Raw genomic sequence first — 56,397 nt, forward strand, 5'->3', positions numbered from 1 at the left:
GGCACCACCAGCCCGATGGTGCCCGATCTTTTGCCATGCATCATCTGCGCTGCGCGGTTCCTGACGTATCCCAGCTTCTGCACCGCGCGGGTGATCTTCTTGCGAGTCGCGGGACTGACCAGATCCGGGTGGTTGAAGGTGCGCGACACGGTGGAAGGCGACACTTTGGCTGCCTTTGCCACCGCAACGATATCCACGTTACCCTTCTGTTTTGGCGCCATAATTCCTCCTCCCTCGGCAGAATTTATGAAAACGTTTGCAATACTATTTTCATGGCCTAACCTGTTTTGTCAACAAAAGTAAAAACGCGATCAGCCGGGTTGGGAGGCCCCGAATGGACTTCATATTTTACTTCGGAGACGTATTCTCACCGCTGTCATTCCTGCTGCTCCTGGGCGGCACGATTGGCGGGCTGATCCTGGGGGCAACCCCGGGGCTTTCCCCCACCATGGCAGTGGCGCTGCTGATCCCCTTCACCTTCCATCTGGAAGCGGTTCAGGGCCTGATCCTCTTGGGAGCCGCCTACACTTCTACCGTGGCCGGCGGCGCGGTCAGCGCGATCCTGCTGAAGATCCCCGGCGCGCCTGCCAATATCGCCACCACGCTGGACGGCCACAAGATGGCCAAGCAGGGCCAGGGCGCCAAAGCATTGCAGTTGTCGTTCCTGGCCTCGGCTGTCGGCGGTATTTTCGGTGTGCTGCTGCTAATCTTCTTGACCCCGGTTCTGGCGCAATGGGCGCTGGCCTTCGGCCCCTCGCATCTGTTCTGGCTGGCCATTCTGGGCGTCACGGTGATCGGCTCGCTGGACTCGGCCTCGGTTGTCAAAGGCCTGCTGTCCGGCTGCATCGGGCTGTGGCTGGCCACCATCGGCTTTGACGACATCATGGGTGCCCAGCGCTTTATCTTCCACCCGTCGCTGGGCGGCGGCATCAATATCATTGCGGCTCTCATTGGCCTGTTCGCCATCCCGCAGGTGCTGACCATGTTCGCCAAAGGCCGCCGCGCGCAGGGCGCCGAAGTGATCGAAGTGCAGAAACACTCGGTCCTGGACGCCACCAAGGAGCTGCTGCGCCGTCCGCGTGCCCTGGGCATCGGCACCATCACCGGCTCCATCATCGGGCTGATCCCCGGCGTCGGCGGCCAGATTGCCGGGCTTGTGGCCTATGACCAGACCAAGAAGTTCTCCTCCGAGAAGGAGAAGTTCGGCCAAGGGCACAGCGAAGGCGTGATTGCCGCGGAATCCGCCAATAACGCCATGGTCGGCCCCTCGCTGGTGCCGCTCCTGACCCTGTCGATCCCCGGCAGCCCCACCGCCGCAGTGCTGCTGGGCGGGCTGCTGATCCACGGCATCTTCCCGGGCTCCGACCTGTTCGACAACCACCCGGATGTGGCCTGGACCTTCATCAATTCGATGCTGGTGGGCCAGGTTCTGATGTGCCTCTTCGGCCTTTACGTGGCAGGGCTTGCCGCCCGCGTTGCCCAGGTGCCGCAATCGGTGATGGCCGCCATCGTGCTCGCCCTCTCCGTCTTTGGCGCTTACTCGGTGCAAAGCTCGATGGGCGACGTCTATGTCATGGCCTGCCTCGGCATCGGCATGTACTTCCTGGAACGTTTCGGCTTCTCCGCGGCACCACTGGTGCTGGGGCTGATCCTGGGCCCGATCGCGGAATCGAACTTCATCCAGGGCGGCATGATTGCGGACGCCACCGTCGGCAAGGCCAGCTACTTCCTGTCCGGCGGGCTGAACATCTTCCTGATCGCCGTGGTCGTCGCCTCCATCGCCTACTCGGCCTGGATGGAGCTGCGGACCCGCCGCCATACCACCAAAGAGGAGGCACAGGCATGAACCGGTCTCAGCACATCCTTGGCTCCGGCCTTGTGTTCGCAGTTGGCATCTGGGTTGCCTGGGTCAGCTATACGCAAGCCCCCGCCGAAGCCTTCCTGTTCCCGCGCCTGATTGCATCCGTCTTTGTGGTGCTGGCGGGCTGGACCTTTGGCAAGGCCGTCCTGGGCCTCAGCAAGGTCGGCTCGGGCATCTCGCGCAGCATGTTCATCAGCATGGTGCCGGGGCTCGTAGTGATGGCGGTCTATGTCTTCTGGGCCGCCAAGGCGCTGGGGTTCTACACCGCTACCGCCATCGCCTTTTTCATACTGCTGTCGCTCTACGACCCGGCGCCGCATTCCGAGGGCAAGACCTGGGCCAAGCGCGCACTGATTACAGCCATCTTTGTGGCGGTGATGTACGGCCTCTTTGCCAAGCTGCTGAGCGTCTACACGCCGCGTGAAATTCTGTTCTGACCGTTTGAGCACGGTCCGAAACCAATAGGGAGGAGAAGAAAATGAAGAAACTGATTGCAAGCGCTGCCATAGCGCTGATGGGCCTGGCAGGCACCGCCATAGGTGAAGAATATCCGGAACGGCCAATCCTGATGATGGTCTCTTACGGGGCTGGCGGGGCCACCGACTTTCAGGCCCGGATCGTCACCATGACCGCGGGCAACGAGGATGCTTTGGGAATGCCCATCGCCATCATCAACAAGCCCGGCGCGGGCGGCCGTGTCGGCTGGAACTGGTTTGCAACGCAAGCCGATCCGGACGGCTACACCCTGGCGGCCTACAATGTGCCGCATTTCATCGCCCAGTCGATCAAGGGCGGCGTGTCCTATTCCGCAGACAGTTTTGAGCCCATCGCCAACTGGGGCGCCGACCCGGCGGTCTTTGTCGTGGCGGCTGACAGCCCCTTCAACTCCATGGCCGACGTGGTTGCCCATGCCAAGGAGAACCCGGGCAAGCTGACCTTCTCCGGCGCCGGCCTGTTTGTCGGCCACCACATCGCCGCGCTGCAGATCGAAAAGGCGGCTGGCGTGAAGATGGCCTATATCCCTACCAAGGGCGGCGGCGCGGCAGCGATGAAGGCCGTCATCGCCGGTGAGGTCATGGGCGGTGTCAACAACCTGTCCGATGCCTTCCGCGCGCAGGAAGCGGGCAACGTCAAGATCCTCGGCGTCGCCGACCTGCAGCGCTCGGACTTCCTGCCGGATGTCCCGACCATGCAGGAGCAGGGGCTGGACGTGGACAATTCCTCGGTCAATTTTCGCGGCGTGATGGTGCCCAAAGGCACCCCGCAAGAGGTGATCGACGAGCTTGCCGCCACCGTGCCTGAGATGTTCGCCAACCCGCGCGTCGCCAAGAAGATGCAGGCCGGCGGCTCACCCATGCACATCATGACCCGCGATGAGGTCAAGGAAATGTGGGCCGCACGCGAACAGACGCTCAAGGAACTTCTGGCCGGGCTCTGATCCCCACCCTTCCGGCCGAAACCCTCCGGGGCACCGCCCCTGCCCCGGACAATCAATCGAGGAAAGACATGAACGCTCAGGACGCACTCGCCTCCGGCATCGCCGAGGTGGAACAGATCGTGGCGCGCGCCCGCACCGCCCAGCAGGCCTTTGAGGCAGGCGGCAGCCAGGCGCTTTATGACAAGGCAGCTTTGGCAGCAGGCTGGGCCATCATGGAACCCGCCCGCAACCGCGCCCTGGCCGAACTGGCGGTGGAAACCACCGGCCTTGGCAATGTGGCGGACAAGATCACCAAGAACCACCGCAAGACGCTGGGCCTGCTGCGCGACATCGCCGGCGTCCAGACCCACGGCATCATCAGCGACGATCCCGAAACCGGCATCACCGAGATCATGCGCCCCATCGGCGTTGTCGGAGCCGTTGTCCCCTCGACCAATCCGGCGGCCACGCCCGCCAACAACATCATCAATGCGCTGAAGGGCGGCAATGCCATCGTGGTGGCCCCCTCGCCCAAGGGAGTCGCTTCCTGCGAGCTGCTGCTGTCCTATATCCATGCGGAGTTTGCCAAGCTGGGCTTGGACCCCGACCTGGTGCAGATGATCCCTGCACCGGGCTCCAAGGCCAAGACCCAGGCGCTGATGGAGGCCGCCGACCGGGTGATCTGCACCGGCAGCCAGAACAACGTCCACCGCGCCCAGTCCTGCGGCACCCCCGCAGTTGCCGTCGGCGCCGGCAATGTGACCGTGATCGTGGATGAGACCGCAGACCTGGCGGATGCCGCAGCCAAGATCACCGCATCAAAATGTTTCGACAATGCCACTTCCTGTTCCTCGGAGAACTCCGTCGTGGTGGTTGATGCCATCTATGACCGCTTCATTGCTGCACTCGCTCAGGAAGGCGGCGCATTGGTGCCCGAAGCCGAGGCCGCAGGCATCATTGCCAAGCTCTGGCCGGACGGCCACCTGAACCGCGAAGTCATCGCCCAGGACGCGGAAAAAATGCTCACCGCATTGGATATGTCCGGCAAAGTCCCCGCAGACACCAAATATCTGGCGGTGGAGACCAAGGGCATCGGTCCGGACCACCCGCTGTCCGGTGAAAAGCTGAGCCGTATTCTGGCCGTCTACCGCGCCGCTGACTTCGCGGATGCCAAAGCCACCGCCGGCCGCATCCTCGACCATCAAGGCGCTGGCCACTCCATCGGCATTCACACCGCCCGGGATGAACGCGCGGTGCAAATGGGCCGCGACATGCCCACCTGCCGTGTCATCGTCAACCAGGCCCATACTTTTGCCACCGGCGGCGCCTTCACCAACGGCATGCCGTTTTCCCTGTCGATGGGCTGCGGCAGCTGGGGCGGCAATTCGATCGACACCAACCTCAACTGGCGCCACTTCGTGCAGAGCACCAAGATCGTGCGCGAAATCCCCTCCCGCGAACCGGCACTGGAGGAGGTCTTTGCCGGCTACTGGGCGGAGGCAGGCCAATGATGGAACCGCCCAAGGGAACCATCCGCGACTGGCTCGACACACGCGCAGAGGAAGGCGGCACCGGCTTTGTCTTCCCCGACGGCGCGCCGGACCTAAGCTGGCCCGAGCTGCGCGATACGGCCCGGGACATCGCCCGCGCGCTGACCGCCAAGGGCATTGCCAAGGGTGAAAGCATCGCCATCCTGCACCCCAACGGGCGCGAGGCGCTGGAATGCCTGTTCGGCGTGCTCTACGGCGGCTTCCGCGCCACCATGATCAATCTGGTCGCAGGCACCAGCGCCGTCTCCTACGCGCTGCAGCACAGCGGTGCCCGCTTTGCCTTTGTGCACGCCAGCCAAACCGGGCTTTTCGAGCAGACTGCCGACCTGTCTTCCATCTCCCCTTTCGACAGGTCGGCAGCAACCGGTTGTCCGCCGGCAGAGCTGCACCCGCTCTCTGCCGGCGACCACGCTTTGCTGATGTACACCTCCGGCACCACCGGCCGCCCCAAAGGCGTGGTGCATACCCACGCCAGCCTGCTGGCGGGCGGCTGGACCACCGCTGTGGCACATGAGCTTACCGCTCAGGACCGCGGTCTCTGCGTCTTGCCGATCTACCACATCAACGGGCTCTGCGTGACGGTGATGGGCACGCTGATCTCCGGCGGCTCACTGGCGATGTGCGAGCGTTTCTCTGCCAGCCGCTTCTGGGCCCACGCCGGTTGGTCGCAGGCCACCTGGTTTTCGGTGGTCCCTACTATCATCTCGCACCTTTTGCACTCTGAACTCGACCCAGTCGACAGCACCCGCACCCGCATCCGGTTCGGCCGCTCAGCGTCGTCGGCGCTGGCCCCCGACGTGCAGCGCGCGTTTGAGGACCGCTTCGGCATGCCGATCATCGAGACCATGGGCCTGACGGAAACCGCCGCCCAGATCCTGTCCAACCCGCTGCCTCCGGGCACCCGCAAGATCGGCTCGCCCGGCATCGCCTATGGCAACGAAATCGCCATCCTCGATGCAAATCAGAACCCTGTCACCGATGGCAGCGAAGGCGAGCTGGCCGTGCGCGGCCCCAATGTAATGCTGGAGTACCTCAGCAATCCCGAGGCCACCGCCGGAACCTTCACTGCGGATGGCTGGCTGCGCACCGGCGATTTGGGACGCATCGATGCGGACGGCTATGTCTTTGTCACCGGCCGCCTCAAGGAGCTGATCATCAAGGGCGGCGAAAACATCGCCCCGCGCGAGATCGACGAGGCGCTCTACTCCCACCCCGACGTGATCGAAGCCGCCGCCTTCGGCCGCCCCTGCAAGAGCTACGGAGAGACGGTGGAAGCAGCCGTCAAGATCCGCAACGGCTCCAGCCTGACGCCTCTGGAGCTGATCGAGATCTGCCACAGCCAGCTCGGCAAATTCAAATCCCCGGATGAGGTGCACTTCCTGGCAGAACTGCCCAAGGGACCGTCGGGCAAAATCCAGCGCAACAAGATCCTGGGAGAGATCGAAGGCCGGTAACGGCCTTCAATAAGTCAGCACCTGTCCCCCAATGTTTCGCGCGCGAAACATCCGGTCAGCAGTGCTGACCGGTCCGCCGTGCGTCCGCACGGCGCCGGGCCCAACGGGGGACGGTGTTCCAAAGGAGCACCGGAAACGGGCGGGAGCCCCCCGCCGCAGTTGAGCGCGAGGCTTCAGTCCAGCCCCTCATAGCGGGCATTGGCTTCCTTCAGTGTTGCCTTCAGCCCCTTCTCGATGGTCGACTTCGAAAACTCTTCATACTCCGGCACCGGGTTTGCCCCCATGATGGCGACCTGTTCCAGATAGTAGTCTGTGGCGGTCTTCAGCCCCTGCATCTCGTAGACGCGGTTCAGATACATCTTGTGCATCCGCTGCATCTCCCGCGGCATCCGCGCCATCAGCAGAGCTTTCTTATGGGTCGCCTCCTTCAGCTCCTCCAGCGGCACCACATCAGTGATCAGCCCCATCTCCTTGGCCTCCGCCGCGGTCAGCTCACGCCCCGTCAGCAGCAGGTCCTTGGCGGTTTTCATGTTCACCAGCCAGGGCAGGAACATGCAGTGGCCGGAGATACCGTAACGCACCTCGTTATAGCCGATGCGGGTATCGTCCGAGGCAATGGTGATGTCACAGAACAGGCTCAGCTCAAACCCCTTGCCAATGGCGATGGAATTCACGGAGGCAATCACCGGCTTGGTCACCCGCCAGGGGGTGGTGAACTCGTCGAACTGCTTGAAGTAATGGGCGCGGTATTCGTAAACCGAGGAGCGGTCCTCCTCGGCGTCTTCATCCAGATCATGGCCCGCACAGAAGCCGCGGCCTGCACCCTGGATCACGATCACATTGACGTCGTCATCGGCATCTGCACGCTCCAGCCCGGCCTGCAGTTCGGCAATCAGCTTGAGGTTCATCGCGTTCAGCTTTTCCGGCCGGTTCAGCGTCAGCCAGCAGATGTGGTCGGCATCCACTTCATAGATCAGGTGGGTGTAGTCGGTCATGTCTCAGCCTTTCAGGGTCAGGACCGCATCGGCAATAACCGCGCGGGTTTGGGTGAGCAGCAGCGGGTTCACTTCCAGCTCCGCAATTTCGATGTTCTCAGAAGCAAAGGCGCAAACCGCTTCGATGGCGGCCAGCGTTGCAGCAAGATCCGCTGCAGGCCGCCCCCGGTAGCCGAGGATCAGCGGCGCAAGTTTCAATCCTTTCAAAGCCGCTTCGATCTCCGGCCGCTGCACAGGCAGGATCAGGGTGGCGGTGTCCTGCATCAGCTCCACAGCAATACCGCCAATGGCCAGCGTCAGGGTCAGGCCGATATCCGGCACATGGCGGATGCCAACAAGCAGTTCGCCAACGGGATCCTGGATCATTTCCTCGATCAGGAAACCTTCTGCCTCAAGATTTTGTTCAGCGAGGCGCTCTGCCATGGTGCTGATTGCAGCAGACAGGTCTTCCGGCGCAATGTTCAGAGCGACAGCACCCGCCTCGGTCTTGTGCAGCAGACCCGGCACGATGGCTTTCACGGCACAAATGCAGGGGATCTCAGGCAAGTTGCCAGGGCCATCGGCAACCCACCGGCGCGGCACATCGAGGCCGCTTTCAGCAAGCCAGGATTTAGCTTCCGCTTCACTCAGCGTCCCGCCCGGCGGAACCGCCGGGCAATGCCCGGCCGCACTCAGGAGCATGGCGCCAGGATCCAGTGCCTCCCGCATAGCCCCGTACCGCGCGGCATGGGCCACCGCCCGCAGCCCGTCCTCGATCCCCTGCAAAGGTGCCATGCCGCTGGCAATCATCCGCTCGCGCACCGCGCGCGGCAGCGCTTCGGCCAGGGTGTTGACGAAGGCCGCCGGGCGGTTCCCCTTGGCTTCGGCCAAAGCACCGGTGGTGGCATCCCAGGTCGACATGTCCCAGCCGCCTTCTGGCGGGTAGCACATCACCTGCGCGAACAAATCATAATCGTCCTGCGCAAAGGCCTGATAGATCGGCAGCTGATCACCCTGCGGCCAGCCATGGGCGTCGGAAATATCCAGCGGGTTCGCGGGGCCGACATAGGCCGGCAATGCCGCATCGATGGCGGGCGCAGTTTCCAACGAGGGCGGCACCATCTGCAGGCCTGCTTTCTCGGCAATATCCCCTCCTAGAACGGCGTATGAGCCCGATGAGGTGATAAAGCCGGTTTTTAGCCCCTTGGGAATGGGGGTGTAGCTCAGCATCTTTACGGTTTCGATGGCTTCGGAAGGCGTCGTCACCTCAATCCAGCCAAAGCGGCGGAACAGGGCTGAGGCCACCGCAGCGTCCCCCGACAAAGACGCCGTATGCGACTGCGCCGCGCGGGTGCCCGCTTCGCTTCGGCCGCCTTTGATGGCCACAACCGGGGTGCCCTTGCGGGCAGCCTTGGCAGCGGCCTGCGAGAGTTTCACCGCATCGGAAATTCCCTCGAAATAGACATTCACCGCGGTCACCCGGCTGTCGTCCAGCACCGCGTCCAGCATGTCGGCAACACTCACCATCGCCTGGTTGCCAAGCCCGATCATATAGGCGATGGGCTGCGAGCGGTCAGCGCAGCCAAGGTCACTCAGGTAGGCACCGCCGTTGGAGATCACCGCTACGCCCTTTTGCGGCGCGTGATTGCCGAAGTGATCCATCATGAAGGCGTTGCCATCGAGGAAGTTGGCAATTCCGGGGCAGTTGGGGCCGATCACCGGCATCTCTCCAGCGGCCGCAACCAGCTCGGCCTGCCGTGCGGCGCCATCGGCGCTTTCGGAGAAGCCGGAGGTGATGCAGACCACCCCGCCGCAGCCGCGTTCCGCCAGAGCGCGCACGCTTTCAATCACCGCCTCCTTTGGGATCACCAGGATAGCGATATCCGGCGCCCAAGGGAGGTCATCTGCAGAAGGCACACATCGGAGGTCAGCGATTTCTGCCCGTTTGGGGTTCACTGCGATGGCCTCGCCCGTGAAGCCATTGGCCTTCATATACTCAATCGCAGGTGCAACACCGCCGCCGCCGAACCAGGCAACACGGGCTGGGTTCAGCATCCGTTTCAAACGATCCGCTTTGGTCACAGGCTGTACTCCGCTACTGGTTTGCCCAACACGTCCGGGCCGGCCCGGCCGCCCACAGCGGCAATGCCCTCGTCACTGCCGCCTCCATCAGCGTTCGAAAGGCGGAAACAGGCGGCCCGGGTGCTGATGCCGAAGCTGGTCAGGCCTGCGGCGGTCACTTGGACCAGCACCGCTCCGGGGCCTGGCGGAGGCACCGGCAGACCGGTGCGGAATCTCAGGCACTGCCGCCCGCCACGGCCGGCCAGATGCACGGCAGCCATGTGTTCCGGGATCATGGCTGCACCTCTTGTTCTGCCTCGGCGCGGAACTGCCTCAGGAGGGTGCGGATGCGGGAATGCAGGTCGTCGCGGTCGGAGTAGATGCCTTCAATGAACCGCGTGCCGCCCTTGGCGTCATACCCGGCCCGCCCGTGCAAAGCCCGGCGGTTGTCAAAGGCCAGCAGGTCGCCGGGCTCATAGCGGAACACCATTTCATAACGCGGATCCTGCGCCCGAGCGCAGAAGGCGCGGTAGGCCCTGTAGGCGCGGGCCTGCACCTCCAGCGGCGCCTTTAGCGGCGCCCGCAGAAAAGTGTTGTAGCGCACACCGGTGATGTTTCCCCTGGCGTCCGTTTCTACCACCGGGCCGCTGGCCCGGTAGTCTGAGCGGCGGGCACGGTTCGAGTACTGCCAAACATCTGTCACCAGCGAGTGGAAATGCTCAGGCTCCGCCACCCGCATGTCCTCGGCAACCCGGTAGGCGTCCACATAGATCCCCTCGCCGCCCGTTGCGGTGTTATCCCGCGTGTAAAGGAACTGCAGCCCGTGCGGGGTTTCCCGTGTCGGCATGTCGATATGCTGCAGCAGCTTGTCGGGGGTAAAGGCCTGACTGTCCGGGTCGTCCTTGATCTCCAGCACATATTGGCGGCCGAAATTGCTTTCGCGCACCGGGCCGATGCGGGTGACAATCTCCTCAAGCAGCCCGTCCCGCTGCGGCAGTCCGCGCAGACGGGCCACGCCGTAGTCGCGCAAGGCCTCCAGCCATTGCAAAAACACGCGCGGGTCTTCCAGCGCCTTGAGGCCACCAAACGTCGGCGGCTCGGGCAGATCCTCACCGCGCCACAGGATGGGCGGTGCAGGCTCTTCCTCGCCAAACCAGGCAGTGCCGCGCAGCCAGCCGGGATGATAAGCGCTGGCGGTCCCGTCGGAGAAGCGCACTTCCACCGCTCCGCTGTCCAGGATTTCTGCCCCGGCAATGGCGACATCGGCGGCGATACCGTTCGGAGAGATGCACATCTCCCGCGCCTTGGGATGGATCGTCGCCGCATCGGGGCTGTTTTCCCGCAGCAGCAGCACATGGTGCCGGCTGGCCTGGCCATCCGACCAGGCCACCTCCAGCGCCTCGCCCGAGTGCTGCAAGTGCTCCGCATGGTGATCAACCGGCCAGACTTCAAAGTCCGGCGTCCAAGGCAGCTCGGTCATGTTTTCTCCTCCGCTTGCAGAGGATGTTAGAAACCGCGCGTCAAATCTGCTTGACCTGGTTTTGCACTTTTCTAACGTGAATTAACAAACTGTCATGAGCCTCCATGCCCCAAGCCGACATTGTCCTGACCGGTAACTTCCCGATCCTGTCGCTCACTCTGGTGACCGAGCCGCTGCGGGTGGCCAACCGCGAAAGCGCGGGCACGCTTTGGCGCTGGCGGTTCCTGTCGGTGGAGGGCGGTTCCCTGACCAGTTCCAGCGGCATCGAAATCCCCACCGAAGCGCTGGACCGCAGCACGGCGGATGTGGTGCTGCTTTTGTCCTCCTACCACCCCGAGAGCGCCGTCGCCGGCCCCTTGCTGAGCTGGCTCAAAAGGCGGGCGCGCGAAGGCGCCGTGATGGGCTGCGTCGACACCGGCGCGCTGATCTTTGCTGAGGCCGGTCTGCTGCGCAGCCGCCCGGCCGCGGTGCATTTCGAGGCGCTGCGCGGCTACCGCGAGAAATTCGGCGATGAGATGTTTGCCGACCGGCTGTTTGACGTCACCGGCAACCGTTGCTCAAGCGCGGGCGGGGTAGCAACTTTTGACATGACGCTTGGGCTGATCGAGCATTTCAACGGGCGGCAGCTGGCAGACCGGGTCGCCGAAATCCTCACCTACCGGCCAACCAAGCACGGCGGGCCGCAGCAGCGGCTGCTGACCGACACCTCGCTGGCACGGCTCGACCGAAATCTGGCCAAAGCGGTCGACCTGATGATCGCCACCCTCGACCAGCCTATTCCGATCGTAGAGATCGCCGCCCGGGTGGGCGTGCCGCTGTGGACGCTTGGGCGGCTGTTCAAACTTCACCTGAAAGAGACGCCGGCTGCCTACTACCGCAATCTGCGACTGGCCGAGGCACGCAATCTGCTGCTGAATTCCAGCCTGAGGATCGGAGATATCTCCAGCCTCTGCGGCTTTGAAAATCCCGAAAGCTTCGCCCGTGCCTACAAGCGGAAGTTCGGCACCTCCGCCTCTGCCGCGCGAACTGCGGGGCTGGCGCCGGCCGCAGGGGCAGAGCCCCGCAGTTCGTGCGGCTAGCAGGAATAGCTGGCTACAGGCGCGCCCAGCACGCCGAAGTCGGGAGTAATTCCCAGGCCGGGCGCATCGGACGCCGTCATCCTGCCGTTCACACGCCGCGGTGCCCCCGAGGCAATCGCAACCGTGCCATAGCTGTTGAAATCAGTGGCCGAAAAACAGAACTCCTCCGGCGTTGAACGCGCCAGATGGGCAATCGCCGCGGTGGTGATGTCACCGCCCCAGGTATCCTCGATGGTCATCGGAATGCCGGACGCCACACAGAGGTCCCGCATCAGCTTGGCCCGGGTCAGGCCGCCAACCTTGGAAATCTTAAGGTTTATCACATCCATCGCGTCCTCGGCGATGCCGCGCACCAGCATGCCGGCGCCGTCGATCACCTCGTCCAGCACAAAGGGCAAACCGGTGCGGCGGCGGATCGAGACGCTTTCCTCGTAGGTGGGGCAAGGCTGCTCGATATAGACATCAAGATCCTGCACCGCCGCAACGACCCGTGCCGCCTCGTGCCGGGTCCAGCCGGTGTTGGCGTCGGCGACCAGCAGGTCCGACGGTTTCAGCGCGGCGCGGGTGGCCCGGATGCGGTCAATATCATCATTGGCCGCGCCGCCTACTTTGAGCTGAAACTTGGTGTAGCCCTCAGCTGCATAGCCTTCGATCTTGGCGGCCATTTGCTCGGGGCTTTCCTGGCTGATCGCCCGGTACAGGGAGACCTCGTCCTGGGCAGCGCCGCCCAGCAGGGTATAGACCGGCTGGCCGGTGACCTTGCCCAAGAGGTCCCAGCAGGCGATGTCTATCGGCGCCTTGGCATAGGGGTGGCCGCGCAGGGCCGCGTCCATCCGCCGGTTGATACCGCCGATGTTCAGCGGATCCTGCCCGATCAGGTGCGGCGCCAGTTCCTGCAGCCCCGCCCGGACACCCAGCGCAAAGGAGGGCAGATAGGCCGAGCCCAGTGGGCAGCATTCGGCATATCCGGTCAGCCCCTCATCGGTTTCGATGCCGACAACCGTGCTGTCGAAGACATCGATGTAGTTGCCGTTGGACCAGCTGTAGCGGCCCTCTTTCAGCGGCAGATCAACCTGCCAGACCTTGATCGCGGTGATTTTCATGGCAGTTCCCTCACTTCACCTTGGACAGGAATTTCTGCAGATGCTCCGACTTCGGCGCGCCGAACAGCTCTTCGGGCGGGCTGATTTCCTCCATGATGCCCTGGTGGAAAAACGCCACCCGGTCCGAGACTTCGCGGGCAAACCCCATCTCGTGGGTGACGCAGATCATGGTCATGCCCTCCTCGGCCAGCAGCCGCATGGTGTCGAGCACCTCGCCCACCAGTTCCGGATCCAGCGCCGATGTGGCTTCGTCAAACAGCATGTAGCTGGGCTCCATCGCCAGGGCCCGGGCGATGGCCAGGCGCTGCTGCTGGCCGCCGGACAAAGCTGAAGGATAATTGTTCAGCTTGCCGCCCAGCCCGACATGCACCAGCTGCTGCTCGGCAATTTCGCGCGCCCGGGCCTTGTCCAGCCCGCGCACGATGCGCGGCGCCAGCGCCACGTTTTCCAGCACCGTCAGATGCGGGAAGCTGTTCCACTGCTGGAACACCATCCCGAGGTTCTGGCGCAGCGTATTGACGTTGGTGCCCTTGCCATGCACGTCGGTGCCATCCACCAGCACGCTGCCCTGCTGGATCATCTCCAGTGCGTTGATGCAGTAAAGCAGCGTCGACTTGCCGGAGCCCGAGGCGCCGATGACACTCAGCACCTCGCCCTTTTCGACATCCAGATTGATGCCCTTCAGCACATGCAGAGCGCCGAAATACTTATGCAGATCGCGGATTTCGATCATTGGGTCCACCTCTTTTCAAGCCGCGCGGCGTAGTGGGAAATCGGGTATGACAGGGCGAAATAGAACGCCCCTGCGATGGCCAGGATCAGGAAGGTTTCCTGGGTGCGTGTGATCAGGATCTGGCTGGCTTTGAGCAGTTCCACATAGCCCAGCACCGACACCAGGGCGCTGTCCTTCATGACGCCCAGCGCGACGCCGATCCAGGCCGGGAACACGGCGCGCAGGCCGATGGGCCAGACCACATACCGCATATCCTGCCAGTAGCTCATGCCAAGGCTGCGGGCGGCGCGGCGCATCGGGCCGCCCACGGCCTCGATGCCCGCCTGCGCCACTGTGGCCACATTGGCCGAGGTATAGACGATCAGCACGATCAGCCCTGCTTCAAACGGGTTCAGCCGCAGCCCGATCATCGGCGCGAAGTTGAAGAACAGCACCAGCTGGATGATCAGCGGCACCGAACGGAACACATCCAGCACCGGCGCCAGGGTCAGCGCCCCGGCCCTGTGGCTGACGCTAAGCAGCCAGCCGAAGACAACGCCCATGGCACTGCCGAAGGCAATGGCCAGGATGGAAATCCACAAGGATTTGAGTGCGGCTTCGCCCAGGAACCAGAGGTCGTTCAGCGTGAAGCCGGAAAAGAAAGTTGCGGTAGGTTGCATGCCGGCCCCTCCTCAATATCTGAACAGGCGCACGGCCAGCAGCCGGGACGCGCCCAGGATGAGCTTGACGATCACGTAGTAGATCACCGCGGTGACCGCGAAATACTCGAAGATCCGGAAGGTCTTGGAGGCGAAAAACTGGGTCTCGCCCGACAGTTCGCGGAAGCCGACCAGCATGCCCAGCGACGAGATCAGTACCGCCCAGACCATCTGGTTGGTGATCGGCAGATAGACGATGCGCAGCACCTGCGGGATGACGATCCGGGTATAGGCCTGGAACGCCGTCATGCCGAGGCTGCGGGAGGCGCGGAACTGGGTTTCCGGCACGGCACCGAAGCCCCCGCGGAAATTTTCGGCCAGATAGCCGGCGTTGTTGAAGCTCAGCGCCAGCAGCACAATCATATAGGGGCTCAGATGCAGCCCGAAAGAGCCGAGGCCGAAGCCGAAGAAGAACAGCTGGAACAGGGCCGGCGTGTTGCGGGCCAGCTCGACCCAGGCCGAGGCCAGCCATTTGACCGGCCCGGTCATGTGCAGCCGTATCAGCGACAGCCCAAGGCCCATCACGATGCCGAAGACGATGGAAATGGCGGCGACCTGCAGGGTCAGCAGCGACGCCTCCAGCAGCTCGGGCAGCGCCTTGAGCACCGGCCGCCAGTGAAAATTGTAGTCCACGGGTCTACTCCCTTTGGAAACGCTCCCCGGACGAGAAATGGACCGGAGAGCGCTTGTGCCGGATCAGTAATAGACGCCGGGAATGCGCAGCTCAGGCGCTTCGCCGCCAACGTATTTGCCCCACAGCTCCTGATAGCGGCCGGAGCGCACCTGATGGGTCACAAACAGGTTCAGGTAGTTCAGCCAGGTGACATCGGTGCGCGGGCCGACAACCGAGGTGTAGTCGGTGCCCCAGGGCATCCGAGGTCCGGCCACCAGGCTGTCATACTGCTGGGTCACCGGCAGCACCGCAGTGTTAGTGGTGATGCCCGCATCCGCCTTGCCCTGGGCCACCGCCAGGAAGACCTCGTTTTCGGACTGGTAGCCCTGGTAGTTGCCTTCTTCACCCCATTCCTTGGCAATCTTCAGCCATTCCTGCTCCGGGACTGTGCCGACAGCCGCCGCCACCCGCTTGCCGCGCAGGTCCTCAAAGCTTGTGATGCCGGTGCCGGCACCGACCACGACCTGGGCGTAATAAATCGCATAGGGCACCGAGAAGCCCACGGTCTTGGCCCGCGCAAGCGAATCCGAAGTGCCGCCGAACACCACATCGGCGCGGTTGGTCACGATCACCGGCAGCCGTTCGGCCCAGGTCACCGGAATGATTTCCGCCTCAACCTCCAGCGCCGCGGCCAGGTCCTTGCAGTACTCGACGTCATAGCCCGCGGGCTCGTTGTTGGCATCGCGGTAGCCGATCGGCGGGAAGTCCAGCACCACACCGCAGCGCAGCACGCCTTCGTCAATCACGTCGTCCAGCTTGTCCGCTGCTGCGGCGCCAGCACCAAGCCACAGCGCTGCGGCGGCTGCAGTCAGGACATTCGTTGCTTTGATCATTTCTTTTCTCCCTGTGTCCACCGGCGTTCCGGTGCAATGGGGGGCTGTGTATCAAGTTGAGCGCAATTTGTCGACATTTTAGTCGACAAATAAGTCGACAACAAACCGGCAAGATGGATAACCGGATGTTTATGAATGAAAAAGCAAAAAAGGCGCACCCGCAGGCGCGCCTCATTTCGCTTCGTTTCAGGGGATTTCCCTCCGGCGGATCTTAGTATTCCACCGAATATCCGGTCATTTGCCTGCTTCCGAGATAGCTGAGGAATCGCTGCTGCATCTCGATGGTGTGCTCGCGTGCATAGCGTTCGGCCCGCTCTGGATCCTGCGCTTCGATGGCGGCGATCAGATTGTCATGGCCGCCCAGCAGCTCGACAGGCAGCACATCGCCGTAAGACTTGAAATACAGCCGCAGGAACCGGCGCCCGTCGTCCAGCAGCTGGGCATAAGCCTCTTCCAGGTACTTGTTGTTGGCGGCCTTGGCGATGGCGACATGAAAATCGCGGTTGCTGAGGATCATCCCCAGCACATCATTGGCCTTCACCGCATCCACAAACCGCTGCTGCGCCTCCTTGATCAGCTCCAGCCCGCGCTCGCTGCGTACCTCGGCGGCCAGCCGCGAGGCCGCGCGCTGCACCAGGTCCAGCGTGTCGACATATTGCGGAAATTCCTGAATCCGCAGCTGGGCAACAATGGTGCCCTTGTTCGGCAGGGTCTGCAGCAGCGACTCCGACACCAGCCGCACCAAAGCCTCCCGCACGGGCGACCGCGACACCCCGAATCGCGTCGCCAAACGCGACTCATCCACCAGCTCGCCGGGCTGCATTTCCAGCGACAGGATTTCATCCCTGAGCGTCTCGTAGATCGTCAAGGCGCCAAAGCCGCGCGCATTTTTCCGTTTGTCTGTTGCCATTTATCCAACCCGCCTTTCGGCTTCACTATCCCATCTGACAGGCTTGAATTCAAGCTGGACATCCCTGGCCGTCTTTGCTGTATACTGTTTGTCGGCAAGTTTGCATACAACCCGCCGGCATAGCTAACAGGAGAAACAGAATGCGCTTCACCGGGATCTACACCCCGATCATCACCCCGTTCCTGGACGACGGATCGATTGATTGGGACGGCTACGCGGACGTCATCGAGTGGCAGATTGAAAACGGCGTGGCCGGGGTTATCGTGGGCGGCTCCACCGGCGAGTTCTACGCGCTCTCCAAGGAAGAGCGGATCCAGCAGTTTCGCTTTGCTGCTGAGCGGATCAACGGCCGGGTAGAGCTAATGGCCGGCGTCAACGACATCCGGGTTGAGGAATGCCTGGAGATCACCGCCGCAGCCAAAGCCGCCGGTGCCCAGTCGCTGCTGGTGGCCGCGCCGCCCTATTCGCTGCCTTCCGAGGCAGAGCTGGCGCATCATGTCCTCAAGATCGCCGAGGCCGGGCTGCCGATCATGCTCTACAACTACCCGGGCCGCACCGGGGTTGAGATGGGCGGGGAGTTCCTGTCGAGCGTGTCGCAGAACCCGCTGGTCTGCGCGATCAAGGAATCCAGCGGCGATTATACCCGCCTGCCCTATCTTGCCCGCAACTACCCCGGCATCGAGCTGGTTGTCGGCGGCGAAGAGCAGGTGCTGGAATTCGCTGCCTGGGGCGCCAAGGCCTGGGTCTGCGCCAGCGCCAACATCTTCCCGGCGGAATGCGTGAAGTTCATGGAAATCGCCGCCAGCGGCGCCGATCAGGCGCACGCACGGCAGCTGATGGCCGCCTTCATGCCGCTGATGGGCATCCTCGAACAGGGCGGCAAGTTCCTGCAATGCGTCAAGCACGGCTGCGCCGAACAGGGCCGCCCCTCGGGCATTGTGCGGCCGCCGCTGCTGCCGATGGACGATGCACTGAAGCAGGAGATGAGCGGCATCACTGCCGCCACCCGCAAGGATGTGAACGCAATCCTCAACGCAAAAGGCTGATCAAATGTCCGATCTTTTGACCAAGGAAGACTATCAGGCGGTGGCCGCGGGGCTCAGCCTGCCCGCCGATCCCTTCATCAACGGCACCTTCCGCAAGCCCAACGCGGGCAAGACCATGGAGACCGTCAATCCGGCCACCGGCCGGGTGCTGGCACAGGTCTCGGCCTGCGACGCATCCGATGTCGACGAAGCGGTGGCCGCTGCGAAGGCCGCCTATCAAAGCGGCAGCTGGTCGCAGCGCCACCCGGGCGAGCGCAAGGCAGTGCTGCTGCAGCTGGCGCAGCTGATCGAGGACAACCAGACCGAACTGGCCGTGCTGGAGAGCCTGGAAAGCGGCAAGCCGATCAGTGAGTGCGTGCAGACGGACCTGCCGGAGACCATCTCCACCATCCGCTGGCACGCCGAGGCGATCGACAAGCTTTATGATCAGGTGTCGCCGGCCAACGCGGACGGCATCGGCCTGATCGTGCGCGAACCGCTGGGCGTGGCGGGCTGCGTGCTGCCCTGGAACTTCCCGCTGATGATGCTGGCCTGGAAGATCGGCCCGGCCCTGGCGGGCGGCAACAGCGTGGTGGTGAAACCGGCTGAGCAGACCTCGATGACTGCGCTGCGGGTGGCTGAACTGGCGCATCAGGCGGGCATCCCCGCGGGTGTGCTGAACGTGCTGCCGGGCCTGGGCCCTGATGTGGGCGAGCCGATGGGCCGCCATCCGGATATCCAGGCGCTCTCCTTCACTGGCTCGACCGAGGTGGGGCGGCTGTTCCTGGAGTTTTCGGCGCAAAGCAACCTCAAGAAGGTGATCCTGGAATGCGGCGGCAAGAACCCGGCGGTGGTGCTGTCGGATGCCGGCAACCTGGATGCGGTGGCGGAACACTCCGTCTTTGCCGCGCTGTGGAACATGGGGCAGAACTGCACCGCGAACTCGCGGCTGATCGTGCATAAGGATCTGGCGGGTGAGCTGCTGGTGAAAGTGCAAGAGAAACTTGCCGAGTGGCACACCGGCGACCCGCTGGAACCCTCTAACCAGCTGGGCGCCATCATCTCGCAAGAGCAATACGGCAAGATCCTTGGCTACATCCAGTCGGCCAAGGACCAAGGCGCCGAACTGGTCGCAGGCGGCAACGCCATCGAACGGGACGGCGGGCTGTTCATCGAGCCGACGCTGTTCACTGGCGTGACGCCGGACATGACCATCGCCCAGGAAGAGATCTTCGGCCCGGTCTTTGCGATGATGGTTGTTGACAGCGACGAAGAGGCCATCACGCTGGCCAATGACACCTGCTTTGGGCTGCAGGCCTCGCTGTACACGTCCAATGTGACCAAGGCGCATAAATACGGGCGGATGCTGCAGGCGGGCACGGTGTCGGTGAACTGCTACGGTGAGGGCGACATCACCACCCCCTTCGGCGGCTATAAGCTGTCGGGCTTCGGCGGACGCGACAACTCGCTGATGGCGCATGACCAATACACCGAGACCAAGACGCTGTGGATCGACATCAGCGCCGATCCGGCGGCCTGACCCCAAGGCTGCACAGGCTGGCGGCCCCGCGCCGCCCGCCGGCACCCCGAAGATTGCACTGAACAGGCCCAGCCAGAAGGACGCCAAAATGCGCTGGAAAAAGACAATCACAATGGTCGAGGCCCATGCCGAAGGCGAAGTCGGGCGCATTGTCACCGGCGGCGTCTTGGACGTGCCCGGCCGGACCATGCTGGACAAGATGAACCACATCAACCAGGTGGACGACAGCCTGCGCCGCTTTCTGGTGAACGAGCCGCGCGGCTGCGCGCAAATGAGCACCAACCTGCTGCTGCCCAAGACCCATCCCGAGGCCGACGCCGCCTATATGATCTTTCAGGGCGACAAGGCGCATGCGATGTCCGGCTCCAACAGCATCTGCCTGGTTACGGTGCTGCTGGAAACCGGCATGATCGAGATGGTCGAACCGGAAACCATCGTGACTTTGGAAACCCCCGCCGGGCTGGTGCGGGCGCGGGCTGCCTGCAAGGACGGCAAATGCGAGCGGGTGACCCTGGACATGCCCCCTTCTTACGCCGACCAGCTGGATGCGGTGGTCGAGGTCGAGGGGCTGGGCAAGGTCTCCGTCGACATCGCCTTTGGCGGCATCTTCTACGGGCTGATCGACCCGGCCCAGTTCGGGCTGCGGATCGCGCCCGAGAACGCCTGCAAGCTAGTGGAGATCGGCTGCCGGGTGCACCGCGCCATCAATGCCCAGCTGGAAGTGAAGCACCCGCAGCTGGAGGGACTGGAGGGCATCTCCTACACGATGTTCGTCAGCCACGATGATGACGGCATCATGAAAGGCGCCACCATCCTGCCGCCCGGGCGCATCGACCGCTCGCCCTGCGGCACCGGCAATTCGGCCCGGCTGGCCTGCATGCATGCGCGCGGCCAAACCGCCGAGGGCTCCACGCATACCGCCCGCTCGATCATCGACAGCACATTTGAGGTGACCGTCACCGGCACAACCGAGGTCGCGGGCCGCCCGGCAATTCTGCCGCGGGTGTCCGGGCGCGGATGGGTGCATGGCATCCACCAGATCGGTCTGGACCCCTCGGACCCCTACCCGCTTGGCTATATGGTCGCCGATTGCTGGGGCGACGCTTTTGACTTGCTGAGCTGACCGGATGAGCACGAAATTCGACAAGGGCGCCTCCATCGCGGTGATCGGCGCCGGTATCGTTGGAGTGGCCAGTGCCTTTGACCTGGCGCGGCGCGGCTATGAGGTGACCGTTTTCGACCCGGCGCCGCCCGGCCAAGGCGGGCCGTCCTGGCGCAATGCCGGGCAGATCGGCGCCTCGGATCTGCAGCCGCTCAGCACCCCCGGCATTGCGCTGACAGGGCTGCGGATGATGCTGCAAAAAGACAGCCCGCTGCGTATTCCCGGCCTTGAGAAGCTGCGGCTTCTGCCCTGGTTCTGGCGGTTCATGGCCACCTCGCGCGGTGACAACTACCGGCACGCCTGCGCCGCGATGACGACCCTGGCAAGCCAGGCGTTTGAGGATATGTCCCAGATGCTGTCTGCCGCAGGCTGCGCAGGAAAAATGCGCCGCTCTGGCGCCGGCTTCATCTACGACAGAGCCCAAAGTTTTGCGGCCAGCCAGCCCGCCTGGGCGATGAAAGCAGAAGCCGGTTTTCCTTCAAGCCCGATGAACCGGGAGGTCATCGCCGCCCGGCTGCCGGATATGGATGCCAGGTTCAGCCACGGCATGCTGTCGGAGAACTGGGGAGACGTGTCCGACCCGCTGGAAATCGTCCGGGATCTTGCCGGAGCGCTGCAGAAATGCGGCGGTACGTTCCGGCACAGCAAAGTCACCAGGCTGACGCCCCTGGCCAATGGCATCTTCGTGGAGACGGAAGCAGGCCGCGAGATCTTTGACGGGACGGTGGTCGCCGCGGGCGTAGCCTCCAGGCAGTTTGCCAAGGCATTTGGGGAAAATCTGCCATTGGCGGCTGAACGCGGCTACAACCTGACTTTTCCAGATCCGGGCTTCCGCCTGGAACTGCCGCTGGTCATGCCGGACCGGGGCATCGCCATCACCCAGCTGGGTGAAGGGCTGAGAATTGGTGGCTGGGCGGAATATGCCGCCAATCCCAACAGGCCGGAAAACAGGTCCTGCTATGAAGCGATGTCGCGGATCAGTTCGGAGATCTTTCCAGGCTTGAATCAAAGCGGCGCCATCTCTTGGATGGGCAACCGCCCCTCGCTGCCGGATTCGATACCGGTGATTTCACGCTCTCTGAACAGCAACCGTGTGTTCTACAACTGCGGCCACGGCCACTACGGGCTGTCCAATTCGGCTACCTCAGCCCGCATTCTTGGCTCTTTGATCGCGGGCGAAGAGCAGCCGCCGGCCAACCGGGCCTTTACCCTCCGGCGCTTCAACTGACGCGCTTGCCAGTTCACAAAACGGATCGCAGACCACGAGAATGCCAGATTTTAACTGCTGCCAGCGCCGACATCGGAGGCGCCGCAGCTTTGGCGGCAGCTGCCGTAGGCACCGCTGTCAATTTATCCATGAACAACAATCGCCGCGCGCGGCAGCGGGCTAGGCAGGCTGACAGCACAGATCGAGGAGCTGCCTGAACCCGGCGGCATCCAGACTGTCGAATTTTTGAGCCCGTTCCGCCATTTCTGCGGCCCGCGCCAGGCCCAGCACCGGACCGGCCAGCAACTGGAACTTCTCAAAAATGTCCGCATCGCTCAACGGCAGGTCAGCGTCGCCGCGCGGAGTGCGCGGGGCGTCCTCGATCCGGCGGCCGTCCTTCAGCACCAAAGTGACCTGAGCCCAGCGTTTGCCAGTGCTGATGCGGGTCATCTCTGCATCATCAATCAGGGTGACGGCGCGGCTGATGCGCAAAATCTCCGGGTCGCGCAGCGCTGCCGGACGCAGTTCGTCCACCCCCACCTGGCCGCGCACGATCATTGCCGCCACCGGGAAGGCGATGGAATAGGCAAACTCGTCCTGGTTCTGCGGTTCATGCCCGGCGAGCCGGGTTGCGTAATGAAAGGTGCGGATTTCGACGCCTTCGATCTGAGCATGGTGAAGCCCATGGATTTGCATCAAGTCCTTTACGGCATCCAGCGAGGGGTGCGCCCAGCGGCAACAGGGATAGGCCTTGTAGTGGGTGTGGTCCACAAGCCGCCAGCCACTGCCGAGATCGTGCCAGAATTCTGCCCCCTCCTCTCCTTCACAGGTCAGCGCCGGGGCACCGGTGAAGCCTTCCATTGCCAGATAGGCCGCCGTGACGCCGGAGGGGGCACCCCAGCCGACTCCGTCCCGCACCATCGACGGATGGTCGATGCAGCGCATCATCTGGCTGCGCGGCCCGTGGTATTCGCCGACGCCCGCGGCCTGGCGGATCTGCCCGGCAGTTCCGCCCAGCAGCTTGGCGCCTGCAGCAGCGACCCCCACCGCAGTCCAGGCGCCGGACGTGTGGTAGTCGGCGCAAGTGGCGTGCTGCACCAGCCCGGCCCGGTAGGAAATCTCATAAGCGGCGGCAAGAACAGCGGCAAAACGCCTTCCGTCGATATCCTGCCCCCCGGCCTGTGCCATGGCGATCATGGCCGGAAAAATGGCGGAACCCGCATGCCCTTTGCACGGGGTGGTGCCATCATGGGCATCAACTGAATCTATGGTGAATGCACCGGCCATGGCTGCGCCGGCCGGGCTGACATCACGCCCGTCCATCAGCATCTTGGCCGCGCCGGCGCTGCCTGCGCCAAAGATCATCGGGGCCACCCTGCGGGCAATTCCCGAAAGTTCGGTGGTGGCGCCAATGGCCGCAACGCCCATGGTGTCGAGGAACGACCGTCTCAGGGTCCGCAATACTTGCTCCGGCAGCTCATCATAGGTCAGTCCGGCTGCAAACCGATCGAATTTCAGGGCCATCTGCTCAGCGCCTCCTCCGCGCGTCGACCGCATCCTTGGCAGGACAGGGCAGTTCGTTCAATCATGGCAAGCCGGGCAAACGCCGGATCCGCGGGTCCAAGATGGCGCCACTGCCACAGTTTCTCGAAGCCTGCCCTTGGAGTTTGCCGCAAAACAGCAGAATTGGGGAATGACTTGATGAGATTTCAGCATTATTGAAACAGAAAATTCAGCGGGCAAGGCACCTCATGCGCAGACGCATCCCTTCGATCACCTCCCTGCTATGCTTTGAAGCGGCAGCAAAAACCGAAGGCTTCGCGCGCGCTGCTGAAGAGATGAACGTGACGCAAAGCGCGGTCAGCCGCCAGATTCAAATCCTGGAAGCCTTTGTCGGGCAGTCGCTGTTTGTCCGCTCCAAGCAACGGGTCAAGCTGACTTCGGCCGGCCGGAACCTGCTGGCCGAGCTCTCGCCGCTGCTGGAAGAGCTTGAGTTGACGATTTTGAAAACCAAATCGCATGACAGCGCCGAAGGCAGTTTGAACATAGGCGTCTATCCGACACTTGGCAGCCGCTGGCTGATGCCGCTCATCATGGGCCCCGAAGCGGAAAAGATCCGCCATACACTCAATCTCGTCACCTACCTGAAAAATCCCGAAATTGATCCAAGCTTGGTGGATCTGGCCTTTGCGCAGGGAGATGACTCCTGGCCGGGCTACCGCGCCGACAGGCTGATGAGCGATGTGCTGGTGGCGGCCGGCGCGCCCAGCCAGTTCCCTGAGCCGCTCAGCGATCCGGAGGCCCTGCTGGAGCACCGGATCCTGCAGCACTCCACCCGGCCGCTGTCCTGGCAGATCTGGTTCAAGCTTCAGGGCCTTAAGCTGCCGCGCAAAATCATCGGCCCGATGTTCAACCAGTTCGAAATGCTGATTGACGCAGTCAAAAACGGGCATGGCATTGCCATCATTCCGGAAGTCCTGATCCGCAAGGAGCTGCAGCAAGGCAGCCTGGTGCAGGTTCACCCATTCAAGGCCGCAGACAGCGCCTATTACCTGCTGACACCCGAAGCCAAGATCGGGATTGTCCGGGTTGAGCGTATGCGGACATGGTTTCTCAAGCATATGCAGACCTTCGGCCAACCGGACTGAGCAGCCTTAGAGCCGGCCGAAGCTCTGCCCTGCCTTGCCGCAAGGAAATTCCCACATGATGAAATTTTCTCACCGGCACTTCTGCAAGCCAGCTTCAAAATAGCAACGGTCCGGCCAGACCAGCCTGCCGGCCCTATTAAAGGGTCAGGAGCGTGAGAAATTAATATTCCAAGTCAATTGATTAGCAGTCATCTGGAAATTGAAACCCCGGAAAGCGGCTCCAGCATACGGCCTGAACAACGGCCAGGGCATTGCAAACCCCAAGGACTTGATGCGTTTTAGTGATCACCTGATGAGAAAATGCAGCTTCCCAAACCGCGAAATCTGAATATGGCTTGTTCCAGCAACGCGCCTTTGGGAGATGCCGAAATGACCTTCTTGCCCACAATCCAGGACGCAGACGTCGATCTGATCCAAAATGCCATGTCGTCGATGCCTGACTACAAATCGGTTGCCGAATTCGTGCCCGGTCCCGGCATTGCCCGGCTGGAGCTGAAATTCGACATCGGGAAACTGCAGGAGGCCCTGGACGAATGCCTGCAGCGCGAGGCCTTCATGGGCGGGATGCAGGATCAGGGCTTTGCCGCGCTGCCGCTGACCCAGCGCCCGGGCCAGACCGAATGGACTCCCAACGACCTGTCGGGCCGGTACTGGCTGCGCGCCGATGAGCGCTACGTCGAAGAGCCGCGCGAAGATCTGGTGCCGGAAATCGACTTTTCCGAATTCAACCCCAAGTTCAAAGGCACCTATTTCGAATATGTGCACGAGGAACTGAGCAAGCGCTTCCCGATCGGCCGCACCCGGATCCTCTCCAAGGGGCTCTATAACTGCAACTCATGGCACCGCGACCCCGAGCCGCGTCTGCACATCCCGCTGATCTCGAACCCCGGCTCGCTGTTCATCGTGAACCACCACGTGACCCATCTGCCCGCAGACGGCTCAGTCTATTTCACAGACACCCGCGCCTATCACACCGCCCTGAACGGCGGCGAAAAACACCGCGTGCACATCGTTGCGGCACTGGCTTACGATCAGGTCACCAAATGAGCCTCTATGGTTACGCCGCCGCGGATGCAGCCACCAACTGCATCTGCGATCTTCGCAGCGACACCCTGACCAAACCCAGCGCCGGCATGCGCGAGGCGATGATGGCCGCGCCTCTGGGAGATGATGTCTATGGCGAGGATCCGACGGTCACCCTCCTGGAACAGGAGCTTGCCGCACGCCTGGGCAAGGACGCCGCGGTGTTCTTTCCCACCGGCACTCAAAGCAACCTGGCAGCCGTTATGGCCCATTGCGGCCGCGGCGACGAGATGATCGCCGGCGACCGCTACCACCTCTACTGCGATGAGGCGGCAGGGGTTTCGGTTCTGGCCGGCGTCTCGATGGTGCCGGTTGCAAGTTCTGAGGATGGCGGCCTGGATCCCAGCCGTATCGCCGCTGCGATCAAGATGGACGATCCGCATTACGCCCGCAGCCGCCTTTTGAGCCTGGAAAACACTGTCGGCGGCCGGGTTGTGCCGCTGGAGCGGATCGAGGCAGGCGTGCGGGTGGCGCGCGAAGCCGGGCTGGCAGTGCATCTGGACGGCGCCCGCCTGTTCAACGCAATCACCGCCTTGGGCTGCGATGCCGCCACCTTTGCCGCACCGTTCGATACAGTTTCGGTTTGCCTTTCAAAAGGGCTTGGCGCGCCCGCAGGCTCGGTTCTGGTTGGCCCGGATGCCCTGATGGGCCAAGTCCGGCGCAACCGGAAAATTCTGGGCGGAGCCATGCGGCAATCCGGCATTCTGGCGGCAGCCGGGCTCTATGCGCTGGAACACCACCTGCAGGATCTGGCCGATGACCACCGCCGCGCCGCCCGGCTGGCCCAAGCGCTCGGTGAAACCGGCATCGGTGAAGTCTCATCGCAAACCAACATGGTGTTCCTCACGCCCCCCGAGGAGGCCCATGACCGTCTGATTAGCCATATGGCGCAGGCAGGCATCAAGATCGGCGGCCAGTCTCCGGCGATCCGGCTGGTCCTGCACCGGGATGTGGATGACAGCGCGCTGGACGCGGCCATTGATGCGTTCAGGTCCTTCCCCCCAGGCTAAGGCGGTACAGACCGGATAGATCCCAAACGTCGAATGGGCTGGCATCGACACAAAAGAGAAAGCGTTCGGCAACCGGAGCCACAAGGCCCGGAAGGTGGTCCTTGTGCCCGTCCGCAACAGGCTGCGCCAAGTCCTGCCCCGTCCGCAGGGGCAGCCTATGCACCGAAATCCGGTGCGCCGTTCGCGCCGCCCTGATGACAGTCTAGCAGGTTCTCCGGGTCCGCTGGAGGCTGCTGGCTTCACAGTCTTCAATCTGGCAGGCCGGCTCCCTGCAACAAACAAAAGCCGGAAACTCCGGCTTCTTGGAGAGCCGAAGCCCCAAGCAGCAGCAGACGCCTCATTTGACGGTTTTACGACCATAAAGCGGGTTTGCCCGGATGGCCCTGAGGTGACAACGCCTGATTGCATTCACCGCGAACCCTCACTGGCGGGTGGATGGCTCCTGCTCGGCCGGCGCCGCAAGCCGGCGTTTGTGCTAACCTGGCGAACACCCGGGAGGAGGTAAACTAACGGCCTCTGCGGCCCGTCTTAACGTCGACCGGCCGCCTGTCAGCCGTCAGCCACTAATTGCTGCACACTGCGATTTAATTACATGTTTCGATTGATCGCGTAAAACGGTTCATCTATCGACATTCACATGATTTCTGTAATTAGACTGCTCTTCTTTGCCTGCTTTTTCTCAATGCCTCATTGGAGTTCTGCGCAGCAGTCTTCCGAGACACCGCTGGAGATTGGGGAGAGCGGGAGGGCGTATCTACAGGCAATCAGGCTCCGCGGCATAGATGCGGATGTCGCATATTTCGACCCTTCCGGCCCGCCGCCTCCGATGGAGACCGGGCAGGAACCAAAGGCACCTGTTGAGCGGCCTGACCGGAAAACCGAATGGTCACTGGGCAGCATTGATATAGCGGCCTTAGTGGTTTCTGCCGCGGTGCTGCTGGCAATTGCCTATGTCTTTGCCCGTTTCGGCGGAAGCATCTCAGTCTCGCTGGGCCGGGATGCGGGGAACACAGCGCGGGCGCGCGGAGGGGCAGCACGCAGCAGCGGAGCTCTGTCTACTGCAGCACCAAGCAGCCTGGCCAGCATTCTGCGTCTTCAGGACCGGCGGGAGGCTCTGGTCCAGCTGGCTCAGTCAGCACTGGCAGCAGCGGTTTCAGCCAATGGCGTGCTGCTGCAGCGCAGCTGGACGGCGCGCGAAGCTTTGCGGCACCTGCCTGCCGAGCAAAGTCATATGAGCGCGCTGCGCAGCCTTGTTCACGCCAGCGAACGCGTGCATTTCGGCGGCCGGGACGTGAGCGAAGAGGAATTCCAGTCGCATGTCGACAACATACGGCCGTTGCTGCAGTCTGAGGTCCGCGCATGAGCCTGCAAGAACCTGGCACGCCCCAGAACAGGCTGCGGCTTGAAACGCTGGCGATTGCTGCTTTTGGAGCGCTGCTCCTCTTTGTGGTGTTCTACGCTCTCTCGCAGCGCCAGCAGGTACTGAGGGCGTCGCCTTCCGGGTTCGACGGGCTGCAGACCTGGCTCGCATCCGAAGGCGTCAGCGCGCAGAGTTTTCTTGGCGGCTGGCAAGTTGACCAGAATTCCGTTGGATTGCTGCTGCTGCCGCTGTTCGACACTGTGCCGGACAGCCCCCGCAGCCCCCCTTCAACCAAGACCGAGCTGCTGTTTCAGCAGGATGAATACGATCTGGAAATGGAGGCCGTTCTGGAAAAGACCCGCCGGGTGCAAACGCTTGCTGTGCTGCCGAAGTGGCGCAGCGGCATGCGTCTGGCGGGCGTTGCCCATCCGGTCCTGCTAAACGACCGCTCCGCGGTGGAACAGCTGCTGCAGGCCATGACCGGCCAAACCGGCGCTAAAATAGAGGATGCAGGCGTGCCCTTCAGCGACTTCAGCTATACAGCAGCGGACGGCGGCCAAGAGATGTTTGCCCGGGTCTATGCGGCCCAGATGTTCACGAGCCCTGGCTGCACGCCGCTGATCGGCACGCAGGACGCAATGCTGCTGGCGGACTGTTCCGTGTCCAAGGGCAAAGCGCTCAGCAAGTCAAAGGGCAAGCGGCTTCTGGTGCTGTCCGATCCTGATCTTCTGAACAATCACGGGCTGCGCATGGCCGACAACGCCGCCATTGCGCGGGATTTTCTGGCAGCGCACGCCGGCGAACGCAATGTGATGATAGACTACAGCCGCGGCATGTGGCTGACCGATCCGGACCGCGGTGTGCGCCGCGAACGCAGTTGGGCCGATCTCAAAAGATTTTTTGAACCGCCGTTCAACACCCTTTGGCTGGGCGGGTTGCTGACACTAGGTCTTTTTGTCTGGCGTTCGTGGCTGCGCTATGGCCCGGTGCGCCACGAGTCCGCAGCCGTCACCAGCGTCAAGGCACTGGCGCTTCAGGCTCGGGCCCGGCTGATGCGGCTTTGCAACCAGGACGGAGCCTTGATCAGCGACTATGCGCAAGCCCGGCTGGCGGCCACGGCAGCGGTGCTCTTTGGCCCTGCCCATTCCCGGCACTACGCCGAGCCAAAGGCGTTTCTGGGCTATGTCGCGCGCCGCCATCCCGGGCGCGCGGCCGCTTTGGAGAGCGTCCTGACAGCAATTCAAAGCCTCCAGCCGCAGATCTCGCCGGCGGATGCAATCCAACATGTTGATGAACTTGAAGCGCTATTGGAGCAGATAATCCATGACACTTGAAACTCTGCGAAGCCGGTCCGATGCTCTGAGGTCCGAGATCGGGAAAACCGTTCTCGGACAGGAAGAGGCGGTGGACATGCTCCTGATCGCGCTGTTTGCGCGCGGCCATGTGCTGCTTGAAGGCCCGCCGGGCACCGCCAAGACCTTGCTTGCCCGCAGTTTTGCAGCCGCCATGGACCTGGAGTTCGGACGCATCCAGTTCACGCCCGATCTGATGCCGGGCGACGTGCTGGGCACCTCAATCTTCAATTTCCAAACCAATGAATTTGTTCTGACACCTGGCCCGGTCTTTACCCAGGTTCTGCTGGCGGATGAAATCAACCGGGCCCCGCCCAAGACCCAGGCAGCCCTGCTGCAAGCGATGAACGAACGCACTGTCAGCATTGATGGCACCGACCATTCTCTGGGGCGCGAGTTCATCGTTGTCGCCACCCAGAACCCAATCGAGCAGCAAGGCACCTACCCTCTGCCCGAGGCACAGCTGGACCGGTTCCTGTTCAAGCTGGTGATCGATTTCCCGCCGGAAAGCGTCGAGATGGCAATTCTGCGCCAGCACGCCGGGGCGCCGATGGAATCGGGGATGGAAACCAGCGGTCTGGCAAAAACTCTTGATGCTCAGGCCCTGGCCGAAAGCCGGGCGCTGATTGACGAAATCATTCTGGACGACGACATCCTGGCCTATATCCTGCGCCTGGTCCGTGCCACGCGGGAAAGCTCCGAGATTGCCTTTGGCGCATCGACCCGGGCCGCAGATGCACTGGCGGCGGCGACCCGGTCGCTGGCGGGATTGAGCGGGCGCGATTTTGCCATTCCCGACGACGTCAAGCGGCTGTTTGTCCCGGCGCTGCGCCACCGCGTTGTTCTGGGGCCGTCAGCCGAGATCGAAGGCCGCAGCTCCGCAATGGTGCTTGAAAACATCCTCAACCAGATCGAGGCCCCCCGCTGATCCGCCCTTCGCCCCGACTTCTGATTGCCTCCTGCATTGCACTGCTGGTGTCGATGCTGAGTATCATTTTTGCCAATGGGCAGCGCGAGATCGCGCTGGCCCCCTGGGGGCTGCTTGCAGTTCTTGCTGCGGCCGATTTGCTGCTGTCCTTCTCGCGCAGGAAGCAGCTCAGCTACGGGATGGCAACGGAGATCTTCATCGGTGAAAGCCAGACGCTAAGGCTGGAGATCCCGCGGATGCCTGCCGGCCTGCGGGCACGGCTGGCGTGGCCCCAGGGTTTGAGCGGTGCAGCCGAAATCACCTTTGTGCCGCAAGCGGACGGCACCGGCATTGCTGAAACCGCCTGCCGCGGCGTGCAGCGCGGGGTCTGGGCCTTTGAGCACATCTGGCTGCGCTGGATGTCGCGGCTGAAACTGTTTGAATTTGTGCCGCGGCTGAAATTCGACCTTGAGGTGCGGGTGGTCCCCAACATCCGCCTGGTGCAGTCGGGCGAGATCGCCACAACGGTGCAATCGGCCCTCTACGGGGTCAAGGAAAACCGGGCGATCGGCGAGGGCTCGGAATTTCACCAGCTTCGCGATTTCGTTCAGGGCATGGACGTCAAATCCATCGACTGGAAACGGTCTGCCAAACGCCGGTCACTGGTGGCCCGGGAACTGCGCGCCGAGCGCAACCACCACGTGATCGTGGCACTCGACAACGGCTACCTGATGCGCGAAGAGATCGCCGGCCTTCCTAAAATCGACCACGCGGTGACCTCGGCACTCGCAGTGGCCTGGGCGGCAGCCATCGGCGGCGACCAGGTAGGTTACTACGCCTATGACGTCCGGCCGCGTTCCTTTGTGGCGCCGGCGCAGGGGCGCCAGGCCTTTGCACGGCTGCGCAGCTGGAGCGGCGAACTAACCTATTCCGGGCATGAGACCAATCATACGCTTGCACTGACCGAACTGAATGCTCGCACCCCCAAACGCAGCCTGATCATCGTGTTCACTGACTTCATCGACACGACCTCTGCTGAGCTGCTGGTAGAAAACCTGGCCATTCTGTCCAAACGGCATCTGTTGATTTTTGTCGCCATTCGCGACCCGGCAGCCGAAACCCTGGTGGAGACACCACCCGAGGACCTCGATGGCGTAGCCGTTCTGGTGGCTGCGAACCAGGCGATCAGCGAACGCCGGCTGGTGCTCGAGCGCCTGGCCCGGCTGGGTATCACCGTGCTGGATGCCACACCGGAAACCGTCACCGGCCGGCTGATCTCCACCTATCTGGAAATCAAGGCACGGGAGATGATCTGATGTCCGAAGCCGATCTCATCCGTTCCGCCCGGTTCCGGAAAGAACGCGAAGCCGGTTGGCAGCGGCTCGAGGCTCTGGTGGCCCGGGCAGAACGCGACGGCCTGCAGCGGATGGAATTTGCCGAAGCCCGGGATCTTGCTGCGCTTTACCGCCAGGCCACAACCTCGCTGGCGATCGCCCGGGAAATCTCGCTGGACAAGGGGCTGCTGAATTACCTGGAGGCGCTGACTGCGCGGGCCTACCTGTCGGTCTACGCGCCGCAGGAACGGCTTGGCGGGCTGTTCCGCAAGTTCTTCACCCAAGGCGCGCCGCAAGCGATGCGCCGGTCGTGGCTGTTCATTGCCATCGGCTTTTTGTGCATGGGGCTGGGCGTGCTGGCCGGCTATCAGCTTTTTCTGGAGAATTCTGCCTGGTATCATGTGTTCATGCCGCCAGAGCTTGCTGGCGGCCGCGGCCCGTCCTCGACCACCGAGGAGCTGCGCCGGGTGATTTATGACGAGGACCCGTCGGCCTCCGGCCTGGGCGCCTTTGCAACAACCCTGTTCTCTCACAACACCCGCATCGCCATATTTGTCTTCGGGCTGGGGGTGTTCCTGTGCGCCCCGGCAATCCTTCTGACGTTCTACAACGGCCTGATGCTGGGAGCCTTTTACGCCCTGCATGCTGAGCGCGGGCTGGGTGCTGATCTGGGCGGCTGGCTGTCGATCCACGGGGTCACTGAAATCTCGGCGATTTGCATCGCCTGCGGCGGCGGGCTGCAGCTGGGAGCTGCGGTGCTGTTTCCCGGCAGCCGGACCCGCAGCCGGGCGCTGTATCACGCCGGACGGGATGCCGCGAAGCTGGCACTGGTGGCCGCGGTCATGCTGATCGCCGCCGCCTTGCTGGAAGGCTTCGGCAGGCAGCTGATCCAGGATATCACGGCCCGCTATGCATTGGGCTGGGGCATCGGCCTGTGCTGGCTCGCCTGGTTTGTTCTGGGCGGGAGGGTCCGGCAATGAAGCTGCGGTGGCGGAGGAATACCAAACCCAAGCCGCCGGCAGGAGAGCTGGTGCCGCCGGAAGGCGTGCCCCTGAAGCTGGAGGTGGCAGGGCTGGGCGTGCGGCTGGCGGCACAGATAACGGATATCTTCCTTACTCTGATTGCCGCGATTTGCCTGCTGATCCTCGTTGCATCCCTGGGCTTCAGCGCGCCTGAAACGCTTACGGCCATCGGGAGCCTGATGTTCTTCATCATCCGGGTGCCCTATTACGTCATGGCCGAGCTTGCCTGGAATGGCCAGACACTGGGCAAGCGGCTGATGAAGATCAAAGTCATCTCGCATGACGGCAAATCGCTCAGCACCCATGCGCTGGTGCTGCGCAACCTGATGAAGGAAGCCGAGATCTTCCTGCCCGCAACCTTGCTGCTGTCCCTTGATGCGGCCTCGCCGCTGGCCTCGGGGCTGGCTCTGGGCTGGATCGCCGCCGGGCTGATGGTGCCGCTCTGCAACCGGCACCGGCAAAGGCTGGGCGACCTGATGGCCGGAACCCATGTCATCCACCAGCCGGTACCGGTGCTGCTGAAAGACCTGGCCGCCCAGCCAGTCCGGCCGCGGGCAAAGCAGGACGGGTTTGTGTTCCTGGCGCATCAGCTTGATCACTACGGCGCCTTCGAGCTGCAAACCCTGGAAACCCTGTTGCACGCGCAGGAGACAGGCCCCGGCAAGAGCCCACGGCGCAACCAGGGCGCAACCATCGAAGCCGTGGTTGAAAAAATCCGGCAGAAAACCGGCTATGCAAATAGGGTTCCCGCCGCCCGGAGGCTCGAGTTTCTAAGAGCATTTTATAATGCGCAGCGCGCGCATCTGGAACAGCGCCAGCTGTTTGGCGAACGGCGCAAAGACAAACATTACGCCACTGATGACTCCCAGCTTTGACTTGACCTGAAAGCCCCACCTTTAGACGATTGCGCTGCAAGAGGCTTGCAGAGCAAACGCCCTCGCGACAATGATGACGCCATTCTAGCACTGCATGCGCCGGCCTGACCGCGGGCGCGCCAGACAACCGCAAAACAACACAGTCACAAAATTGAAGGATTACCATGTCCACTGCAGCTGATATTGATACCAAGATGCCGCTTGGCGTCGGCTCCATTGTCGGAGATAGCCTTTCCCTCCTGTTCAAACATCTCATCCCCGTAACGCTGATGGCACTTTTGCCGAACGCGGTTGCCCTGCTGGCCATGGGGTCGGTGATTGGGATTGGCGTGGTGATAGGCACCGAAGTTCCGGATGTGAGCAACTCCAACATCTTTACGGCAATGATCGCGGTGTTCGTGCTGCAGATCGTGTTTTACAGTCTGACGACAGCGCTGCTGGTTCAGTTGGCATATGATGCTAAGCTTGGACGGCCAATCCAGATTGGCCGTTACTTCGGGCCGGCCATCCGCTCGATCGTGCCCATTGCCGTATTGTCGGTGATCGTCGCTCTTCTCGCGACAGCCGCAATGATCGCGCTGATTATTCCGGGCCTGTGGGTTTATGCCGTCTTTGCAGTCGTCACCCCGGCTATTGTGATTGAAAGAGCGGGATTTGGGGGGCTCGGCCGCAGTGCAGACCTCACCAAGAACTACCGCTGGCCGGTCCTTGGTGCGCTGATCCTAGTTGGGATCTGCACATTCATCTTTAATTTTGTTTCGACATTCCTTGCCGGCATTGTCGCAGAAGCCGGCGCGATTGTTGCTGCGATTGCTTACCTTGTTCCCACGGCTTTGGCTGCCGGACTGATCAGTATCTGTGTGGCTCTGATCTATGCGCGGCTGCGTGAGATCAAGGAAGGTGTGAGCGTCGATCAGATCGCTTCGGTTTTTGATTGACCCACAGGCCAAACGGGCTGCGCCAGTTTACGCGGGCGCAGCCTAGGCACGAGCTTTGATGAAAGCGGTGTGCCGCTCCTAGGAACCTGGGCACGATTGGATTAAACTCCGGAACCTGCGGCTGCCGTAATCAGCCACTTTGGGCAATGCGTTCCGCCTTTCTTTGCGTTCCATACAAGAAGTGGGAAATATCAGGCAGGAAGGGCAAGGCAACTCTGCACTCCTGCCGGGATGTACGCTGCCCGGATGCTGAACAGAGGCTGCAGGAGGCCTCCCACCTTCTCGAGCAGGCGGCTGTGACCCAGACTCAGAAGTACGCCAAGTTCGCCTAAAGGGATGTTGCAGACAGGGCGAGGGAGATCATGAATGGCCGCTGAAATTTCCGCGGCCTCAAAATCGGACCCTGTGTGGGCTCACTATACACCCCGACTCTCCAGAAGAGTCGCCTGCCATTTGATTTTGCTTGGAAAATGGTGCCCCCACACGGACTCGAACCGCGGACCTACTGATTACAAATCAGTTGCTCTACCAGCTGAGCTATAGGGGCACTCACGTCACAAATCCAAAGGCCAGGCATCTGAAACAGCCTTTCCCAGGAAGGTTCGGGAGAAAAACCGCTTTCTTCCAAACCCGTTGCCGGACACGTACTAAAGTCCGGAAAGACCGTCAAGCCGATATAGACCGCCCTGGTCGCCCCCGGTGCACTTCCTGCTGCTGCCCGCCTCACCCAGGTTTGACCTGGCCGTCCCGCCGCATTAGGTCTGGTGCAAGACGCCCGCAACCACAGGTCAGCTCATGCAGGTCATTATCCACTGCGGTGCTCATGCCACCGAAGAAGACCTGCTGCTGAAGAGCCTTTTGAAAAACGCCGGCAGCCTGGCACAGCAGGGCACCTGTGCGCCCGGCCCGGGCCGCTACCGCTCGCTGCTGAAAGACTGTATGGCAGCGCTGAAAGACGGCACTGCTGCCGATGAGGCACCGGAGGTGCTTTGGGATGCCATCCTGGATGACAGCCAGGCCAGCCGGGTGGTTCTGTCCAACCCGCATTTCTTTGGCTCGCCGCGCCATGCGCTGCAGCAGCAGAGCCTGTATCCGGAAGCCGAATCGCGTCTGCAGGCGCTGCAGGCGCTGTTCCCCTATGATCAGCTGGAGATCTTCATGGCCCTGCGCAGCCCGGCCACCTTTCTGCCGGCGCTGTTCGCCAAGTCCGCCCGCGGCACCGTGCGCAAGGCGCTGCGGGGCTGTGATCCGCTGCAGCTCCGCTGGTCCGAGCTGCTGCAGCGGATGCGGGCTGCGGCGCCGCAGATGCCGGTCACCGTCTGGTGTTACGAAGACTTGCCGTTGATCTGGGGCCAGGTGCTGCGCGAATTGGCCGGGCTTGAAGCCGGCGCACCGCTGAAAGGCCGGCTGGATCTGCTGGCCACACTCATGCTGCCTGCCGGGCTGGAACGGCTGCAAAGCTATCTCGATGCGCATCCTGAAATGACTGGGATCCACAGGCGGCGTGTCTACGCAGCTTTTCTGGACAAATTCGCCCGGGAAGAAGCTCTGGAAGAGGAACTGGATTTCCCTGGCTGGACAGAAACACTGATCGAAGAGATGAGTGACATCTACGAGGAGGACCTCTATGCAATCCAGCGCATACCCGGGGTCACCCTGATCGCGCCTTAGGCCCGCGGCAGGCCTCCATCTGCGCTGCGCCCGGCAGCCCCTCCGGCCTGGAGCACCGCTCAACCGTCAGAAAATTCCCGAAGGAAACCGCAAAGAAGAATTCCAGGGCAAGCGCGGGCAGAAAGCCCGGAAGCCCCCGCGCGACCCGGGCTTCCGGTGCCCGCCAAAGGCCGGAACAGTGAGGAACTCGCCAGAAAAACGAGGCCTCAAAATCAGGGCTTCTCTATCGCGCCGGCGCCGCACAGACAGGTGCCTCAGGTCACGGCAGCGGCTGACCGTTGCGGCCGAATACATAGCCTTCGGTGCTCAGATCGTCATAGGTGACCTCCACCGCAATCTGCTGGATCGAGCCCAGCGGATAGCTGCGGTAGGGCAGCCCGTCCTCTTCCTTGATCATATTGGGAAACCCCTCATCCAAGTGGCAGTCCGGAAGCGGCCAGATTTCCAGCGCATGGCCGTTCACCCCCAGCTTGACCTGTGCGAGGCCGCAGCGCCAGGACCAGAGATGAGTGACATAAAGCAGGTCCTGGCCGTCGAACTCGCGCACATGGATCCAATTGGCCTTTGTTGCGGCGAGGATCGGCTTTACTTCGGTTGCCGTAGTAAAGCGGCCGGTGGCTTCCTGCGGCTCGGCGGCCAAAGCGGCCGGTGCCGCCTGAACGGACGGCTGCTCCTGGACGGCGGGGGCCGGCACGGCCGTTCCGGCGCTGCCGGCTGTCCCGGAGCCAGCATCCGGCCCGGCGGCTGCGGCAATGATGGCCAGGATCACGTCGAACATATTCTCTCTCCCGCAAATGAGTCCCGCACAGCACAAAGCACTTGGATTTTGCCGCCGGGCTTGTTGCACGGCGCTTGGCCGGCTTATAGCTACCTTAACAGGCAGTGCTATCCGCCCGGAAGAGACGGAAAACGGGGAAATCCATGGCAAAAGCCCCCTTCAACGTGATGATTGTCGGCCAGGCCGGCCGGCTGCAGTATGAGGCGCTGTTGTTTGCCGCCTCCCTGCGCCATTGCTCGCCCGGGTTTGCCGGGCGGCTTTTCGTGGCAGTGCCGCAGCCGGGCCCCTTGTGGGACAAGGACCCCGGCATCCGCAATCAGGAGGTGCTTCGGGCGCTGGCGGATCTGGGGGCAGAAATCCTGCCGTTTGAAAGCAAGGTTTTCGGAGCCGCCTACCCCTATGGCAACAAGATCGAAGCTCTGCAGGCGCTGCCAAAAGGCGAGCCTTTTGTGTTCTTTGACACCGACACGCTGATCACCGGCGAACTGGCAGATGTGCCGTTTGACTTCTCCCGGCCTTCCGCGTCGCTCCGGGTGGAGGGTACCTGGCCCAAACCTTCGCTGTATGGCCCCGGCTACAGCGGGATCTGGCAGTCGCTTTACTCCCGTTTCGGGCTGGATTTTCTGTCAAGCCTCGACCTCAGCCAGCCGGATGAATTCTGGAAACGCTATCTCTACTTCAATGCCGGCTTCTTCTACGGCGCCTGCCCGCGCGCCTTTGGCAAACGGTTCCTGGTCTATGCCCAATCGGTGCAAAGTGACCCGCCGCCTGAGCTGGTCTGCCAGGCGCTGGACCCCTGGCTGGACCAGATCGTGCTGCCCTTGGTTATCCACTCCTTCGGCGGCGGTCGCGATGCGCTGCCCGCCGGCCATCTGGACGGCACAGTCAGCTGCCACTACCGGCTGCTGCCGCTGCTTTATGCGCGGGAAAGCAGCCGGGTGGTGGAGCTGCTGCACGAGATTGCAGCCCCCAACCGGATCAAGAAGGTGCTGAAGGGCTATGAGCCCGCCAAACGCATGATCTATCAGGGCCGCGGTGAAAAAGTGCGGGCACTGTTTGATCAGGACAACTTGCCGCGGCGCGAACAGGCAATCCGCAACCGGATCAAGTCGGAAGGCTTCTGGATGCGCTGAGCCGCGCCGCAGGCAAAGGGCAAATCAAGCGCTCCCGCCTGCTCCCGGCGCCCTTGCAGGGCATCCGTCACAGTTGGGCCAAGCGCCGCGCAGGGCGCGGCGCGCGCCAGGCACAGCCTGGCGCCATGCCAAACGGGAGCGGCTGCCGCCAGGCGGCCGGCGACGGGCGGGAGTGTTTGCTGCGGCATTCCTGTGATTGCGTTCTATGCGCCGTCATGCTGTGGTGCGCGGGACAAAAGACCTTTCAGGGAGACATACTCATGACCGACGCACCGTCATATGGTTTTGATACCTTGCAGATCCACGCCGGCGCCAAGCCCGACCCGGCCACCGGCGCCCGCCAGACCCCCATCTATCAGAGCACGGCCTATGTGTTCCGTGACGCCGAGCACGCTGCCGCCCTGTTCAATCTGCAGGAAGTCGGCTTCATTTATTCCCGCCTGACCAACCCGACCGTGGCCGTGCTGCAGGAGCGCCTTGCGACGCTGGAAGGCGGCGTTGGCGCGGTTTGCTGCTCCTCTGGCCACGCGGCGCAGATCATGGCGCTGTTTCCGCTGATGGGCCCCGGCTGCAACGTTGTGGCCTCCACCCGGCTCTATGGCGGCACCGTCACCCAGTTCAGCCAGACCATCAAGCGCTTCGGCTGGTCGGCGAAATTCGTCGACACCGATGACCTGGACGCTGTGAAGGCCGCCATCGATGAGAACACCCGCGCGGTGTTCTGCGAATCCGTGGCCAACCCCGGCGGCTATGTCACTGATATCCGGGCGATCGCGGACATCTCGGACGCGGCAGGCATCCCGCTGATCGTCGACAACACCTCCGCCACCCCCTACCTTTGCCGCCCGATCGACCAGGGTGCAACGCTGGTGGTGCATTCCACCACCAAATACCTCACCGGCAACGGCACGGTGACTGGCGGCTGCGTCATCGATTCCGGCAAATTCGACTGGTCGGCGAACGGCAAATTCCCGTCCCTGTCGGCACCGGAAGACGCCTACCACGGCCTGAAGTTCCACGAGACCTTCGGCCCGCTGGCCTTCACCTTCCACGGCATCGCCATCGGCCTGCGCGATCTCGGCATGACCATGAACCCGCAGGCCGCGCATTACACGCTGCTGGGCATCGAGACCCTGTCGCTGCGCATGCAGCGCCATTGCGAGAACGCCGAAAGAATCGCCGCCTGGCTCGAGAAGGACGACCGCATCGACTATGTGACCTATGCCGGCCTGCCCTCTTCGCCCTACAGCGAACGCGCAAAGGCCTGCTATCCCAAAGGCACCGGCGGGCTGTTCACCTTTGCCGTCAAAGGCGGCTACGAGGCCTGCATCAAGCTGGTCGACTCGCTGGAGATCTTCAGCCATGTGGCCAACCTCGGCGACACCCGCTCGCTGATCATCCACTCGGCCTCGACCACCCACCGCCAGCTGACACCGGAGCAGCAGGAGGCTGCAGGCGCCAGCCCGAATGTGGTGCGGGTCTCAATCGGTATCGAGGATGCAGATGACCTGATCCGCGACCTGGATCAGGCGCTGGCCAAGGCCTGCGGCTGAAACACAGCGCCGCTGAAATGGAAAAGGCCGGGCGCCCTGCCCGGCCTTTTTGTGCCGTTTGAGCTTATTCGCCGCCCGGCACGCTCATATCGAACACAACCGACACATTGTGGCTGAAGGTCAGCTCGCCTGCCTCAATGGGCATCGCGTCGCTGCGGGCCATCTCCATCGCCATCATAGGACGCACGCTGTTGCCGCCATGCTCGTTGATGGAGCGCACCGGCCCCAGCTCCATACCCGCCGCCTCGGCCAGCTGCTGCGCCTTGCGGATGGCATCTTTCACCGCCGCCCCGCGGATCCGGTCCTGAACCGCAGAAGGATCCTCCACTCCGAAACTCAGCCCCTGGAACTGGTTGGCGCCGGCATCCAGAACGGTATCCAGAACCGGCCCCAGACGTTCCAGGTCGCGCACCCGCACCAGCAGCGTATTGGACGCCTGGAAGCCGGTGATCTCTCGGCGCCCGCCGCTGTCATAGGAGCGGTCCTGCGACCATACCGGATGCATGGCAATGCGCCGGGTCTGCATGTCCTCAGCAGCGATCCCCGCCTCCTTCAGCCGCGCAATCACCGCACCCATGGCATCCGACACCGCAGACATCGCGATTGCAGCCTCCTCGGCCTCTTCGGTCACCCCCAGGGTGATGGTCGCTAATTCCGGTGCCACCTGCAGCCTGCTCTCGCCGCTGACCGTGATCTGCCGCTGCGCTGCCGCCTCAGCCGCTGCCGCGCCAGCGCTCATCGACAGCACCAGTGCGGCTGCCAGAAGTCTCTTTGCCTTCATGCTTAAAAGCTCCTTTTCGAATACCCCCTAAATGGGGATGGCAAACTGCCGCCCGCAAGCCCCGGCGGCTGTCTTTTCCTTTCACCCGGCGGGTTTCTGCTTTAAGGTCCGCGGCAAAATACCGGGCACGCCGCGTGCCCCGGGCAGTATGGATTTGTATGGTTTGACCCACAGCATGAAACCGGCTTTTGCTCTTTCGCTTTCCGCTGACGGCATCGCACTGCTTTACCGCGCCCAGGACGGCTGGCGCAGCGTTGCCGAAACCCCGTTTGATACTGACGACCTGCCCTCCGCGCTGGCGGCAATGCGCGATGGCGCGCTGCGGCTGGTGCCCGAAGGCGTTTTCTGCAAGCTGGTCCTGCCCAACGATCAGATCCGCTATCTGAGTGTGGAAACCGGCGACCTGCCGTCCGCTGACCGGATTGCTGCCGCCCGCCAGGCGCTGGAAGGCGCCACTCCCTACGCCGTGGACGAGCTGGCCTTTGATATCTCTATTGACGGAGGGCAAACCCATATTGCCGCCGTTGCGCTGGAAACGTTGGACGAAGCCGAAACTTTTGCGGCCGAGCACGGCTTTGGCCCGGTGAGTTTTGTCGCTGTGCCAGAGAACGGCAGCTTCCAGGGCGAGCCTTTCTTCGGCACCACCCGGAGCATCCGCGGCACCAGCGTTGAACCCGACAGCACTGCCATCGCCGTCGTCGGACCGGTCCAGGTCCCAGCGCCGGACGCAACGAAAGCCCCCGGACCGGAGGCTGCCCCGCCCCTTGCCATCGAACCGGATGCGGCAGAGGATCTGCCGCCGATTGCCGAACTGGACGCAGTGGAAGCTGCAGATGCAGAGCCAGCACTGCCAATAAAAGATGCCGCAACAGTCAGCATTGCCAAAATCCCGGCGGCACCGCCGGCTGCAGCAGATCCGCAGGAAGCTGCGGGCTTCTCCAGCCGCCGCGGAAGATCCGCGCCCGCCAAAGCCGAACCAACTGCCCCAGCCCCGGCAAAAAAGGCCATTGCACCGCGTCCTGCTCCTGCTCCGGAACCAGTTCCTGCGGCGGCCAAGCCTCTGGCAGCACCTGTCTTGGCGGCCTCGGACGGACCAGAGGCCTCTGCCGCGCGCACCGCGATCCCTCCGGCCCCAGCCGCTTTGCGCGCCGAGCCGGCCCCCGCCCGACCTGAGGCCGCGGCGGCCGGCACTGCTGTCAGAGGCAAACCCAGGTACCTGGGGGTGACCCTGACCGCGGCGCTTCTGCTGTTCATGGCAACCGTCGCGGTCTGGGCCGTGTTCGGAGATGGCGGCTTTTTTGCGGAAAGCCCGGAACAGGCACCGTCTGAAGAACAAGGCCTGTCTGCCGCTCCGCCGGTCAGCACCGGGGAGGACGATACCGCCGGCCAGCCAGAGCCCCCCGCCGCCGCAGACCAGCATGACAATGTAGAGCCTGCTGCAGGGACTGATCCAGCAGCTGCTATTGCGCCCCAGGTGAGCGTTCTGGCGGACCAGCCCGATCCGGGTGTGGCCGCCAGCAATTCAACAGGAGAAGAAACCGCTTCGGCCGAAGCCCCCACTCCTGGCCTGGCTCCCTCAGCCGAAGATGAAGCCGCAGCAGACGGAGTCGAGCTGCCGGAAGAAGGCACTGAAACCGCCTTCCTGGACCCGGACAGCCTGCAGCCCGGCGGTACGGAAACCGCTTTGCCGGAGCCGGTTGCTGAAGAGCCCCTGGATCCGCTTGCCCAGGCCGCGCGCTACGCCGCGACTGGCGTCTGGCCGGTGGCCCCTGAGCTGGAGGACATCCCTGCGTCAACGGGGCTGGAGCCGCTCTATACCGCTTCTATCGACCAGAACGGGGCAGCGCCGGATGCGGTGGCACTGCCTCAGCCCGGCAGTTTTGAGACCGACAGCGCTCCCGAGGCTATCGCTTCGCCCGCTGCCGCCGGCGCGGCCTTTGATCTGGACGCGCGCGGTCTGGTGAAAGCAACGCCCGAAGGCACACTGAACCCCGATGGCATCATGATCTACCTGGGCCGCCCCGCTGTGGTGCCGCCGCAGGCGCCCGAGCGCAGCGACCCGGCAGCCGAAGCGCTGGCCGAGGAAGTGGCCCGCAACCAGGTCCTGTCCCGCAAGCGGCCTAAAGCCCGGCCTGCCGATCTTGCCGAACAGTTTGAAAGAGCGCGTCTCGGCGGCCTCAGCCGCGCCGAGCTGGCCTCCTTGCGTCCGCGCCAGCGCCCGGCCAGCCTGAAGCCCGCAGAAGCGGAGCAGCAGCCCGCCACCGCCCAGGCCGTAGCGGCGTCGGTGGTGCCGCGCGGCCGTCCCGCCAATTTTGCCGCTTTGGTCGACCGCGCCCGCCGCAACTCCCAGAACCAGGTGCAAACTGCGGCCGCAGTCCCGGCCGCCGCTGCTGCGGCGGCCCCCAGCATCCCGACCGCCGCATCCGTCGCCCGCCGCGCCACGGTCAGCAACGCCATCAACCTGCGCAAGCTGAACCTGATCGGCGTCTATGGAACCGCAGCCGAGCGCCGCGCTTTGGTCCGCCTGCCCTCAGGCCGTTACAAGAAAGTGCGGGTTGGCGACCGCATCGACGGCGGCAGGGTGATTGCCATTGGCGAAAGCCAGCTGCGGTACCAGAAGGGCGGCCGCAACCGCACCCTGGAAATGCCCAACGGATAAAACCGGCCCTGCAAGACAGGACCGGTTGATTTGATTGCCTTTTTGCTGCCTGTTATCCGGCAGCCTTAAGCTCGCCATTTTCGATCTGCTCGCGCTCGATCGACTCAAACAGCGCCTTGAAGTTACCCTCGCCAAAGCCGTCGTCGCCCTTGCGCTGGATGAACTCGAAGAAGATCGGTCCAATCACGGTTTTCGAGAAGATCTGCAAAAGGATCTTGGTTTCACCACCGTCCACCACGCCCTCACCGTCGATCAGGATGCCGTGTTTTTTCATCCGCTCCAGCGGTTCGTCATGGCCCTGCACGCGGTCATAAGACATCTCATAGTAGGCATCATTCGGCCCGGGCATGAATTTCAGGCCTTTTTCGGCAATCGCATCGGTGCTGTCGTAGATGTTATCGCTGCCCACAGCGATATGCTGGATTCCCTCGCCCTTGTACTTCTTGAGGTAGGAGACGATCTGTCCGGTCTCGCCGCGGTCCTCGTTGATCGGGATCCGGATCCGGCCGCAGGGCGATGTCAGAGCCCGGCTCAGCAGGCCGGTGAATTTTCCCTGGATGTCAAAAAAGCGGATTTCCTTGAAGTTGAACAAGTCACCGTAAAACTTGAACCACTTGTCCATGTTGCCTTTGAAGACATTGTGGGTCAGGTGATCAAGATAGTAGAAGCCGTCGCCGCGCGGCTTGGACTGCGTCAGCCAGTCGAATTCCGCATTGTAAGGCGAGGTGTCATAATACTGGTCAATGAAGTAGATGAGCGATCCGCCAATCCCCATGATGGCAGGCACATCCATAGTCTTCCCCGGCCCCTCATAAGGTTCTGCACCCTTGGCGACTGCGTGCTCAAAGGCTTTCTGCGCATCGGCGACACGCCAGCCCATTGCCGGTGCGCAGGGGCCATGCTGCGCCACAAATCCGGCCGCAAAGCTGTCCGGGTCAGCATTCAGGATATAGGTAACGTCACCCTGCTGCCAAAGCTCCACCAGCGGGCTGTCCTTGCGCCGGCCCACCAGTTCGTAACCCATGCGGGTGAACAGCGCCCGCAGCTCTTCCGGATCCGGGCTGGCAAACTCCACAAATTCAAAGCCATCGGTGCCGGCCGGGTTTTCGGGGGTGATCTCGGATTTCGGGGCGTTGTGCGGGAACGGGCCCATCGCGCATCTCCTTGGTATCATAGGGGCAAGATGTATTCTTGCATCAAGAATACCGCATATCCGCTGCAGGTTTTCCGCATACTTTTGCATCCAATCAGACAAATGTGCTAGACTGGCGCGCAAATCCCGTAATTTCTGGAGAATTCACGCATGCTCGACCCTGCTGACACCAAACTCCTTGCAGCCTTGCAGAAGGATGCGCATTTGACTGCGCAGCAGCTGGGCGAGTTGCTTAACCTCTCTCCCAGCCAGGCTGGGCGGCGGCGACAGCGGCTGGAGGCGGAAGGGTACATCCAGGGTTACTCGGCCCGGCTGGATCCGGCCCGGCTGGGGCTGACGGTGCAGGGATTCGTGCTGGTGCATCTGGGCAGCCATGGCCCTGAGCAATCCAAAGGATTCGCCCGTCTTGTGGCCAGCCGGCCGGAAATCACCTCGGCCTGGACGATGACCGGCGAAGCAGATTACCTGCTGCGGGTCTACTGCGCCGGACTGGAGGCCCTGAATGCGCTCATTCACGACGTTTTATTGCCGCATCCCGCCGTTGCCAGGGTCCAAAGCCAAATCGTAATGGCACAATTAAAACGGGATGCACCGCTGCCAACTTAACCAACCGGGAAGGAATTGGGCGTATTCCTACGGCAACAACTTCAGTAACCTAAAAGTGGAACGTGCCCGTGTCTTTTGTTGACCGCCGAGTAGAAACGCGCCCCACCAGCGGCGAGGCCCCGTTTGGCCTCAACGAAGTCTTCTTCTCCAGAACCGACCAGCGCGGCGTCATTCAGGCAGGCAACTATGTTTTCCGCCGGGTCGGAGCTTATTCTTGGGATGAGCTTCTTGGTGCGCCGCATAAGGTGATCCGCCACCCGGACATGCCCAAAGGGGTGTTTTCGCTCTTCTGGGACACCATCCAGCGCGGCGAGTTCATGGGCGCCTATGTCAAGAACAAGTCCAAAGACGGGCTGTATTACTGGGTGTTTGCCGTCGTGGTGCCCTGCGAGGATGGCTACCTTTCCGCCCGCATCAAGCCAAGCAGCCCGCTGTTTGACGAGGTCCGCGGGCTTTACGCGCAGATGCTCAAGCTGGAAAAGGACGAAGGCCTCAGCCCGGAAGACAGCGCGGCCTACCTTCTCGACTGGCTGAACAGCCAGGGCTACGAAAATTACCATCAATTTGCGGCGCATGCACTCAGCCAGGAGCTGATGTCCCGCGATCAAGGCCTCGGCCACCAGCCGGATGCCCGGATCCAAGAGCTTACAGGCATGCTTCGCAATGCTGAAACACTGGTCGAAGAGACCGAAGGGCTGATCACTGATTTCGACGCCATGCACACCATTCCCCACAATCTGCGGGTGCTGGCCTCACGGATCGAACCCTCAGGCGGCCCGGTTACGGTGCTGTCGCAGAACTATGGCTCGATGTCGCGCGAGATGTCCGACTGGTTCGGCGCCCATGTAATGGGCAAGAACAGTAATTTCGCCAAGATCAAATCCTCGGTAAACAGCAGCCTGTTTGTCGAGGGAATGGCCCGGGTTCTCAGCGAATGCGACAACCAGCTGCAAAAGGAACGCCGCGATCTCGGCAATGCGGACATGGAAGCGGAACGCAAGATTCTGGGTGATCTGGTACGGTCTCAGACCAAACGTGCCCAGGAAGGCATGAAGGAAGTCGACGATGAAGCCGCACGCATCACCGGCGCCTGCCAGGTCATGCACCGGCATTTCCTGGGCCTCAGCTCAACCCGGGTGCTGCTCAAGATCGAAAGCGCGCGGCTGACTGACTCAGGCGAGACCCTGGCTGATATCATTGACCAGCTGGGCGGTTTCCAGGAACGTATTTCGCGGCGGCTGGACCGGATCGGCAAGCTCAGTGAAGAAATCCGTATGCTGGAGCAATAACCGGCCGCCTCCGGCATATTTGAACGAATACCAAGCAGCACCGGCTCCCGCCGGTGCTGTTTTGCCTTTGAAGGCGGCCACGGCCGCCAAAGCCATTGCCAAGGCACCGGTGAGCTTGCGATACCTTTTCTATGGAAGAGTTTTTTTACCAGGCAACCATTTATCTGGGTGCCGCCGTCATCGCCGTCCCTCTCGCTGCACGTCTCGGGCTTGGCTCTGTCCTGGGGTACCTGGCCGCAGGCATAGCCATTGGCCCGGTATTGGGACTGACCGGCACCGAAACCGAGGATCTTCGCCACTTTGCCGAATTCGGCGTGGTAATGATGCTGTTCCTGATCGGGCTCGAACTGGAGCCGCGCGCGCTCTGGGCAATGCGGCACAAGCTTCTGGGGCTGGGCGGCATGCAGGTGGCCGGCTCCACCCTCGTCCTGATGGGCGCGGCCATGGCAATGGGCCAGCCCTGGCATGTCAGCCTGGCAGTGGGCCTGGCCCTGTCGCTGTCCTCAACGGCGATCGTGCTGCAGACGCTGTCCGAAAAAGGGCTGATGCGCACCGGTGGCGGCCGCTCGGCCTTTTCGGTGCTGCTGACCCAGGACATCGCGGTGATCCCGATCCTCGCTTTTCTGCCGCTTCTGGGCACCTATGCAATTCCGCAGTTTTCCTCTGACGGCTCAATCGCCCGGGAAGGCGCAGGCCACGGCGGCGGCCATCACTCGCTGTCGCTGGTCGACGGGCTGCCTGGCTGGGCGGTGGCACTGGTCACACTGGCGGCCATTGCCGCCATTATCCTGGCAGGTATCTACCTGACCCGCCCGGTGTTCCGCTTCATTCACGCCTCCAACCTGCGCGAGATGTATACAGCGCTGGCGCTGATGATCGTTGTCGGCATCTCTTTTCTGATGACGCTGGTCGGCCTCTCCCCGGCGCTTGGAGCCTTCCTGGCCGGCGTGGTGCTGGCCAACTCCGAATTCCGGCATGAGATGGAGAGCGACCTCAACCCCTTCAAGGGGCTCCTCCTGGGGCTCTTTTTCATCACCGTTGGCGCGGGCATCAACTACCGCCAGTTCCTGGCCGACCCCGGCGATCTGATCGGCCTCGCCGCCCTGGTCATCTTTGCCAAGGGGGCTGTGCTCTATGCGGTCGGCCACGCCTTTGGCCTCAGGCGCCGCGATCTGTGGCTGTTCACACTCGGGCTGGCGCAGGCTGGCGAGTTCGGCTTTGTGCTGCTGGCCTTCTCAACCCAGCTCAACGTCGTGCCGGTTGCATTGTCCGAGAAGCTGCTGCTGGTGATTGCCCTTTCGATGCTGATCACCCCGCTCTTGTTCATCGTCTACGACCTGCTGTCCAAGCGCATGGCCGAGGCGCGGCACGAATTTGAACCCGACGAGATCGACGAAGAAGGGCCTGTGATCATTGCTGGGATCGGCCGTTTCGGCCAGATCGTCAACCGTCTGGTGCAGGCCAGCGGTTTCAAGACTGTGGTGCTGGACCACGACATGGAGGCCGTGCAGCTGATGCGCCGCTTCGGGGTCAAGAGCTTCCTGGGCGACCCGACCCGGCCGGAGCTGCTGAAAGCCGCAGGCATCGCCAAGGCCAAGGTCTTTGTGGTGGCGCTGGATGACCCGGAGGGCGTGGTCAAGATGGTCACCTATGTGCGCCGCTCTTATCCGGATCTGCACATCATCGCCCGCGCCAAGGACCGCAACCATGTTTATGAGCTGTACAAAGCCGGCGCCGACGACATCGTGCGCGAGATGTTCGACAGTTCGGTCCGTGCGGGCCGCTACGTGCTGGAGAACGCCGGGCTCAGCGAATACGAGGCGGCGCAGGCGGCACAGACCTTCTACGCCCACGACCGCGCCAACCTGCGCGACTTGGCCCAGCACTGGATTCCGGGAGTGCCCGCCAGCCAGAACCCCGCATATATCGAACGCGCGCGGGAACTGGAGAAAGCCATTGAAAGCGCGATTTTTGAGATGGCGGAGCGCAAGCGCAAAAAGTCATCGGAAGCTGCAGAATGACAAAACCCCGGCTCAGGCCGGGGTTTTCAGTATTCAGGCCGCACCTGCCCCGATCAGCCGTCGGACACCCCGGCCTCGGCGAAGGTCGCCATGCCGCTGTGGCAGGCAACCGCGCCTTTTAGCACCTGGATTGCCAGCGCCGCGCCTGAGGCTTCGCCCAGCCGCAGCCCCAGAGCCAGCAGAGGCTCCTTGCCCAGTTTCTGCAGCAGTGCTGCATGCGCCCCTTCGGCGCTTTGATGGCCCGCCACGGTGTGGTCCAGGGCCCCTTCTGCCGTGTGCGCCAGGCATGCCGCGGCGGCGCAGCAGATGAACCCGTCCAGAATTACTGGAATATGCAGGATCCGCGCCGCGGCGATAGCGCCTGCCATAGCGGCAATTTCACGCCCGCCCAGGCAGGCTAGGGCATCAAGGCCATCCTTGATCGCCTCCTTATGAAGAGCGAGCCCTTCCGCAACCACCCGGGTCTTGTTTGCCAGGCCTGCATCATCAACGCCGGTGCCGCGGCCGGTCCACTCCGCGGCCTCACCGCCGAACAGCGCGCAAGCCAGGGCTGCGGCAGGGGTGGTGTTGCCAATGCCCATTTCGCCAACCACCAGCAGATCGGCGCTCGGGTCTACCGCCGACCAGCCCGCCTGCAGCGCCGCCAGAAGCTCTTTCCCGCTCATCGCCGGTCCTTGGGTGAAATCAGCGGTGGGCCGGTCCAGTTCCAGCGCATGCACATCCATACGGGCACCGGCCAGGCGGGCCAATTGGTTGATCGCCGCGCCGCCATGTTCGAAATTGATCACCATCTGGGCAGTCACTTCCGCAGGAAAGGCCGAGACCCCTTGCGCCGTTACCCCATGGTTGCCGGCAAAAACAATCACTTGAGGCGCGCTGATCTCCGGCCGGTCACTGCGGCGCCAGCCGCCATACCATACTGCCAGATCCTCCAGCCGCCCGAGCGCCCCCGGCGGCTTGGTCAGCTGCGTGTTCCGAGCGGCAGCACCGTCAAGCGCCGCCTGGTCCTGCGCAGGCGCGCCGGAAAGTGCGGCGCGGAAATCATCAAGGGAGGAAAGCTGTGGCAGCATGGCATTGCCTCGTTGCATCTGAGTGAGTGACGCGGATAAAGCGGGTTCCAGACTGTTTACCCGCTGGCAGCAACGCCGCAAGCCCTCCAATAGGCCCGCAGATGCGAAAAAACGACATTCAAGCAAAAGACATAGCTTTGGCACTGGTTCTTCTGACCCGGCTGCCGCTGCCGGCCTTGCCTGCTGACGCCTTCCAGCGTCAGTCCAAGGCTGTCTGGGCCTTCCCCCTTGCCGGGCTTGCTGTGGCCCTGCCTGCGGCACTCTTGACATCTCTGGCATTGGCGGCGGGCCTTCCTGCCTCTGTAGCCGCCGGGGTGGCGCTGGCGGTGCAGGTGATGCTGACCGGCGCCATGCATGAAGACGGGCTGGCGGATACCGCCGACGGGCTGTGGGGCGGGTTCACCCGCGAACGGCGGCTGGAGATCATGAAGGACAGCCGCACCGGCGCCTATGGCGTGATTGCCCTGATCCTGGGGTTCGGCCTGCGCTGGAGTGCGCTTGCAGCCCTGCTCCCGGCTGCGGGTCCCTGGGTCTTGCTGCCGCTGGCCATGCTGAGCCGCGCCGCAATGCCTGCTCTGATGACGTATTTGCCCAATGCACGCAGTTCCGGCCTGTCCCGGACCGTCGGCCGGCCCCGCGCCCTGCCCTGCCTGCTGGCGGCACTGATCGCCCTTGCGCTGTCATTGCCGCTGATCGGAACAGCCGCATTTGCCGCCGCGCTGGCTATGGCTGCCACTGCAATCGGCCTGGGCATGCTCGCCAAGGCCAAGATCGGCGGCCAGACCGGCGACATTCTCGGCGCAGCTCAGCAAATTGCCGAAATCGCCGGGCTGCTCACCCTCGCCGCCATCTGCGGCTGAACTGGACCCGGACATGAAAAAGGCCGCGCCCCAGGGGCACGGCCTTTCATTTCCATGACCGGTTCAGATCAGGCAGCGCGGGAGGTCAGCACCTCGTCCACCTGCTTGGCGGCGGCGATCTCGTCATTGCCGGAGACCGCGGCCACTTCGCGGGTCAGCCGCTCCAGCGCCGCTTCATACAGCTGGCGCTCCGAGTAGCTCTGCTCGCGCTGATCGTCGGTGCGGTGCAGGTCGCGGACCACTTCGGCAATCGAGATCAGATCACCCGAGTTGATCTTCTGCTCATACTCCTGGGCGCGGCGCGACCACATGGCGCGCTTTACCTTGGCTTTGCCCTTGAGCGTCTTCATCGCCTGGGCAATCACGTCCGGCGAGCTCAGCGAGCGCATCCCTACTTCGGTTGCCTTGTTGGTCGGCACCCGCAGGGTCATCTTGTCCTTTTCGAAGGTGATCACGAACAGCTCCAGCGCAAAGCCGGCCACTTCCTGCTCCTCGATCGAAATGATCTGGCCAACGCCATGCGCCGGGTAAACCACGTAATCATTGGGGCGGAATTCGAGCTTCTTCGACTTGGTCATACAGGTTCTTCCTCACTCATCAGCCGGGCGGCTCCGGCGTTTTTGGCGAAAAAACGCCCGGTTCCGGTCAGTGGATCGTGACCAGCCCCCAGGACATTATCTCCGCAGAAATACCGCCCAAGACACGCACTGCTCAAGGCGTGCGCCGGGGGCGGACTCCGATTGTTTATGTCATTTGTCCGCCGAGTATATCATAAAAAAGGGCCGCCCGAAAGGCGGCCTGCTGGCAAGGGTTCGTAAAAACCCCTGAGAATACGGCGGTTTTCCGCACAAATACGGCATTGCCGTGCAGACTGGAGAATCAGCCGCCTTCGCCGGGCGCCTCGGAGAAATACTTCTCCAGCTTGCCTTCTTCGCCGTCGCGCTCCTCGTAACCCGGCATCGGGTCTTTCTTGGAAACGATGACCGGCCACAGCTCGGCGTATTTGCGGTTGAATTCAACCCATTTGTCCATGTCCGGCTCGGTGTCCGGGCGGATCGCGTCCGCCGGGCATTCCGGTTCGCAGACGCCGCAGTCGATGCATTCATCGGGGTGGATCACCAGGGTGTTCTCGCCCTCATAGAAGCAGTCCACCGGGCATACCTCGACACAGTCGGTGTATTTGCAGGCGATGCAGTTTTCCGTCACCACATAGGTCATTGTACCGAGTCCCGTCTTGCGTTTGGCGCCTAGCTAATCCAGTCGGGCGAAGTCTTCAAGCCGTCAAAGGGTATCTTGGTTGCGCTTAAGATCAAGCGCCCTGCGGGCTTTTTTGTCGGGGCGGCCTTTTCCCTCGAATTTCGGGTTTGCAGGAACGTTTTCCTGCTTTTCCGTCATATCGAAGTACAGCCCCTGTGCTTCCGGGGCCGGGCCGCGGCGTTCGCCGATGGCCTCGACCCGCACCACGCGGATCACTTTGCCTTGAGCAAAGGTCAGAACGTCGCCGAGGGTGACGTTCTGAGCCGGTTTCAGTGCCTTGGTGCCGTTGAGGCGCACATGGCCCGCGCTGACCTGTTTTGCGGCCAGGCTGCGGGTTTTGAAAAACCGCGCATGCCACAGCCACTTGTCGATGCGGATCTTGGGCGCCCCCTCAGTCATGGCCGGGTCAGTCGCCCTGTTTCAGCCCCATCAGCGCAGCTGCGAAGGGGTTGTCCGGGTCGATCTGCTTTTCCTTCTTGGGCGGGCGCGAGGAATAGGTCTTGGCCCCCTGGTCCTGGCGCGGACCGCCCTTGCGGCCCGGTTTGCCGCGGCCGCCCTCGCGGTCGCCGGCCTTGGCACCGCGCGGCTTGCCTTTGCCGCCAGGCTTGCCGTCGCCCTGCGGACGGCGGTTCTGCTGGCGCTGGCCGCCGCCCTGGCGTCCGCCGCGGTTGCCGCCCCAGGTGAAGGTGTAGAAGACCTCAACCTCCGGCTCCGCGTCAGCGGGGGCTTCGGCTTTGGCCTCTGCAGCTTCTTCCGCAGGTGCCGCTTCCGCCTCAGCCGCCGGCGCTTCGGCAGCGGCTTCTTCAGCAGGTGCTTCTGCAGCAGCTTCCGCTGCAGGTGCTTCTGCCGCAGCCTCTTCCGCCGCAGGCGCTTCTGCAGCAGCCTCTTCTGCTGCAGGTGCTTCCTCTGCGGCAGCCTCGGCAGGCTTTGCTTCCGGCTCAGCCGCAGCCGGCTTCACCTTCTCGCGCTCGCCCTTCTCGGCCTTGTAGCCCAGGCCCTGCATCAGATCGGCAAACTGCTCCAGCGTCATGCCGGTGATCGACAGCATGTCGGCCTTGGCTTCAAAGCCGCCGCGGCTGTCTTCGGCGCGCAGCATGTCAGCCAGGCGCTCCAGCATGTCGATGCGGATCATCCGCTCGCCGGCCGCGCGATAGCCGGACATGGTGTCATACCCCTCGGGCGCGTCCTTGATCGACGGCACGGTGACCAGGCCCGGAGGCGGTGCCTCGGGGAAGTCCTGCAGACCGTTGGCCAGCGACCACAGCACCAGGCGCAGACGGGTCGGCGCGGGCTTCAGCAAGAGCGGCATGAAGATGGTGAACTGACCGAAGCGGATGCCATGCTTGCGCAGCGCGCCGCGGGCGTCCTGGTCCAGGTCCTTGACTTCCTGCATCACGCCTGCGCGCGGTAGCACGCCGAGGTTTTCAACCATACGGAAGGCAAAGCCGCGGGCCAGGCCGGTCAGCTCTTCATCTTTCTGCAGGTTCAATAGCGGCTCGAACAGCGCGTTGATCTTGCGGGTGATGAAATGCAGAAGGCGGCGTTCGACCTTCTGGGCAACATCCGGGCCTGCGGCGTCATCCACAAACACCTCGATCTGCGGGTTCAGCGCATCCGCGCCGGCAACCAGCTTGCCCACCGCATGCTCGCCCCACATCAGGCCGCCTTGCTCGGTAAAATCGATCTCGGTATCGGGCGCGTTGTAGAACCGGTCCGCACGCAGATGGAATTGCGGCGCCAAAGCCTGCAGCGAGGCCGCCTTGAGGGCCTTTGCCTCGGTGCCTTGCGCGCTCTTGTCCGGGCTGAACCGGAACCCCTCGAGACGGCCGACGAATTCTCCTTCGACCGTCACTTCACCCTTGTCATTCACTTCGGCCAAAAGGGCCTCCTTCTGCTTGAGCCGGCGCAGCAGCACAGACGTGCGCCGGTCCACAAATCTCTGAGTCAAACGCTCGTGCAGAGCATCCGACAGCCTGTCTTCTACAGCGCGCGTCTCCCCGCGCCAATGGCTTTCGTCACGAAGCCAGCCATTCCTTTGCGCGACATAAGTCCACGTGCGGATAAATGCCAATCTTTTCGACAATGTGTCGATGTTGCCGTCGGTGCGGTCAATTCGCTTGATCTGGCGAGCCAGCCAGTCGTCCGGCACCACGCCGCCGCCGTGCAAATGCTCGAAAATCACGCCCAAAAGCGAGGCATGTTCGCCGTGGGAGATGCCGCGGAAGTCGGGAATCCGGCAAACATCCCACAGCAGTTTCACTGATTGCGCATTGGTGGTGCGCGAAATCACGGCGGATTCGCGCGACAGCATTTTCAGCGCGCCCAGGTCATCCGCCTCGCGCGCCTTGATCAGGTTCTCGTTCGAAGGGCTTGATTCGAGTGAATGGATCAGAGCCTCAACCGTGCCAAACTGCAGTTCGGCCGAGCGCCAGTTGAGTTTCTTCAGCGGCGTGAACTGGTGATTCATGATCGCCGAGGCCGTGCCTTCGTCCAGCGGGCGCGCATCGCCAGTGACACCAAAAGTGCCGTGGCTCATGCCCCGGCCCGCACGGCCTGCGATCTGGGCCAGCTCATTGGGCGCCAGCTCACGCATCCGGCGGCCGTCGAACTTGGTGGTGGAGGAAAACGCCACATGGTCGATGTCGAGATTGAGCCCCATGCCGATCGCATCGGTGGCCACCAGGTAATCCACTTCACCGTTCTGGTAGAGCGCCACCTGCGCATTGCGGGTCCGCGGGCTGAGCGCGCCCATCACCACCGCTGCACCGCCTTTTTGGCGGCGGATCAGCTCGGCAATTGCATAGACATTATCAACCGAAAACCCGACGATTGCCGTACGGGGCGGCATCCGGCTTATCTTTTTCGAACCCGCATAGGCCAAATCGGACATCCGCTCGCGACGGACGAATTCAACACCTGGCACCAGTGCCGAGATCGGCCCGCGCATGGTGTCCGCACCCAGGAACAAGGTCTCCGAAGTGCCCCTGGCACGCAGCAGGCGGTCGGTGAAGACATGGCCGCGTTCCGGGTCGGCACAGAGCTGGATCTCGTCAATGGCCAGGAAATCGCAGCCCATGCCCTCGGGCATCGCCTCCACCGTGCAGATCCAGTACTGCGCCCGCGGCGGCACAATGCGCTCTTCGCCGGTAACCAGCGCCACCACCGAGGGGCCGCGGGCGGCCACCACCTTGTCATAGACCTCGCGCGCCAAGAGGCGCAGCGGGAAGCCCATGACCCCGGTGCGGTAACCCAGCATCCGTTCGATGGCATAATGGGTTTTGCCGGTATTGGTCGGGCCCAGAACGGCCACGATCCGCGATGCGCTTGCCATGATTTCCGCCCCCGCCCCGGTGGGGCTTACAGTTCCTTGCCCTCAGCCAAGGGCTTCAATCGTTCGAGGGCGCTGCTTACTTCCTCGTGGTTCGGATGTATAGCCTTGGCACGCTGGTAGGCCAGGTAGGCCCGTTCAGGGTTCCGGAAATGCTCCCACAGCACGCCCAGCGCATAGATGGCGTTGTAGTCATTGGGGTTCAAGGCCAAGGAACGTTCCAGGTCGGCAACGGAGGGGCCGTAGAGCCCCATTGCGAAATAGGTGCGCGCGCGCTCATACCAGCCGCGGGCAAAATCCGGCGCGTGATCGGTCAGCGCGGTCAGATGCTCCGCTGCAGCCTGCAAATCGCCGCGCTCCATCGCATCTGTGCCGCGCCGGAGCAGCAGATCCATCGACGGCGAGCCGCTCTTGGCCCACAGCGCCTGCAGCTCGCGGTCAATCGACGCAGCCTCGGCAGGTTCCGACAAAGCCAGATCCTGCAACAGGGTTTCAGCAGACAAAACTTGCGCAAAAACCTGCCCAGGCAGGGAAAACATGACTGTGGCCGCCGTTGCCGCCACGATAGCTTTGAGCTTTGGGTGATTTGCCATCATGATGCCCCCAGTGTAATCCCGCGCGCTGCTTTTTCCAGTATTGGCTGCAGATATTTCACAGCTTTGTGCTATAAGCGCGCAAAACCGATTGAGGACCTGATATGAGCGATATTCTGGCACAGGCGGCTGAGGCACTGGGCGCAAAACTGGAGGCAGGCGCGTTCGACGCCTCTGCGAAGTTCGAGATCGAGGGGCTGGGTGCCATTGTGCTCGACTCCGACGGTGTGCGGGTCAGCGATGAAGAGGCGGATGTGACGCTGAAAGCAGACGCTGACACCTTCCAGTCGATCCTTGAAGGCGATCTGAACCCGACGTCTGCCTTCATGTCCGGCAAGCTGTCGGTGGATGGCGACATGGGCACCGCGATGAAACTCGCGTCGGTCCTGGCCTGATGGACGGCGCCCCGATGGACCCTCAGCCTGCGCCGCTGTTTGCGGACATTGCGCAAGGCCCGGCCGGCGGGGCGGCCCATTGGGTGCAGACATCAGACGGCCTGCGCATCCGCGCGGGCCACTGGCGCCCCGAAGGGGAGGCCAAGGGCACGGTCCTGCTGTTTCCCGGACGGACTGAATACATTGAGAAATACGGGCCTGCAGCAGGTGAATTCGCCTCCCGGGGCTTTGCCACCCTCACCGTCGACTGGCGCGGCCAGGGACTGGCCGACCGGATGCTGGAGGAGCGCCGGCTGGGCCACGTCGGGGAGTTCACCGATTTCCAGAAAGACGTTGAGGCGCTCATCCGGCTGGCAGAACAGCTTGAACTGCCCAGGCCGTGGTTCCTGACCGGCCACTCCATGGGCGGAGCCATTGGCTTGCGGGCAGCGATGCAAGGGCTGGACGTCAAGGCCTGCTGCTTTACCGGCCCGATGTGGGGCATTCAGATCCCCGCCCTGCTGCGCCCCTTCGCAAGCTTCCTGGGCAGCATCGCACCTTATCTGCGGCTTGACGAAATGCTGCTGCCGACCACGGCGCTGGAGCAGTATGTGCAGATCACCCCGTTTGAGGGCAACACGCTGACCACGGATGCGGAGATGTACATGATGATGCATGCCCAGCTCGCGGCACAGCCCGATCTGGCGCTCGGCGGCCCCACCATCCAATGGCTGCGCGTCAGCCTGCAGGAATGCGCCTGGCTGGCAGAACAGCCTTCACCTGCCCTGCCCTGCATCACCTTCCTTGGCTCGGATGAGCAGATCGTCAACTCTGATGCCATCCGCGAGCGCATGAACCGGTGGCCGGGCGGCGAGCTGGACGTGGTCAAAGGCGGCCAGCATGAAGTGATGATGGAGACGCCTGAAATCCGCGCCCATGTGTTCTCCCGCATGTGCAGCCTGTTTGAGCAGCACAGCGGCTA

Annotated in this window: 51 protein-coding genes and 1 tRNA gene (2 of these 52 only partly in view); 30 read left to right on the forward strand and 22 right to left on the reverse strand. The window is 62.9% G+C overall.

Annotated elements, in window-relative coordinates:
- Window positions 1-221: the 5' end (the start) of a LacI family DNA-binding transcriptional regulator gene (locus tag RA20_RS12970; protein ID WP_039129314.1), read on the reverse strand. Its footprint begins 802 nt before the window's first position; the window shows 221 of its 1,023 coding nt (coding positions 1-221); the start codon lies at window positions 219-221; the stop codon falls past the left edge of the window.
- 113 nt (window positions 222-334) lie between these two features.
- Between RA20_RS12970 and RA20_RS12975 the strand changes: the two genes are divergently transcribed.
- The 5 genes from RA20_RS12975 to RA20_RS12995 all read left to right on the forward strand — a co-directional run bounded on the left by RA20_RS12975 (window position 335) and on the right by RA20_RS12995 (window position 6,282).
- Window positions 335-1,846, forward strand: a complete 1,512-nt coding sequence (locus RA20_RS12975; protein ID WP_039129316.1) for a tripartite tricarboxylate transporter permease — start codon at window positions 335-337, stop codon at window positions 1,844-1,846.
- Window positions 1,843-2,298, forward strand: coding sequence for a tripartite tricarboxylate transporter TctB family protein (locus RA20_RS12980; RefSeq protein WP_039129318.1), 456 nt, complete (start codon window positions 1,843-1,845; stop codon window positions 2,296-2,298). The genes RA20_RS12975 and RA20_RS12980 overlap by 4 nt, the downstream gene beginning before the upstream one ends.
- Before the next feature lie 41 nt (window positions 2,299-2,339).
- Window positions 2,340-3,299, forward strand: a complete 960-nt coding sequence (locus tag RA20_RS12985; protein WP_039129321.1) for a tripartite tricarboxylate transporter substrate binding protein — start codon at window positions 2,340-2,342, stop codon at window positions 3,297-3,299.
- Between the two features lie 68 nt (window positions 3,300-3,367).
- On the forward strand, window positions 3,368-4,789 hold the full coding sequence (gene sauS, locus RA20_RS12990; RefSeq protein ID WP_039129324.1) for an acylating sulfoacetaldehyde dehydrogenase: 1,422 nt from the start codon (window positions 3,368-3,370) through the stop codon (window positions 4,787-4,789).
- The gene (locus tag RA20_RS12995) at window positions 4,786-6,282 is read left to right on the forward strand and encodes an AMP-binding protein (RefSeq protein WP_039129327.1); all 1,497 of its coding nucleotides are present in this window, start codon (window positions 4,786-4,788) and stop codon (window positions 6,280-6,282) included. Before sauS ends, RA20_RS12995 begins: the two co-directional genes overlap by 4 nt.
- 173 nt (window positions 6,283-6,455) lie before the next feature.
- On the opposite strand, the gene RA20_RS13000 is transcribed toward RA20_RS12995, so the two are convergent.
- From RA20_RS13000 to RA20_RS13015, 4 genes are read right to left on the reverse strand one after another with little or no spacing between them, the layout of a single operon-like run.
- Window positions 6,456-7,277 (reverse strand): enoyl-CoA hydratase/isomerase family protein, encoded by an 822-nt coding sequence (locus RA20_RS13000; RefSeq protein ID WP_052248991.1) that lies wholly within the window; start codon window positions 7,275-7,277, stop codon window positions 6,456-6,458.
- 3 nt (window positions 7,278-7,280) lie between these two features.
- Window positions 7,281-9,338, reverse strand: coding sequence for an acetate--CoA ligase family protein (locus RA20_RS13005; protein ID WP_152618512.1), 2,058 nt, complete (start codon window positions 9,336-9,338; stop codon window positions 7,281-7,283).
- The gene (locus RA20_RS13010; protein ID WP_039129332.1) at window positions 9,335-9,613 is read right to left on the reverse strand and encodes a hypothetical protein; all 279 of its coding nucleotides are present in this window, start codon (window positions 9,611-9,613) and stop codon (window positions 9,335-9,337) included. The genes RA20_RS13005 and RA20_RS13010 overlap by 4 nt, the downstream gene beginning before the upstream one ends.
- Window positions 9,610-10,797 carry a TauD/TfdA family dioxygenase gene (locus RA20_RS13015; protein WP_052248992.1) on the reverse strand — a complete coding sequence of 396 codons (1,188 nt, stop codon included), beginning with the start codon at window positions 10,795-10,797 and terminating at the stop codon, window positions 9,610-9,612. The genes RA20_RS13010 and RA20_RS13015 overlap by 4 nt, the downstream gene beginning before the upstream one ends.
- 104 nt (window positions 10,798-10,901) lie before the next feature.
- Here RA20_RS13015 and RA20_RS13020 point away from each other — a divergent pair, with 104 nt between their 5' ends.
- Window positions 10,902-11,876 (forward strand): GlxA family transcriptional regulator, encoded by a 975-nt coding sequence (locus RA20_RS13020; RefSeq protein ID WP_039129335.1) that lies wholly within the window; start codon window positions 10,902-10,904, stop codon window positions 11,874-11,876.
- Here the strand turns inward: RA20_RS13020 and RA20_RS13025 are convergent.
- The 6 genes from RA20_RS13025 to RA20_RS13050 all read right to left on the reverse strand — a co-directional run bounded on the left by RA20_RS13025 (window position 11,873) and on the right by RA20_RS13050 (window position 16,826).
- Window positions 11,873-12,979, reverse strand: coding sequence for a cis-3-hydroxy-L-proline dehydratase (locus tag RA20_RS13025; protein WP_039129337.1), 1,107 nt, complete (start codon window positions 12,977-12,979; stop codon window positions 11,873-11,875). The two genes, RA20_RS13020 and RA20_RS13025, sit on opposite strands and share 4 nt — an antisense overlap.
- A 10-nt stretch (window positions 12,980-12,989) precedes the next feature.
- Window positions 12,990-13,712, reverse strand: a complete 723-nt coding sequence (locus tag RA20_RS13030) for an amino acid ABC transporter ATP-binding protein (RefSeq protein ID WP_039129339.1) — start codon at window positions 13,710-13,712, stop codon at window positions 12,990-12,992.
- Window positions 13,709-14,371 (reverse strand): amino acid ABC transporter permease, encoded by a 663-nt coding sequence (locus RA20_RS13035; RefSeq protein ID WP_039129342.1) that lies wholly within the window; start codon window positions 14,369-14,371, stop codon window positions 13,709-13,711. Before RA20_RS13035 ends, RA20_RS13030 begins: the two co-directional genes overlap by 4 nt.
- A 12-nt stretch (window positions 14,372-14,383) precedes the next feature.
- Window positions 14,384-15,043: an amino acid ABC transporter permease gene (locus tag RA20_RS13040; protein ID WP_039129345.1), complete on the reverse strand. Its 660-nt coding sequence runs from the start codon at window positions 15,041-15,043 to the stop codon at window positions 14,384-14,386.
- A gap of 63 nt (window positions 15,044-15,106) precedes the next feature.
- Window positions 15,107-15,916, reverse strand: coding sequence for a transporter substrate-binding domain-containing protein (locus RA20_RS13045; RefSeq protein WP_039129347.1), 810 nt, complete (start codon window positions 15,914-15,916; stop codon window positions 15,107-15,109).
- A 211-nt stretch (window positions 15,917-16,127) separates the two neighbouring features.
- The gene (locus RA20_RS13050) at window positions 16,128-16,826 is read right to left on the reverse strand and encodes a GntR family transcriptional regulator (RefSeq protein WP_039129351.1); all 699 of its coding nucleotides are present in this window, start codon (window positions 16,824-16,826) and stop codon (window positions 16,128-16,130) included.
- 140 nt (window positions 16,827-16,966) lie between these two features.
- Between RA20_RS13050 and RA20_RS13055 the strand changes: the two genes are divergently transcribed.
- From RA20_RS13055 to RA20_RS24685, 4 genes are all read left to right on the forward strand, one after another.
- Entirely contained in the window at window positions 16,967-17,872 is a 906-nt protein-coding gene (locus RA20_RS13055; protein ID WP_039129353.1) for a dihydrodipicolinate synthase family protein, read from the forward strand.
- A gap of 4 nt (window positions 17,873-17,876) precedes the next feature.
- A complete protein-coding gene (locus RA20_RS13060) occupies window positions 17,877-19,391 on the forward strand; it encodes an aldehyde dehydrogenase (protein WP_039129355.1) in 1,515 nt (504 codons plus the stop codon).
- An 88-nt stretch (window positions 19,392-19,479) separates the two neighbouring features.
- The gene (locus RA20_RS13065) at window positions 19,480-20,514 is read left to right on the forward strand and encodes a proline racemase family protein (protein WP_039129357.1); all 1,035 of its coding nucleotides are present in this window, start codon (window positions 19,480-19,482) and stop codon (window positions 20,512-20,514) included.
- 4 nt (window positions 20,515-20,518) lie between these two features.
- Window positions 20,519-21,781 (forward strand): NAD(P)/FAD-dependent oxidoreductase, encoded by a 1,263-nt coding sequence (locus tag RA20_RS24685; RefSeq protein ID WP_052248993.1) that lies wholly within the window; start codon window positions 20,519-20,521, stop codon window positions 21,779-21,781.
- Between the two features lie 159 nt (window positions 21,782-21,940).
- Here the strand turns inward: RA20_RS24685 and RA20_RS13075 are convergent, their stop codons facing one another.
- Entirely contained in the window at window positions 21,941-23,284 is a 1,344-nt protein-coding gene (locus RA20_RS13075) for an MmgE/PrpD family protein (protein ID WP_039129360.1), read from the reverse strand.
- 227 nt (window positions 23,285-23,511) lie between these two features.
- Here RA20_RS13075 and RA20_RS13080 point away from each other — a divergent pair, with 227 nt between their 5' ends.
- The 10 genes from RA20_RS13080 to RA20_RS13125 all read left to right on the forward strand — a co-directional run bounded on the left by RA20_RS13080 (window position 23,512) and on the right by RA20_RS13125 (window position 34,289).
- Entirely contained in the window at window positions 23,512-24,408 is an 897-nt protein-coding gene (locus RA20_RS13080; RefSeq protein WP_039129364.1) for a LysR substrate-binding domain-containing protein, read from the forward strand.
- Window positions 24,409-24,777: 369 nt separating this feature from the next.
- Window positions 24,778-25,455 (forward strand): hypothetical protein, encoded by a 678-nt coding sequence (locus RA20_RS13085; protein ID WP_039129367.1) that lies wholly within the window; start codon window positions 24,778-24,780, stop codon window positions 25,453-25,455.
- Window positions 25,452-26,501 carry a low-specificity L-threonine aldolase gene (ltaE, locus tag RA20_RS13090; RefSeq protein WP_052248994.1) on the forward strand — a complete coding sequence of 350 codons (1,050 nt, stop codon included), beginning with the start codon at window positions 25,452-25,454 and terminating at the stop codon, window positions 26,499-26,501. The genes RA20_RS13085 and ltaE overlap by 4 nt, the downstream gene beginning before the upstream one ends.
- A 916-nt stretch (window positions 26,502-27,417) precedes the next feature.
- On the forward strand, window positions 27,418-27,864 hold the full coding sequence (locus RA20_RS26155; RefSeq protein WP_241482253.1) for a DUF4129 domain-containing protein: 447 nt from the start codon (window positions 27,418-27,420) through the stop codon (window positions 27,862-27,864).
- On the forward strand, window positions 27,861-29,195 hold the full coding sequence (locus RA20_RS13100) for a hypothetical protein (protein WP_039129373.1): 1,335 nt from the start codon (window positions 27,861-27,863) through the stop codon (window positions 29,193-29,195). Before RA20_RS26155 ends, RA20_RS13100 begins: the two co-directional genes overlap by 4 nt.
- Window positions 29,185-30,141, forward strand: coding sequence for an AAA family ATPase (locus RA20_RS13105; protein ID WP_039129376.1), 957 nt, complete (start codon window positions 29,185-29,187; stop codon window positions 30,139-30,141). Before RA20_RS13100 ends, RA20_RS13105 begins: the two co-directional genes overlap by 11 nt.
- A 53-nt stretch (window positions 30,142-30,194) precedes the next feature.
- Window positions 30,195-31,436, forward strand: a complete 1,242-nt coding sequence (locus tag RA20_RS13110) for a DUF58 domain-containing protein (RefSeq protein ID WP_052248996.1) — start codon at window positions 30,195-30,197, stop codon at window positions 31,434-31,436.
- Window positions 31,436-32,434: a stage II sporulation protein M gene (locus RA20_RS13115; protein WP_039129380.1), complete on the forward strand. Its 999-nt coding sequence runs from the start codon at window positions 31,436-31,438 to the stop codon at window positions 32,432-32,434. The genes RA20_RS13110 and RA20_RS13115 overlap by 1 nt, the downstream gene beginning before the upstream one ends.
- On the forward strand, window positions 32,431-33,351 hold the full coding sequence (locus tag RA20_RS13120; RefSeq protein WP_039129383.1) for an RDD family protein: 921 nt from the start codon (window positions 32,431-32,433) through the stop codon (window positions 33,349-33,351). Before RA20_RS13115 ends, RA20_RS13120 begins: the two co-directional genes overlap by 4 nt.
- A gap of 164 nt (window positions 33,352-33,515) precedes the next feature.
- Window positions 33,516-34,289, forward strand: a complete 774-nt coding sequence (locus tag RA20_RS13125) for a hypothetical protein (RefSeq protein ID WP_039129387.1) — start codon at window positions 33,516-33,518, stop codon at window positions 34,287-34,289.
- Window positions 34,290-34,760: 471 nt separating this feature from the next.
- Here the strand turns inward: RA20_RS13125 and RA20_RS13135 are convergent.
- A tRNA-Thr gene (locus RA20_RS13135) sits at window positions 34,761-34,836 on the reverse strand.
- A 248-nt stretch (window positions 34,837-35,084) separates the two neighbouring features.
- Here RA20_RS13135 and RA20_RS13140 point away from each other — a divergent pair.
- The gene (locus RA20_RS13140) at window positions 35,085-35,960 is read left to right on the forward strand and encodes a hypothetical protein (protein WP_039129392.1); all 876 of its coding nucleotides are present in this window, start codon (window positions 35,085-35,087) and stop codon (window positions 35,958-35,960) included.
- A gap of 259 nt (window positions 35,961-36,219) precedes the next feature.
- Here the strand turns inward: RA20_RS13140 and RA20_RS13145 are convergent, their stop codons facing one another.
- Window positions 36,220-36,738: a hypothetical protein gene (locus RA20_RS13145; protein ID WP_039129395.1), complete on the reverse strand. Its 519-nt coding sequence runs from the start codon at window positions 36,736-36,738 to the stop codon at window positions 36,220-36,222.
- Window positions 36,739-36,881: 143 nt separating this feature from the next.
- Between RA20_RS13145 and RA20_RS13150 the strand changes: the two genes are divergently transcribed.
- Both RA20_RS13150 and RA20_RS13155 read left to right on the forward strand, forming a co-directional pair.
- Window positions 36,882-37,871 (forward strand): hypothetical protein, encoded by a 990-nt coding sequence (locus RA20_RS13150; RefSeq protein ID WP_039129398.1) that lies wholly within the window; start codon window positions 36,882-36,884, stop codon window positions 37,869-37,871.
- A gap of 260 nt (window positions 37,872-38,131) precedes the next feature.
- Entirely contained in the window at window positions 38,132-39,424 is a 1,293-nt protein-coding gene (locus tag RA20_RS13155; RefSeq protein ID WP_039129401.1) for an O-acetylhomoserine aminocarboxypropyltransferase/cysteine synthase family protein, read from the forward strand.
- 64 nt (window positions 39,425-39,488) lie between these two features.
- Here the strand turns inward: RA20_RS13155 and RA20_RS13160 are convergent, their stop codons facing one another.
- The gene (locus RA20_RS13160) at window positions 39,489-40,205 is read right to left on the reverse strand and encodes an SIMPL domain-containing protein (protein WP_039129404.1); all 717 of its coding nucleotides are present in this window, start codon (window positions 40,203-40,205) and stop codon (window positions 39,489-39,491) included.
- Between the two features lie 175 nt (window positions 40,206-40,380).
- Between RA20_RS13160 and RA20_RS13165 the strand changes: the two genes are divergently transcribed.
- Window positions 40,381-42,864: a hypothetical protein gene (locus RA20_RS13165; RefSeq protein ID WP_039129512.1), complete on the forward strand. Its 2,484-nt coding sequence runs from the start codon at window positions 40,381-40,383 to the stop codon at window positions 42,862-42,864.
- Between the two features lie 52 nt (window positions 42,865-42,916).
- On the opposite strand, the gene hppD is transcribed toward RA20_RS13165, so the two are convergent.
- Window positions 42,917-44,017 (reverse strand): 4-hydroxyphenylpyruvate dioxygenase, encoded by a 1,101-nt coding sequence (hppD, locus tag RA20_RS13170; RefSeq protein WP_039129406.1) that lies wholly within the window; start codon window positions 44,015-44,017, stop codon window positions 42,917-42,919.
- A gap of 150 nt (window positions 44,018-44,167) precedes the next feature.
- Between hppD and RA20_RS13175 the strand changes: the two genes are divergently transcribed.
- The 3 genes from RA20_RS13175 to RA20_RS13185 all read left to right on the forward strand — a co-directional run bounded on the left by RA20_RS13175 (window position 44,168) and on the right by RA20_RS13185 (window position 47,933).
- Window positions 44,168-44,623, forward strand: coding sequence for an Lrp/AsnC family transcriptional regulator (locus RA20_RS13175; protein ID WP_039129408.1), 456 nt, complete (start codon window positions 44,168-44,170; stop codon window positions 44,621-44,623).
- Between the two features lie 68 nt (window positions 44,624-44,691).
- Window positions 44,692-45,912 carry a PAS domain-containing protein gene (locus RA20_RS13180; protein ID WP_039129411.1) on the forward strand — a complete coding sequence of 407 codons (1,221 nt, stop codon included), beginning with the start codon at window positions 44,692-44,694 and terminating at the stop codon, window positions 45,910-45,912.
- A 131-nt stretch (window positions 45,913-46,043) separates the two neighbouring features.
- Window positions 46,044-47,933 carry a monovalent cation:proton antiporter-2 (CPA2) family protein gene (locus RA20_RS13185; protein WP_039129414.1) on the forward strand — a complete coding sequence of 630 codons (1,890 nt, stop codon included), beginning with the start codon at window positions 46,044-46,046 and terminating at the stop codon, window positions 47,931-47,933.
- 53 nt (window positions 47,934-47,986) lie between these two features.
- Here the strand turns inward: RA20_RS13185 and cobT are convergent, their stop codons facing one another.
- Entirely contained in the window at window positions 47,987-49,003 is a 1,017-nt protein-coding gene (gene cobT, locus RA20_RS13190; protein WP_039129417.1) for a nicotinate-nucleotide--dimethylbenzimidazole phosphoribosyltransferase, read from the reverse strand.
- Window positions 49,004-49,104: 101 nt separating this feature from the next.
- Here cobT and cobS point away from each other — a divergent pair, with 101 nt between their 5' ends.
- Complete coding sequence (gene cobS, locus RA20_RS13195) at window positions 49,105-49,863, forward strand: adenosylcobinamide-GDP ribazoletransferase (protein WP_039129420.1); 759 nt, start codon at window positions 49,105-49,107, stop codon at window positions 49,861-49,863.
- A 68-nt stretch (window positions 49,864-49,931) separates the two neighbouring features.
- On the opposite strand, the gene RA20_RS13200 is transcribed toward cobS, so the two are convergent.
- The 5 genes from RA20_RS13200 to RA20_RS13220 form a co-directional block, all read right to left on the reverse strand.
- Complete coding sequence (locus RA20_RS13200; RefSeq protein WP_019294694.1) at window positions 49,932-50,441, reverse strand: CarD family transcriptional regulator; 510 nt, start codon at window positions 50,439-50,441, stop codon at window positions 49,932-49,934.
- 301 nt (window positions 50,442-50,742) lie between these two features.
- Window positions 50,743-51,081, reverse strand: coding sequence for a ferredoxin FdxA (gene fdxA / locus RA20_RS13205; protein ID WP_039129428.1), 339 nt, complete (start codon window positions 51,079-51,081; stop codon window positions 50,743-50,745).
- 63 nt (window positions 51,082-51,144) lie between these two features.
- Window positions 51,145-51,519, reverse strand: a complete 375-nt coding sequence (locus RA20_RS13210; protein ID WP_039129431.1) for an RNA-binding S4 domain-containing protein — start codon at window positions 51,517-51,519, stop codon at window positions 51,145-51,147.
- Between the two features lie 7 nt (window positions 51,520-51,526).
- Window positions 51,527-54,451, reverse strand: a complete 2,925-nt coding sequence (locus tag RA20_RS13215) for a helicase-related protein (RefSeq protein ID WP_039129434.1) — start codon at window positions 54,449-54,451, stop codon at window positions 51,527-51,529.
- A gap of 26 nt (window positions 54,452-54,477) precedes the next feature.
- Entirely contained in the window at window positions 54,478-55,044 is a 567-nt protein-coding gene (locus RA20_RS13220) for a tetratricopeptide repeat protein (protein ID WP_039129436.1), read from the reverse strand.
- Between the two features lie 101 nt (window positions 55,045-55,145).
- Between RA20_RS13220 and RA20_RS13225 the strand changes: the two genes are divergently transcribed.
- Window positions 55,146-55,436 carry an SCP2 sterol-binding domain-containing protein gene (locus RA20_RS13225; RefSeq protein ID WP_039129439.1) on the forward strand — a complete coding sequence of 97 codons (291 nt, stop codon included), beginning with the start codon at window positions 55,146-55,148 and terminating at the stop codon, window positions 55,434-55,436.
- Window positions 55,436-56,397, forward strand: partial view of an alpha/beta hydrolase gene (locus RA20_RS13230; protein WP_039129442.1) — the 5' portion only. 1 nt of this gene lie beyond the right edge of the window; 962 of the gene's 963 nt are visible here — the first part of the coding sequence; the start codon lies at window positions 55,436-55,438; only part of the stop codon is in view: it crosses the right edge, with 2 bases visible at window positions 56,396-56,397. Before RA20_RS13225 ends, RA20_RS13230 begins: the two co-directional genes overlap by 1 nt.

This window comes from Leisingera sp. ANG-Vp (assembly GCF_000813725.1).
GTDB lineage: Bacteria > Pseudomonadota > Alphaproteobacteria > Rhodobacterales > Rhodobacteraceae > Leisingera.

Coding starts and splice junctions, on each gene's coding strand:
- RA20_RS12975 (WP_039129316.1), top strand. CDS start 335: ATGGACTTCATATTTTACTTCGGAGACGTATTCTCACCGCTGTCATTC.
- RA20_RS12980 (WP_039129318.1), top strand. CDS start 1,843: ATGAACCGGTCTCAGCACATCCTTGGCTCCGGCCTTGTGTTCGCAGTT.
- RA20_RS12985 (WP_039129321.1), top strand. CDS start 2,340: ATGAAGAAACTGATTGCAAGCGCTGCCATAGCGCTGATGGGCCTGGCA.
- sauS (WP_039129324.1), top strand. CDS start 3,368: ATGAACGCTCAGGACGCACTCGCCTCCGGCATCGCCGAGGTGGAACAG.
- RA20_RS12995 (WP_039129327.1), top strand. CDS start 4,786: ATGATGGAACCGCCCAAGGGAACCATCCGCGACTGGCTCGACACACGC.
- RA20_RS13000 (WP_052248991.1), bottom strand. CDS start 7,277: ATGACCGACTACACCCACCTGATCTATGAAGTGGATGCCGACCACATC.
- RA20_RS13010 (WP_039129332.1), bottom strand. CDS start 9,613: ATGATCCCGGAACACATGGCTGCCGTGCATCTGGCCGGCCGTGGCGGG.
- RA20_RS13015 (WP_052248992.1), bottom strand. CDS start 10,797: ATGACCGAGCTGCCTTGGACGCCGGACTTTGAAGTCTGGCCGGTTGAT.
- RA20_RS13020 (WP_039129335.1), top strand. CDS start 10,902: ATGCCCCAAGCCGACATTGTCCTGACCGGTAACTTCCCGATCCTGTCG.
- RA20_RS13025 (WP_039129337.1), bottom strand. CDS start 12,979: ATGAAAATCACCGCGATCAAGGTCTGGCAGGTTGATCTGCCGCTGAAA.
- RA20_RS13030 (WP_039129339.1), bottom strand. CDS start 13,712: ATGATCGAAATCCGCGATCTGCATAAGTATTTCGGCGCTCTGCATGTG.
- RA20_RS13035 (WP_039129342.1), bottom strand. CDS start 14,371: ATGCAACCTACCGCAACTTTCTTTTCCGGCTTCACGCTGAACGACCTC.
- RA20_RS13045 (WP_039129347.1), bottom strand. CDS start 15,916: ATGATCAAAGCAACGAATGTCCTGACTGCAGCCGCCGCAGCGCTGTGG.
- RA20_RS13050 (WP_039129351.1), bottom strand. CDS start 16,826: ATGGCAACAGACAAACGGAAAAATGCGCGCGGCTTTGGCGCCTTGACG.
- RA20_RS13055 (WP_039129353.1), top strand. CDS start 16,967: ATGCGCTTCACCGGGATCTACACCCCGATCATCACCCCGTTCCTGGAC.
- RA20_RS13060 (WP_039129355.1), top strand. CDS start 17,877: ATGTCCGATCTTTTGACCAAGGAAGACTATCAGGCGGTGGCCGCGGGG.
- RA20_RS13065 (WP_039129357.1), top strand. CDS start 19,480: ATGCGCTGGAAAAAGACAATCACAATGGTCGAGGCCCATGCCGAAGGC.
- RA20_RS24685 (WP_052248993.1), top strand. CDS start 20,519: ATGAGCACGAAATTCGACAAGGGCGCCTCCATCGCGGTGATCGGCGCC.
- RA20_RS13075 (WP_039129360.1), bottom strand. CDS start 23,284: ATGGCCCTGAAATTCGATCGGTTTGCAGCCGGACTGACCTATGATGAG.
- RA20_RS13080 (WP_039129364.1), top strand. CDS start 23,512: ATGCGCAGACGCATCCCTTCGATCACCTCCCTGCTATGCTTTGAAGCG.
- RA20_RS13085 (WP_039129367.1), top strand. CDS start 24,778: ATGACCTTCTTGCCCACAATCCAGGACGCAGACGTCGATCTGATCCAA.
- ltaE (WP_052248994.1), top strand. CDS start 25,452: ATGAGCCTCTATGGTTACGCCGCCGCGGATGCAGCCACCAACTGCATC.
- RA20_RS13100 (WP_039129373.1), top strand. CDS start 27,861: ATGAGCCTGCAAGAACCTGGCACGCCCCAGAACAGGCTGCGGCTTGAA.
- RA20_RS13105 (WP_039129376.1), top strand. CDS start 29,185: ATGACACTTGAAACTCTGCGAAGCCGGTCCGATGCTCTGAGGTCCGAG.
- RA20_RS13110 (WP_052248996.1), top strand. CDS start 30,195: ATGCTGAGTATCATTTTTGCCAATGGGCAGCGCGAGATCGCGCTGGCC.
- RA20_RS13115 (WP_039129380.1), top strand. CDS start 31,436: ATGTCCGAAGCCGATCTCATCCGTTCCGCCCGGTTCCGGAAAGAACGC.
- RA20_RS13120 (WP_039129383.1), top strand. CDS start 32,431: ATGAAGCTGCGGTGGCGGAGGAATACCAAACCCAAGCCGCCGGCAGGA.
- RA20_RS13125 (WP_039129387.1), top strand. CDS start 33,516: ATGTCCACTGCAGCTGATATTGATACCAAGATGCCGCTTGGCGTCGGC.
- RA20_RS13140 (WP_039129392.1), top strand. CDS start 35,085: ATGCAGGTCATTATCCACTGCGGTGCTCATGCCACCGAAGAAGACCTG.
- RA20_RS13145 (WP_039129395.1), bottom strand. CDS start 36,738: ATGTTCGACGTGATCCTGGCCATCATTGCCGCAGCCGCCGGGCCGGAT.
- RA20_RS13150 (WP_039129398.1), top strand. CDS start 36,882: ATGGCAAAAGCCCCCTTCAACGTGATGATTGTCGGCCAGGCCGGCCGG.
- RA20_RS13155 (WP_039129401.1), top strand. CDS start 38,132: ATGACCGACGCACCGTCATATGGTTTTGATACCTTGCAGATCCACGCC.
- RA20_RS13160 (WP_039129404.1), bottom strand. CDS start 40,205: ATGAAGGCAAAGAGACTTCTGGCAGCCGCACTGGTGCTGTCGATGAGC.
- RA20_RS13165 (WP_039129512.1), top strand. CDS start 40,381: ATGAAACCGGCTTTTGCTCTTTCGCTTTCCGCTGACGGCATCGCACTG.
- hppD (WP_039129406.1), bottom strand. CDS start 44,017: ATGGGCCCGTTCCCGCACAACGCCCCGAAATCCGAGATCACCCCCGAA.
- RA20_RS13175 (WP_039129408.1), top strand. CDS start 44,168: ATGCTCGACCCTGCTGACACCAAACTCCTTGCAGCCTTGCAGAAGGAT.
- RA20_RS13185 (WP_039129414.1), top strand. CDS start 46,044: ATGGAAGAGTTTTTTTACCAGGCAACCATTTATCTGGGTGCCGCCGTC.
- cobT (WP_039129417.1), bottom strand. CDS start 49,003: ATGCTGCCACAGCTTTCCTCCCTTGATGATTTCCGCGCCGCACTTTCC.
- cobS (WP_039129420.1), top strand. CDS start 49,105: ATGCGAAAAAACGACATTCAAGCAAAAGACATAGCTTTGGCACTGGTT.
- RA20_RS13200 (WP_019294694.1), bottom strand. CDS start 50,441: ATGACCAAGTCGAAGAAGCTCGAATTCCGCCCCAATGATTACGTGGTT.
- fdxA (WP_039129428.1), bottom strand. CDS start 51,081: ATGACCTATGTGGTGACGGAAAACTGCATCGCCTGCAAATACACCGAC.
- RA20_RS13210 (WP_039129431.1), bottom strand. CDS start 51,519: ATGACTGAGGGGGCGCCCAAGATCCGCATCGACAAGTGGCTGTGGCAT.
- RA20_RS13215 (WP_039129434.1), bottom strand. CDS start 54,451: ATGGCAAGCGCATCGCGGATCGTGGCCGTTCTGGGCCCGACCAATACC.
- RA20_RS13220 (WP_039129436.1), bottom strand. CDS start 55,044: ATGATGGCAAATCACCCAAAGCTCAAAGCTATCGTGGCGGCAACGGCG.
- RA20_RS13225 (WP_039129439.1), top strand. CDS start 55,146: ATGAGCGATATTCTGGCACAGGCGGCTGAGGCACTGGGCGCAAAACTG.